This is a genomic window from Bacillus sp. RC51, assembly GCF_044908115.1.
GTDB lineage: Bacteria > Bacillota > Bacilli > Bacillales > Bacillaceae_G > Bacillus_A > Bacillus_A mycoides.
Map to the genome: position 1 here is coordinate 286,272 of NZ_JBIYCW010000004.1, position 57,671 is coordinate 343,942.

Genomic DNA, 57,671 nt, shown 5'->3' on the forward strand with positions numbered 1-57,671 from the left:
GAACGATCTTTATCTGTCATACTTCGTCCAGAGAAATGCCTTGCAGGAGCGCAAACTAACTTAATATTATCAAACGTAATTTCCTCCCACCAATTATGTTCACTAATTTTACTAGGTGAAATACCCCATTTAATAAGATATTGCGCAACTCCCGTTGGTACATAAAAGTGCTTTGCGCGATCTTTTAACTGCATAATACTCTTGTAATTTAAATGGTCATAGTGATTATGAGAAATGATAATCGCATCAATTTCTTGAAGTTCATCATGTTCTAAAGAAAAAGCACCACTATACCGCTTACTATTAAACACAGGAAATGGGGAAGAGGCATCTCCAAACATAGGGTCTAATAACAATTTTTTACCTTCTATTTTCAAAAGAGAAGCAGAGTGCCCAAACCATGTCACACTCTCTAAAGACTCATTATTTTTATTCGATAAAACAATAGGTAAATTCTTTACAGGACGCAGCTTTGTTTTCATTTTAAAGTAATCAGTCATTAAACCAATAATATCTTTCGGATTAAAACTTACATCAGTCGGAATTTGATTCATATATTTCTTTTTCATTAGTTCTCCTTTTTACGTTTAACAATATACGTATGTTGTTATTGTAGCTAATTGTAGTTTAAACTATATCATTTTACCTTTCATCTTAAATGCAGTACATTTCATAAATTCTTCAAATTTATTATTTATATATAAAAAATAGAATTCATTTAGCAGCAGCTAAAACTAATATTATGTATTTGTGAATTGTTTTGTTTAAGTAAATTCTTTCTTATAAACAACAAAGACCGTATGTTTCTTTATATGTTATAGAAGCAGATAGGTAACTAATTATCCACAGGAAGGAGAGTCTATAAATGCTTGAAGAAAGAAAAAAGAAGTCTAAATATAAACTATTAAATAGCAATAACCAAATATAGAATTCTAGATAACCTTAGTATAGGTATTAACATAGCTATACTAAGGTTTTTTATTTGAAATCATTAAAGGATACTTATTTTTATTTATAGAACATAGTAAATACATAGATTTTACAATTAAATTACTAAAAAAGAAGGGATTTTAAAATGCTTGCTAATTATCCTCCGGAGAAAATACTTAAAACAACTTATGAGACAAAAATGATTTCATAAGTTGACAATTATCCAACTTTAAAAATAAGCGGAACAAACCTTCAATATTTACTTGTAATGCTCCATCATGGAATTGAGTCAAATACTATAAAAACGAAGCTAAATTGGACTAACGAGGAATTCGAAAAACAAATGCACGCATTAGAACTAGAGGGTTTATTGAATAAGACAGAAGGGAGTTACTATCCAACATGTATGGTTATAACAGCTAATGAAGGAGAAAAACTGTATAACCTATGTGAGCCTCTAATTAAAACTGCACTTAACATAATTGAAAAGTATTCTAATCAAATTGATGCTATGTCTAAAAGAATCGAGACATTTAATTATTTATCTAAAGAATCGTATAGTCTTTTACTTTATAGCGGTGTGTTATTAGATTCTGGACAAATAATTAACATTGAAGAAAGCTATTTAGAAACAGAACGGCCTTTGGGAAACAATAAAAGATATTATTATGCGATTCTAGAACAAGAACAAACAGACAAAGAGTCCTTTGGAATGTATGGTAATACGTATTTGGATTTAGGGGAAGTTCAAATTGGCCTTTTTAGAAACACACGATATACAACTTTGAATTTAATAACTGCGAATAAGGAAACGTTTGAAGAATATTTTCACGATGCTATTATCGATATTAATTATACGAAAAAGCAATTAGTTGAAAATTTTGCAGCAGTAGCTAGACAAGTAGACTTAAATTCAAATGTATTATACGAAAAATTAGGCTTATATAAAAATTCACAACCTGTTATCCCAGTGTTTACAGCCGTAGATTTATCTATACTTAACGAAATCGCGAACACGATCAGTGCAGATTTGATTTTATTATGTAAAGAAAATGAGAAGCCTTTAAAAGAATACTTTGCAAGCAGCAGATACTCAAAAGAAATAACTTACGAAGAATTTTTTATTTGGTGGTATCACTTTTTCTATACAAAGGTAACTGAAGAATTAATATAAAAAGGCGTAATTATAACAAGCGCTCAAAAAAATCAAACGTACATAATCTATTAAAAACTTTAAATTAAAATGACTAATATACTTTTGCATATGTAGCAGCTGAATGTTGTATAGACAATAATTAGTAAATAGAGGATAATCCGAAATCAAAACCTAATATAAAGAAAATAAGATATTAAAAGGAGAGAAGAGCCATGCAAAAGAAATTTATCAATCCGGAAACTATGCCAGCAACTTTTGGATACTCACATGTAGTTGAAGTTAGTAACGCCAAACGAACAATTTACATATCAGGACAAGTAGCAATTAATACTGACGGTCAAATAGTTGGAATTGATGATTTAGCTACACAAACACGACAAGTATTTGAAAATATTAAAATCGCATTAAAAACTTCAGACTTAAATTTTAATGATGTAGTAAAATTAACATTTTTCTTGATGGACATTTCTCAAATGGCCATTGTTAGAGATATTCGAGATCAATATATCAACACAAACAATCCACCAGCAAGTTCAGCTGTAGAAGTTAACAAATTGATTAACAATAAATTATTAATCGAAATTGAAGCAATTGCTGTAGCAAACTAATTTTAAAAACTTATTCTTAATCATATCAACGCAATTCGTTCACTTTAAATGAATTGCGTTTTTTATTAACTAAAATATAAATTATACACGGAAACATTCTTATCAATAACACAACATAAATAACTCAAAAAAAACAAATAACCACACAATCTACAACACATTATGAACCCAATTAAAAAGGGGAGACTAATAACCGCAACTAGCATGTAATAAGTTTATTACTTTTTACTAGTTAACATAATATATATTATACAAAGTTGTATAGAGTAAGTGTTTATCTGTATCAAAAACCAAGTAAACTATACTTAATGAGATGAAACGGGATTTTTAATGAGATTCACATAAAATCTTATCTAAATGAATTTCTACAGTTTTTATCGTTTATTTTGCTATAAATTAATCACAGCAAATCTTAATCGATTGATTATCGTTTAACGAGCCAAAAATAATTTTGATTAGCACGGAATTTTTTTATGCGAAATAAATTTTTCTATACAAATGATAAATTTCATTTTATGTTTTGCTTTATAGATTTATTGCTAATTACATATGTTTTATTATTTTATATTTTTGTTGTTATTTCTTTTATTTACGCTTGACTTTCATTGTATTCTTCATTCTAGTTAACATAACGTTTATTTTTAACGCAAAAGAAATCCTCCTCACCTTCAGGAAGATTTCTTTTGCTAGCTAGTAATCCATTTATCTATTTTTAGTAACAATCCCAATTGTAAATAACATTGGAAAAATCTAGGTTTAACAAATCTTCCTTACGTGTAAAGAAATTAGCAACACCAGAATCTCCCCACATAATATTTAATGAATCATCTGTATCGATTTGTAACAATAATATATCGTGTTGTTGGTATTTTTCTTCCCATTCCCTCGGATCTGTCTGTGTGAAAAATGGATAACCGCCAATTTTATGCCCTTGATCTTCGTATAGATCATCATACAGTTCGCCTAATTTTGTTTTATTTTCTTCATCAACAATTTCTTCCCAATCAATGTTTTCCTTAAAAATTTTTTCAAATCGATAATCTCTTGATGTTACTGGTTGATAATCCAATTCAAACTTTAGTTTAGCTGCTTCAGGTATGATAAAATGCTCTAAATCTAAAGTGTTTAAATAACTAAAATCAGTAATAACCTTAGTTAAATCTTCCGTTATTGTAGAATGATAAATAATTCGAAAGTCTTTTTGGCTAGTTGGATGGTCAAAATCTATTCCAAAAAGTTCATCATCAGCACTTACGAAAAATTGTAATAGTCCCTTTTGGGGCATAGTGTCAATATGCGGCATTTCTTCAAAGTTTAACTGCGCAAGTAGCATCATAGGTTGTCCGTTCGAGTCTTTAGGATGCTCTTGATTTATAGGTACATACGGATAGCCACCAAACTTACTTTCAAAAAGAGTTGTTTCTGCTTGCGTTCCAGACACTTTAATATACGGTTTCACACTTTCTTCTAAAATACTTCGATACTGCTCTAGTTCTTTCGGTAATTGAAGCTGATACGTATTCTTCATTTCTTCTGCCTCCCTTTAAAGATAAATAATAAATGCCTACCTCAATTATATTGCAAAAGATGGTTTCATTAAAAAAAGCTAAAAATCCGTTTTAACCCTCATTTTTTGCGCACTTGGCGGACAAAGTAAATTATGTTCTGAGACCTTTTTATTAATAGTTGTAATTAACATAGCTGCTTCTGCATTATCCGTTAGTTCTTTTAAATTTTCTTTTAGATGATCTATTTCCTTTGAAAGTTCAATCCACCTAGGCAAAACATGATTATTTTTCAAAGTTCTATAAAGTTGCTTGTCAGGATTATACGAAAGATCTTTATCAAGATTAAGAGGTTTCCCTTTCCCAGGTAAATCATTAAACGCTCCTGTCTTTTCTGCCTGTTTAACGATAGAACTAATATGATCCTCATACGTGAACGACCAAACTTTTTCATCTTTAACTAAAATTTCTTGTTTTTTAAGTTTTTTATCTAGCTCATCTTGATTCATAGATTCTCTCTCCTTTTTATTTTATAGTGTGGTTTTTGTATGTTTTAATGCTCTCAATCCATCAAATAACTTTTCTCGCCACCAAACACTGTCATGACCGCCTCGAAACTCTTCATAAGTCATTTGGTATCCCTTATCTTTTAAAGCTCTATATAAGCGCTTATTAGCCGTTAAAAGGGGTTCATTTTCAAGTTGTCCTACTGCCAAATAAAAATGAGGTTGAGACGTATCGGGATTTACAGATGTAATTTGATTTTCAATCCACGGAATTTTATTTTCAAAGCCATCCTTTTTCCAATGTACGGATCCAGACATTGACAACACATTCCCGAAAATATGTGGATTTTGAAGAGCTGCATAAAAAGCTGCTAAGCCACCGAGACTGAAACCGGCAATTGTTGTATTCCTCTCTTCTTGATATACGTGATACTTAGCTTGAATCCACGGAAGTAATTCCTCCGTTAAAAATGTATTCATTTTATCGTTATAGGTTAGCTCTTCTAGCCGATCAACAGGATCTATAGCAACAGCTATACAAGACGGAATTTCTTTTTTATAAATTAAATAATTGAGTGTTCTTGTGATTGAAAGGTCTTTAATAAAAGAATTCCCATCAAATACAATGAGAAGTTCATGAAGGTGTGAAGTTTGAGAATAATTATGAGGAGTATAAATATGAATCTTACGTGTATTATTTAAAGTTGAACTATAGAAAGAATATGTTTCAATTTCTCCAGATGGATAATGATTAGAAGGAAATCGACTATCATACGGCACTTTCATATCTATTTCTAACACGGATGCTTTATTGGCATCTTCTCCAAATACATTTCCATTAAATCGGTCTAGTCGGTACTGCTCACTACGCTTTATCCAATCATTTTCGAAAAAATCATTTACTGAAAAATAGTAAGTTGAAATAAAACGCTTATCCGTTCTAAACGTTCGATACCAAATATCTGTATGTAACAACCGTTGCAATTGATTTACAGACAGATCCCAACCAGGAAAACTACCGAATACATAAACGTTTTCAGTTTTTCGGTCCCCTAACCATATATACGTTATAAGCTTATACCGATTATCTACTGGACACTGTTCTATTAATGGCGTATTATTTGACTTTATTTCATGCAAAAAAGTATAAAAAGCTTTCTCGTTTCCGTTTTTTAATTGATTATTAAGTTCCTCTAACTTTGGACTAATTATTGAAGTCATCCATCTTCCTCCTTTGTATTTCTTTTCACTAGATTGCTTTTATAAAATTTAGGATTAGGATGTTATGTATTTAGATGAGTTATTTATTAGAAAGTTTATCAATTGCCTGAATAGAAAGCTCCAACGCTTTTATCCGTCTTGTTAAAAGCGTTCTTTGAGGACTACCATCTTTAGACTTATCATAGGCTCTCTCAATTGATGGGAGCAAACCAGCAAGGACATTACGAGCTTCTGCCAACTCTTCTTGGCTATACCGATGACTTTCTTGATTCCACACGTTCTCTAACACTGCTAGCCCTATGCAAACGGCTTTAAGCCTTTTTTTTACTAAGGTAGTATTTGCTCCTTTTTGAGTCATCTGTGAAAAAGCATTTTCAAGTTTACGAATTGTCGATTGTAAAGATTTTATTGATTCCAATTTATCTATCTTTGACACGTTTTCCATGTTAGTGCTGTCCCTTCTGCGTTTCTAATTTATTTTGTTTAATGTTTGATAAAATCGTTAAGAACTTGATTTTACTCGAAATATTTTAACATAAATAACTATATTCAAGTTGGACAATAACTTAAAGGAAAACGGCTACTAAACTTATTCTCTCTCCCTTATATCATTCTATATGTACTTCTTTCTTCTCATTAGAATTCCTATATAAACAAGTTGATAATATTGTATATTTTATGAACTAAAAAAACGCACAAGCTATATTTAACCTGTGCGTCTTCGTCTTTATTCAGTAAGATAGTAAAGTAATAGTTTCCGGGACTTCTCATAATTCATAAAATCTCTATGCAAAATAGGATACTTCACAATTTCTGTTTCTAGAAAACGATATTGTGGAAACCATTCAAAAAACGATTTTCTTAGCCACTGTATTTGCTGAAACGAAATATTCTTTTCTTTTTTATTTAGTACAGAATTTAAAGTTGCTGCTGTATGCATCCAATAATAATTTAAATCAGAACTTATGCAATCATCTTCTGTAAATATATTTTTATAATCTTTCCGTACTTTTAGAATGTCACAATTCGGAAATGGTTTATATAGAGGACTATGCATTTTCTGCAATTCATTAAAAATAACTTCTTTTCCTAATACCAACGTTCCACTCCTTTATTTCTCCATCCAATTCAATAAATTTTCATAATGATTATGAGCATCTTTATAGCCAAGATTATATAAATTAACGAGCTTTTCTTTATTTCTTTCTATTCCGCTTATAGGAAGCTGTGCGCTTGGCTGAATTACATAAAAATTATCTTTTTGTTCGTTGTGATTCATATAAGATACAGTTTCATTATAAAAACGATAATGTTCTACTAAATGCTCTGCGATTTTTGGATATCTTCTATATAAAATTTTAGCTAGTCCAGAAAATTTATTACGCTGCTTCTCGTATCCTTCTGGCTTTGTCATTATAACAACGTTTTTTAAATAACCATCATTTTGCGCTTTAAAAACTGGAATAGGATCTATAATCCCTCCATCTAACAATTTTCGATTATCATATTCTACAGCAGGTGCTATAAACGGCACAGAGCTTGATGCACGAATAATTTTTAAAATATCATTTCCATGTTCTGTTTTATTATAATAAACTGCCTGTCCTGATTCGCAATCAGTCGTTCCGATTACAAACTGTTCATTTGAATTTAGGAAAGTTTGAAAATCAAACGGTACAATTTTGTTTGGTACTTCATCAAATAAAAAATCCATTCCAAATAATTCACGTTTTTGAATTAAGTTTCGATAAGATATATACCTGTGATTTGCTACTAGCTCTGTATTTACTTTCTTATTTCTTCCTTTTTGACGCGACAAATATGTTGCTCCCATACACGCTCCAGCGGATACACCGACTACATACGGAAAGAATAAGTCCCTTTCCATAAAATATTCGAGTACTCCTGCAGTATATAACCCTTTCATTCCGCCGCCTTCTAATACTAAACCGATATTTTTCATGCTATATCCCTCTGCTTCTGTTTTCTTAATTATATGTTAGCACAAGATTTTAGGATGAGGTTATATAAATTGGTTGCAATAATAACAAAAAACTATTGAAGCAATGTCATAATCTATTAGTCATTCGCATGGTACAATATAAGAAACTCATTCCACATATTATAAAGGAGGAATTTCATATGGGTTTATTTAGTGGTATTTTAGGAAATGCATCAAGTGCGAGTACAGAAAGCGTTGAACGTGATTTAGAAAAGATTATGCTAGATGATGAAAAAGTTGAGCATGCTTATAAATTAATTCGTGATTTAATCGTATTTACAAATCGTCGTCTTATTTTAGTAGATAAACAAGGAATATCAGGTAAAAAAACAGAGTATCATTCTATTCCTTATAAAAGCATTACACAATTTAGCATTGAAACAGCTGGGCATTTTGATTTAGATGCAGAGCTTAAAATTTGGGTATCTAGTATGGATGATCCAATTACAAAAGAATTTAAAGGTGACGATAGTATTTTAAGCATTCAAAAAGCGTTAGTAACATATACGACAAAATAACGTATTTTTGTATATTTATTCACTTTAAAAATTACTAACCCGAACTTTTTGGAAGAATATACATTAATTTTGTATTTTCAATCTTAAATAACATAAAAAGGTAAAGCATTTAAAATGTGCTTTACCTTTCTTTTTTATAATAAATTAAAGTTGCTTTATCATTTAATTTCTTTTTAAATTCCGCTCTTATATATCCCATCTTTTCGTATAGAAAACAATTTCGTTCTTCCTCTAAAATTGTAGCAAGCTCCCAAGTCGTTATTTCCGGAAACATCTCCTCGATTAAAATTAATACTTTTTGAGCAATTCCGTTCCCTTGATAGTTTGGGATAATAAACATCGGACTTATCCAAAATTTAGATGCCCCTTCTGCACGTGATATACATATCGCGCCGACAAGATTCGTATTTACGAAAATTTTATAAAATCCACCGTCCAGATTATTTATTCTTGAAATCGTTCTTTCAATACGTTCATTTGCCGGACTTGTTTCATAGTCCTTATACTTTTCTAATAATGAACTAAATGATTCTACTTGCATTTGAAATATAATCTCTGCATCAATTTCTGTCGCCTTCTCTAATGTTACCAATTTAAACGCTCTCTTAAAGAAGTAATATGAGCTGTATGATGACGACCATGCCATGCATATAGTCCAATTGCAGCAGCAAGTTTTGTTTCTCCTGATTCAGGATGATTAAATGTCTTTTCTAAATCTGCCGGTTCTAAAGAATATAATAAGTTAATCCATCTTTTATGTAATGAATCTAGCATTACAAGTGAAACATCTACTGGTAATTTCGAGTCAGGTAGCTCTGCCCATTTTTCTTCTTTGTACGGTTTAATAGTTGGATTCTTTTCTGTCAGTGCTAATTTAAAGCGTATGTAGCTATTCATATGACTATCAACAACATGATGAACAACTTGGCGAACAGTCCATCCACCGACGCGATACGGTGTATCTAACTGCTTCTGATCTAAATCTTTTATCGCTCTTGCTAGTTCATTAGGTAGATCCTCTATTTCTTGAATCCATTTATCAATTATTTCTTCTGTAATAGTTCCTACATAAGTAAATTGACCTATTGGATAACGTAAATCCTTCATGTACATGTCCCTCCCTATTATTTTTAACCCTTAGTAGTCCTCCAAATATAATGTACGAAATTTACGTTTTCCCCGTTTAAATCTACAGTAGTTGTCTCCGCTTCCTTTTCACGAGAAAATCCGTTCTTTTCTAATACAATTTGTGAAGCTATGTTATTTGTTGTTGTCATAGCATGTATTTCATTAATTTCATAGACTCTTGCTTGAGCCAAAATCAATTTTACAGATGATGCTGCAACTCCTTTTTTAGTAAACTTCTCTCCAACTCGGTAGCCTAACGACCCAATTCGTTTTTCCTTATCTACATCAACTAAATTGATACGTCCTACAATTTCTTTTTCTGTATTACGTATGAGATGAAAATAAGAAATCCCCTCAGTTTGTTCTTTTAATAGTTCGTCAAGTTGCTTTTGAAAGTATTCATACACGTAATAATTAGAGCCACGACTTGGTACCATTGCTTCAAAAAATGATTTGTTCGTTAGTTCAAAGTTAAATAAATCTTCAGCGTCTTGATTCTTTAATTGTTCTATGTATATTTTCATCCAGTTTACCCCTTCTTGATTTACTAACTGTTATACATTCTTTTTTAACCGATAATTTTCCTGCTATTTCTTTCGCATCAGTAATACAGCGAGCAGCACTTTCGGATGAAATAGGTGAAATGGACTACGAATTAAATTCATCACTCTTACTAATCGAATATAAACGTCAGAGTCACTTGCAGATAGTTGATATATTTGTTTCGTATACCATAGCTGAAATTTTTGTTTCGTAGTTAATTCTCTCTTTAGCTGAGGGTGTCGTGATATTTCAGTTGTTGTCATTTCCCAAGGAGTTTGTATGATGTTCGCAGCCTTCTTATAAAATTGTTGTGTAAATGTTTTATCGAGACCTTTTCTATCTTGTAGTAGTAATTGCAACTGGTAAGCTTCCATAGCCGCAACTGAAACTCCCTGACCGAAAACTGGATCAAAACGACATTGTGCATCACCGACTACTAACAACCCTTCTGGTAAATGATTAATTAAATCAAATCGCCGACGTACTTGATAAGGAATTTTGTATGTTTTGATATCTGAAATTGCCTCCGCTTTGTTTAGAAAATCTGTCACGTTAGGGATTGATAGATTTTCAGCGAAATCATAAAACTCATCATCTGTTTGTGGTGCTTTCTCATTTGCGTATCCGCTGAAAGTAACAAAATAACGATTATCCTCAATCGTTTGAATAAGTACACCATACGGATTGTCCGGGAAACTTGGAGACATTAGCATATTACAGCAGTCTAATTTCTCATTTTCTTTGAGTTTAAACATTTTAGTTGCGTAGAATAAATCGATACGCACTTTCTCTTCTTGCACTTCGATATTGTATTCACGTAACCACGCTATACTTTTTGAACCGAATCCACTCGCATCAACAACAATATCTGCTTGAATTTCTTCTTGCATGCCAGTCTCTAAACACTTAGCTTTTACTCCACATACTTTGTTAAGCTTTCCATCTACTAATAACCCTTCGACCAATGTGCCAAACTGAGTTGTAATATTTGAAATTTGATGTATTCGTTTTTGAATATGCCATTCAAGCAAAAGCCTACTTTGTTGAATCATATGCACTTCTCCTATGAATGGCTGTTTCCATAAACCAAATTGATGCCATTTTATATCACGAGTAAAGTTATTTACGATGCTGCCTGCTTCTATTAATTCATTAGTAATAGTAGGAAACAATTCCTCGATTGCATTTTCTCCGCCTTTTAATAACACATGAGGATGATTACTTTGTGGAACTCTTTTTCTCAAAGCTTTTCCATCCCATCTTTCGCCGACTTCTATAATGATTACTTCTTTAAAAGAAGTTGATAATGCTTTTGCTGCGAGTTTTCCTGCTATACTTCCGCCAATAACGATAGCCTTATTAAACATATTTTCCCCCTTAATGAAAAAAGATCCTGCCTTGTATGAATGAAACAGGATCTAAACGAAGAATTACTAAATTAAAACACATGAGTAAATTGCAACGTTAAAATTAAAATACCTAATCCCCATACGTAATACGCGAATACTTTTAAGGAGTGACGTTTTAAATATTGAATCATCCATGAAACAGCTATGTAACCAAAAAACGCTGCTGATAACGTGCCGACAATTAAAGATGTACTAGAAATAGATTCTGCTTTCACTTGATAAACATCTGCAAATTGCAAGATGATTGCTCCGACTATTGCTGGCGTAGATAATAAAAATGAAAAATATGCTGCTGTTTCACGGTCTAGTTTTCTCCATAAAGCAGCGACGATTGTCATACCAGAACGGGAAATTGCCGGAAAAATAGCAGCCGCTTGAAATGAACCGATGATAAATGCATCTTTATATGTAATGTCATCCATTTTTTTACGACCATTTTTTTGTTTATCGGCCATGTAGAGAAAGAAACCTGTCACTAAAAACTCCCATCCAATGGTAATACCTGTTTTTGAAATATCTTCAAAGAAGTCTTTAAATAACAATCCGATTACAACTGCAGGTATCGTCCCAACAATAAGTAATAACATTAGTTTTGAAAATGGATTTTTAATTAAGTATATAAATTCTTTTTTGTAATAAATAAACACTGCAAGCAAAGTCCCGATATGCAGCATCGTATCTAAAAATAATCCAGCTTCATCTAATTGAAACAAATGCCTTCCTAAATAAAGATGTCCTGTACTACTAATCGGCAAAAACTCTGTTAAACCTTGTATTATCCCTAATATAAAAGCTTCTAACCAATTCATGATGGTCCCCTTTCTCATTTGCTTGTACCAATATATGAAGGTTCAATTTTCGATATGAAAAAAACTATTTTTCTCTATGAATTTACTTTTATTTCATGGATATATATGTAAAAAGGAGTAAGGAGGGTTACTATGTGGCAACATACGAATTTCGGCAATGTATTACTGTGGGCAGGACCTATCCTTGTGTTTATAGGGTTATGTATGACAAATGTTATTTCAGATATTCCTTTTTTTGAAGGAAAACATAAAACGCTTGGAATTATAATTTTATTTATAGGGCTTTTCTGTTTAATTGCTGCTAATCATTTTAAAAAAGGAGAAAGAAATGAAGAATGAAACACAAAAAAACAATCCTAGTATATGTGCTAGGATTGTTTTTTTACTTATTTATAAAACACTTTATCAACGTTATATTTCGCTTTGTACTTATTAATGATGTATGTTTCGTAAATTTCTCTTTCAGTTGGATCTTCTACGATACATGCATCGATACGGTATACTTCATCACGATTATTTTTGATTGGTGAAACATTATCTTCAAAATGCTTTTTAATACGTTGTCTAATTTTACGAGCTTTACCTACGAAAAGAAGTTCGTCATTAATATTGTAAAACATAAAAATGCCGCCTTTATCTCTAGGGAACAAGTGGAAATCGATAAAACCGTTAATTGGAGTAATTAATGGCTCGTCTCCTTTAATAACTTGGTTACGTTCAGTAATTGAAACATCAGCTTCAGGAATATTAATTTTAATCAAGTTCATTCACGTCCTCTTTTATTATAAAGATAAATAATAGCATAAGTATGTAAGAAAAGCTATGTTAAGAGAGATATTTCATTTTATAATTCAAATATTATAGGTATATCATGTAAACTTTTTCTCCAAATCATATGATCGTTTGATTCGCCCCAATAATCCTTCAGCATATAACTAGGTTTTCCAAACTTTTTTGTCCATATACTTTGTGCTTTTTTGTATCCACTATCTAAACAGCATTCGGTGATTCCTCTGCTAAGTAATGTAAGATACATTGTATTTAGTAGTAAACTCCCTATACCTTTTCTTTGATACTCCGGAAGTATAAATACAGTTCCTATTTCATACAAATCCTTAAGTGCACCGTCTGTACAACTATTAATCAATGTACTTGCTGGACCGATTTCAATCGTTCCAATGATTTTATCGTTACTTGTATCTATTGCTAATAAAAAGTAACGACTTTCTCCATTACTATCAAAATCATTTTTCAAATATTGCTTTTTCGTGTTAAGTTCATTTTCTATGTCATCTAATAATTGGGATAACCCTTCATTTTTATATGTATTCGTAATAACTATACGGAAAAACAAGTATAGTTCATCTATATCATCCGAATTCGGCCTTCTAATTTCAACGTTATACATGGCTTACATCTCCAATCTTTGAAAATATATGAGAAAGTGTATTCGTTCAAAAAGATTTTATACAATTGTTAAGACCATACTTTATATACTCTATTCATTATTATTCTACACAGCTCTGCATAGATCCAGCAGTATAGAAAACTCAGTATAAATATTAATGTAATAACTTTTATATCCATAGTCGTATGAATAGTAGGACCAAGTACAGGAAAGCGGAATATATCGAGAATGATCATAATTCCTATAAGTAGACATATCGCTGAGAAGGAAATTACCCAAATCCTCCTCTTGAATTGTAAAAAGGATACTCCTAACGCTATACCTAATAATCCTGTAGTAAAGGGAAAGACAATTAGTTCACTTGGCTCAATAATGAATAATAGGAAAATAGTAAGAATGTAAGAAAGTACTCCCTCACGAATAGAATAACAAATAGCCAGAAAAATCGGTAGCGTCGCGAAAGGACTAATAAATAACCCGATTCCAGGGATTAAGTTCCCCGCAGATTGAAAAATAGCAGCAAATGAACCGAGTAATGCTGTAATGACTAACCTACTTGCAGGCGTCACCTTTCTTTTATGAACAAAATTCGCATCCTGCTCTATCATCCATTGATACCAATAGCTTCTAAAGCGATTCATCAAATTCCCCCCTAAAGAGACCTAATTCACCACTTTCTATTTTTATTCAAATACTTATTGGTTATGTTTTACTTTCTGCTTGTTAGGAATCACTATACAATAGATGTTTATCCATAGAAGGTTTTTTAAGAGGCGCTAAGTCGTGCGTTTGAAAAAGTATGAATTCCATATATTTTTAGACTAAGAGTTTATACCGTATCATGGAACAATTTCAAAAATAGTACCTTTGTTAAAATCCGTTACTTTCATAGATCCATAAACCCCTAAATATAATCTAGTTTGATCTCCGTTTGTTCCCAAGCTCATATAATAAGCTGCTTGAGAACCAAAATCATAATTGGTTTCAATAACATGAAAATCATTACGTTTCCCGTCTAGAGCTGCTCTAGTAAAAGCTAACACTCCCTTTACTGGAGATTGAAATTCTTCTTTCTTAGCAAGATCAGTAAACACGATACTACCAGTTAAACTAGGAATTGTAGTTCCCATATATGGTTGTACTCCTGTAAGTGAGGTTCCTCCAAACTTATCTGCTCTGGAATCTTTATGAAAATAACTAATTAGGGGCTGTATGCGCCTCACTGATGTTTCTATTGTTTCATTATAATAAGCCATTGTTCTCTCATCCAAAGTAGGATTCTCAGAACAGTGCCTTATAAAAGAAGTAGGAAATTCTCCTTCCCATCCTCGCCAACCAAAATTAATAAATCCATCTTGATTGGGAGTGGATCTCATTAAATGCGTTTGAACAAGTTCGGTAACCGGTATGGGTTTATAATGAACAAACGAAAAAATAGACTCTACAATATCCTGCCCGACATTTCCAGCATATTTGATATACTGATTATAAAACCTTTGAAATGAAATACCTGTTATATTCCGAACTCCTTTCGCAATTACGGTAAGTGTTTCTTGTATAGATAAAGGAAACTCATTAAAGCGTGTAACTACTGGAGGGTTATTTATGAATGTATTTTTACTTACATCAATTTCAATTATTTTACCCGCTATTTCTAAATCATCCTGGCTTAAATTAAATGGATCATAACCCGATCCACCATCTCCATTTGTAAAAACAAGTTTTCCACTCTCAGGTGAAAAATTTAAACTATTGACTCCGTTATGATTAAAAAAGGGCCTTCTTATGTTAAGTAATGTCCGTCGTTTTTGAGGTTGACTATGTGATTGTAAAATCCATTCCTCAACCGTATCAATATGATCATATTGAGTATCTCTATTTACCCACTTTAAGTTTAAAGTTTTCGGATCACACGGATTAGGTTTAAAAGGTTCAGAAAGGGCACCCGGACCTTGAGTGCCAGCTACTGAATAATGAAGGTAAAATAAACCGTTTTGATAAAATTGTGGATGAAACGCTAGTCCTAGCAATCCGCGTTCATCATAACCGCTACTAGAGACACCTTCTTCAAACGTGCCTAATTTGATAATTCGCGGGCGAATATCTAAAAAAGTCCTTATAACTCCGTCTCCTATGTAAAAGATTTCTCCTACCTGGGTGGCAATGAATAACCTTTCAATTGAGTCACCTGGTAGTATAGTTGTTTTCAAAACAGTAGGTAAATTGAACTTACTTGCAATGGGTCGTAAACTAACCTTAACTTTTGTCAACTTACTTTACACCCCTTTAATTGCCTTTTATTAAAAGAATATGATTAGAACGGTTCAATTAGTATCTAATTAGGGACTAGGGACTTGGATACTATTTCTGACTGCGCTACTTTTCCTGCTTCTCCATATAACTACGCATCCGTCGCATATATTCAGGTGCGTCCATTGGATTCCCTGCGATCATTTCAATTATACAGAGTCTTTTGGTACTTTCCTTTTCAGCATGGATTATAGCCTGATCAAGCTCTCCATAGGTCCGGACCGTAACGGTAAACGCGTTACCTCCAAAAGCTTCGGCCAGCTTGGTGTAAGACCATCGAGGGATTTGGTTGTACTTTTGATCCTCTGTTTTGACATTTAAATATCTCTCGATTGTATAACCATCGTTGTTCAAAACAAAGATTATGGGCTTGCAGCCGTAATAGAGCATAGAACTGATTTCCTGTGCCGTTAGCTGCAGGGCACCGTCACCTGTAAACACCAATACTCGGCGTTCCGGCGCGGCCATAATAGCACCAAACGCCGAAGGGATTGCGTAACCGATGGACTGCCATCCACCTTGTCCAATATATGTTACATTGTCCGGCAGTCTGACCTCTCCCATTCCATAATAAAACGTTCCGGTCTCGGCGATTACAATATCCCCATCTTTCAGCATGCGCTGAAAACGCGGATAATAGCCGTCCGCCAATAGAGGTCCGTCGACATTAGTTGTTAATTGATCGTAAGGAAATGAATTTTTTTCTGTCAAACCTTTGCCCGTATAACTCAATTTCTGAACGGCAAGTAGCATGTCGGCTGCAAGAACATTCAGATATTCCGCCTCAGCGATTTTAACTATATCTGGTTGAATATTGACAGTTATCAGCGGGTTCAGCTTTGCGGTAAAACTTGCGGTGTTTGTGTCCGCCCATACCATGCCAATCGCAATGATACAATCTGCATTCTCCACCGTACTTTGGACTTCAGTCCTCCCGAAAGAGCCTAGATACATTCCGATATAATTTGGGTGGGCCTCATCGAATCCTCCCTTCCCGTACATCATCGTTACAACAGGCACATTCATTGCATCGGCCAGTTGCCGAGTTGCTGTCTGAAGGCCGAAGCGCATAGTTTTCACATCCACCAAGATAACTGGTCGGTGGGCACGTTCCAAAAGCGGACGGACATGATTCACTGCAGCCTGAAGGGTATTCGGGTTGGATGCTGGACGTGGCGGTACTGGCTCTGCCCAGACTTTAATCGGCTTGGCCACTAAATCATTAGCCACAACCAGGTATACCGGCTTTTTCTTTTCCTTAGCAATGCGAATCGCAGTCTGAATTTCAATCTTGGCATTTTCTGGCGTAAGGACCGCGGTATATGCCGTAATCTGCTCATACACCTTGCGAAAAACGTCAAAATTCCCATCCATTAAGGTGTGATGCATCAGCTTATGCTCTTTTTGGTCCTTCTCAGGAGGCGCACCCACAATGTGTATAATTGGTACATGCTCGCTGTTGGCTCCCGCTATCGCATTGCATGCGCTGAGCTCCCCGACCCCAAATGTCGTAATAAGAGCCGATATTCCTTTGATTCTTGCATAGCCATCTGCAGCGTAGCCCGAGTTTAGTTCATTTCGTCCTTCTATAAAACGGATGCCGTTATAACACTCCAAAGTATCAAGAAGTGTAAAATTATAGTCCCCTGCGACACCAAAAATTTCGGTAATGCCCTCGAGTTTTAGGCAATCGAACAAATACTGGCCAACCGTTTTTTGAGCAGGTCCCCTTTGTAAACCAAAGTTGCCCGTATTAATCATGTTGTCCATCGCTTGCTCACTCCTTATCCATTTCTTTTCAATAGTACTACCCTTTTTGATAATGCCCTTTAATTAAATCGGTTATCCGTTATGCAACAATTAATGGGGAAGATTTTTGTACAACCATATATTACAACTACATTCTTCGTATTTTATATATCATCAATAAAGAGTTCAGAAAACCCATAAATAAAAAAACGAGTGCTGTGAAGAAACGCACTCATTGAAAGGAATTTACCATTCTCGACGATTATCGCGATCACAGTCACGATCATGATTACGTCTGCGACGGCATTCATTACAATCACAATCACAGTCACGGTCACGTCTACAACGACGGTCATCACAATCTCTATGTCTGCGTCTGCAGAACATTAAATCATCCCAAAATCTATCACAATCTCGGTCACGTCTGAAATTACCATTACATCCCATAAATATAATTACCTCCTCTTAACTCTTGGATTCATCATATTCTATGCTAAAAAACAAAAACAGCTTGTTTACTAGTCTATTTTCTGCATTTTAATGTAATAATATTATTATCTAATCTTTAAATTTCAAATAGAACCTTAAAAATGATAAAAACCCACGAAGAAAATGAATTTTCACCGTGGGTTTTAGTTATTTAAATGGACTTTCGGGACACCTAACTCAAGAAGCATCCGCACCTTCAAACTGACTATTATAAAGCGAAGCATAGAAACCATCAGCTTTTAATAACTCTTCATGATTACCTTGTTCTACAATATCCCCGTCTTTCATGACAAGGATTAAATCTGCATCACGTATTGTTGATAATCTATGAGCGATAATGAAGCTTGTTCTACCTTCCATAAGGTTTTCCATCGCTTTTTGAATCAGTACTTCTGTACGAGTATCAATGGAGCTTGTTGCTTCATCGAGTATTAATATTTTCGGATCCGCTAGAAGGGCGCGTGCAATTGTTAGTAGTTGCTTTTGTCCTTGGGATACGTTGCTTGCTTCTTCGTTTAGTTCCATTTGATATTTATTTGGTAATGTTTTTACGAAGCTGTGAACGTGAGCTGCTTTCGCTGCTTCAATTACTTCTTCGTCTGTAGCATCGAGTCTACCGTAACGTATATTTTCCATGATGGAGCCGTTAAATAGCCAAGTGTCTTGCAGTACCATACCAAACATGTTGCGTAGGTCTTCTCGCGTGAAGTCTTTTATATCGTGACCGTCGATACATATTGCACCGCTATTTATGTCATAGAAACGCATTAACAGTTTTACAATCGTTGTTTTACCAGCTCCGGTTGGTCCGACGATTGCTACTTTTTGTCCAGGTTTAATGTTAGATGAGAAATTATTGATGATGATCTTATCTGGATTGTATCCAAATTGAACATCTTGGAAGGTAACTTCTCCTTGAACTTTTTGCAGCTTCACTGGATTTTCTGCTTCTGGCACTTCCTCTTCTTCTTCTAAAAATTCGAAGACTCTTTCTGCAGCAGCTGCAGTGGATTGAAGTACGTTCGCGATTTGCGCTACTTGAGCGATTGGTTGCGTAAAGCTTCTAACATATTGCACAAAGGCTAAAATGTCTCCAACTGCGATGGTTCTCTTTACCGCAAGCCATCCGCCTAAAATAGATACAGCGACGTAACCGATATTACCGATAAATGTCATAATCGGCATCATCATTCCAGATAAAAATTGAGATTTCCATGCGGAGTGATAAAGGGTATCATTTACCTTTTCGAATTTTTTTACTTCTTCTTCTTCTTTGTTAAAGGCTTTTACGATATTGTGACCACTATAAATTTCTTCGACCTGACCGTTTACGTGTCCTAAATATTCTTGCTGGGATTTGAAGTATTTTTGTGATCGTTTTACGACTGCCATGATGAGAATCATCGATACTGGCAATATTAAAAGCGCCACTAATGTCATTTGCCAGCTGATGGATAACATCATGATAAGTACACCGATGATTGTAATAACGGATGTGATGATTTGCGACATACTTTGGTTTAACGTTTGGCTCACCGTATCTATGTCATTTGTAATTCTCGATAATACTTCGCCGTGCGTTGTTTTATCAAAGTAATTCAGCGGCATACGATTAATTTTTTCGTCGATTTCTTTTCTGAAGTTATAAGATACTTTTTGAGCTACTCCAGAAATAATGTACCCCTGGATAATACCAAACACAGTGCTCAGTATATATAATCCAAGAAGTAAAATAACAATGTTTCCGATATAGGTAAAGTCAATGGCCGCACCGGGTGCTCCTGATACTTTGCTTACGAGTCCTTCGAAAAGTTTTGTTGTCGCATTTCCTAAAATTTTTGGACCAACGATTGTAAAGGCTGCACTACCGATTGCGAAAAGGATAACGACTAAGATTGATAATTTATAGGGCTTCAAGTATTGAAGGAGTTTATTCATCGTTCCTTTGAAGTTTTTTGCCTTCTCAATCTTTCTCATGCCGCCGCCCATAGGACCGCCACCGCCAGGACCAGGACCGCCTTGTTTTCTATTTTCTATTTTTTTATCACTCATGATGACAACTCCTCTCTTGAAAGTTGTGATAAAGCAATTTGCTTATAAACTTCACAGTTTTCCATAAGCTCTTCATGAGTACCAGTTCCAACTATTTTTCCTTCGTCAAGTACAATGATCTTATCGGCATTCATGATTGTGCTGATTCTTTGGGCAATAAGTAAAACAGTACTTCCTGTAATCTCATTGTTTAAAGCTCTGCGCAATGCTGCGTCTGTCTTAAAGTCAAGAGCTGAGAAACTATCATCGAATATGAAGATTTCCGATTTTTTCGTAAGAGCACGTGCAATAGAAAGTCTTTGTTTTTGACCACCGGAAACATTCGTACCACCTTGTGATATTTCTGTACGGAAGCTTTCAGGTTTTTCGTTAATAAACTCCATAGCTTGCGCGATTTCTGCCGCTTTTGCGAGTTCTTCTTCAGTTGCTTCTTTCTTACCGTATTTCAAATTACTCTCGATTGTACCTGAGAATAGAACTCCTTTTTGCGGTACATAACCAATTTTCTCTCTTAATTCCTTCTGAGATACTTCTCTAATATCCGTGCCATCTATTAATATTTGGCCGCTTGTGACATCGTAAAAGCGTGGAATTAAGTTGATTAATGTTGATTTACCACTACCTGTACTTCCGATGAAAGCTGTCGTTTCACCAGGTTTTGCAGTAAAGGTGATATTGGAAAGCACATCTTCTTCTGCACCTGGGTATCTAAAGCCAACATTTTTAAATTCAACGTAACCTTTCTTGTCTGAAGCAAATGTTTTCGGCTCTTTTACATCACTAATGGTAATGTCAGTATCTAAAACTTCTGCGATACGTTGTGCGGAAACTGAAGCACGCGGAACCATAATAGATACCATTGAAATCATTAAGAAGGCCATGATGATTTGCATTGTATATTGCATAAATGCCATTAAATCACCAACTTGCATATGTCCCATATCCACTTGGTGTGATCCAACCCAAATAATAAGTACAGTAACGGCATTCATGATAAACATCATCATTGGCATCATAAATGACATTAAACGGCTTACAAATAAATTTGTGTTTGTTAAATCTTGATTTCCTTTTTCAAATTTCTTTTCTTCATGTTTTTGATTATTAAAAGCACGAATAACGAGCATACCTGTTAAAGATTCACGAGTGATTAAGTTAATTTTATCTACTAACTTTTGGATACGCTTAAACCTAGGAATCGCGATGCTAAATAAACCAATGACTAAGCTTAAAATCGCGATTACCGCAACTGCGATAATCCATCCCATTGAAAGATCTGTAGTAAGTACTTTAATAATGCCGCCGATACCTAAAATTGGTGCATAGAATACAATGCGAAGCATCATAACCATAAGTGTTTGAACTTGCTGGATATCATTTGTACTTCTTGTAATTAGAGATGCAGTGGAAAACTTATCAAACTCCGCATTCGAGAAGTTTGTAACTTTCCGGAATACTTTCTTTCTAAGGTCTCTGCCGAGTCCAGCAGCTACTTTTGCAGCAAGTAAACTCACGATAACGGTAGCTGCCATACTTACTAAGGATAAAAGCAGCATTTTCCCGCCGGAAGTAAGAATGAAATTAGATTGAAGCTTATCTATATTGATACCGATCTTTTTATACTCATTCTCAATGAATGAAACGGCTGATTGTGTTACCATGCTGCCTGACATATTCTTAAACTTTTCATCTGCCTTTTCTTTCATTGCATTGATTTGATCTTGAGGAAGTTTCGCAATGATTGCAAAAGGATCTGTATTTGGCGGAAGCTTCGCTGGTGTTTTGTTGTCACCCGTCGCAGCAGGAGGGAAAGCAGATGCGCCTCCTTTTTCAATTCCTTGTGTAATTAACATTGGTTTCCCAAAGATATTGTTAAGTTCGTTAATTATATTTTTATCTTCTGTATGTAGCTTATAAAGCGGCTCTTTATCAAGCTGTGGATAATCTTTTAAGTCATTTTTTAGTTCACTTTGAGAGAGGTTGTTCTTATCTAAAAGCGCATAGTTGTCAGCTACTTGTTTCTTCTCATTTTCATTCATAAAGAGCATAAGTTTATCCATTTCACTTTTACGAATAACCTCAGGTACTGCATTTTCTACACCTTTTTGTTGAATCCCTACATTGACAATGTTAGACATATAGTCTGGCAGTGATAGATCACATACTGCCTGCACAGTTAAAAGACATACAACTGCAATGATGGAAGTAACAAATGGTTTTAAATGTTTAATGATCTTTAACATTTAATTCATCTCTCCATTTTCCTTATCTAATTTTTTTAGTTTTTACTCCGTTTCTCTCCTTTATTCTTCGTATTCTCAGTAATTCATTCTAGCAGCTCTTTACGCATTTTCGACCACAGATTAATTTTATGACTATATGAAGATATAATGCAACTTTTAGAGAGAATAGACTTACCTTTGATCAAACATGTTTATAAACCAACATAACGTACAGGAAATCGGCTTTTCTCTTGTCGAAATTTACTTAGCATACAGTGGTCATATATTTTCAAGAATAACGGAAGAATATATAGAAAATGCTACATAAATGTGAAGTTTGATCAACTTAGGGGGGACAACCTTGTTCAATCAGATAGTAAAAGCTGTACCCAATTTATTTACGATTGGAAATTTATTGTGCGGTGTTTTTTCAATTACCATGAATATGAGTGACTATTTGGAAGTAGCCTCCATTTTTATTTTCTTTTCAGCTGTTTTAGATCTCCTTGATGGAAGAATTGCGAGAAAATTAAAAGTGAACAGTGAGTTTGGTGTACAATTGGATTCCTTAGCTGATATTGTTAGTTTCGGAGTTGCGCCTGCACTTCTATTTCATTCGATAGCAACACCATCTATTTTAACTTCTTTGGCATTTATCCTTTTCCCAACGATGGGTGCTTTAAGATTAGCTAAATTTAGTGTAAAACCAACCATTGGATATTTTAAGGGATTACCTATTCCAGCTGCTGGATTACCATTGGCCGGTATGGGATTGTTTTCATATAGCAATGCATGGATTACATTAATCCTCGCTCTCTTAATGGTAAGTCCAATTAGGTTTAAAAAACTTTAATTGGGATCCCGTCTATCGCTTTAATTTCATTTGTGGAACGGTTCGCTAACATCCATCAAGTTGAGGGTTTTGATGTTATTCATCATTTTACGAATGCAGCGATGGGACAGACTTTAAAGAGCTTACCTATTGTAATTGCTCATAATAGATTGTGAAATTGAATAGCCTCCAGTTTTTGAGGCTATTGTTAATATTTCTGATATGTATAAAAAGAAATGATATTCTCCTCTATATTGAACGAATCAACCTTTTTTCTCTAATACCTCAAACGATAAAAATGCACTTCGTTGCTATAAAAGGCAAAAATTTTTCGTTTTGTGGGTTATCTATTTTCTTAGCTTGATAGCGATGTGGTGGTACCTGTTTAAAAGAACTCCTACCTCCCCAAATACTTAGTTACTCCCAAATAACATGACAAAAAGATTAGGAAATCACTCCTAATCTTTTTGTTTATTACTATTCCATTGCCCCAGCAACATCATAATCATTTAAATCTAATTCAATCGGTTGCCCTAACGCAAGTTTAGCAAGTTCTGATCCTAAGTATGGACCTGCTGTTAATCCTGAAGCACCTAATCCGTTCGCAATGAGTATGCCTTCAAAATTAGGTAGTGGTCCAATAACAGGTAAGAACCCTGGTGTAAACGGTCTAAAGCCAACTCTTGTTTCAACCATTGTACCATCTTCTAAACCAGGCGCTACTGTTAACGCTTTATGGAATACTTCATGTAAACCACCAGCTGTTACACGGTGATCGAAACCAGTATCATTCTCATGCGTTGCACCAATTACGACATGGCCATTGTCAAATGTTAAAATATATTGATCGTTCGGCGGCATAACAACTGGCATATTTTCTGTTGCTGTATTTTCCATTTGTAAATGAACAATTTGTCCTTTTTGGAACGTAACTAAGAAATTAATTCCTAATGGGTTCAAGATTTCGTTCGCCCATGCGCCTGCAGTTACCATTACCTTTTCCGCTACAATTGTTTCGTCGTTTACTTTAACTCCCGTAATATGATTCCCTTCACGGACTAATACTGCATCACCTTTTATGAAAGTTGCACCATGTTTTTTCGCAGCGCTTATTAATGCGTTGCGTAATAATCTTCCATTTACTCGTGCAGCGCCACTAATATGAACAGAACTATATTCTTCCGATAATGCTGGGAATAATTTTTTCGTTTCTTCAGCTGATAAGCGAGTGATTTCACCAATCTCCGGTGCATCTTCACGGCGTTTATACGCTCTCTCTTCCATTTGATCTAGTTTTTTCTCATCAGTATGTAAACTAATTGCACCTACACGGTTGTAACCTGTATCCGTTTCACCGTCTTCTTCTAATTGCTGAATTAACGAAGAATAGTAACGTGCACCGCCTTTAACGATTTTATACCATGCTTTATTACGACGTTGCGACAGCCAAGGACAGACAATACCTGCTGCTGCGTCAGTTGCTTGACCTAACTCTTGACGATCTACAATAGTAACCTTCGCACCAGCCTTAGCAAGATGATAAGCAGTAGATGCTCCTAAAATTCCAGCTCCAACTACAATATACGATTTCATTTCAAACACCTTTTCTCTTTTGCTAATTATTTAAATATAAGAACATACTTTAGTATACTGAAAGGAATCCTTTTTTCAATGTGTTCAACGTAATTAATTGTTGCATCATTGTGACGTTCCTAATCGTTATTTTTTCTTCTTACGGAATAATTCAATTGTTTTATAGCCTTGTGAAAGGATTTCAATCATTTTCTCAAGACGTTTTTCACGTGTTTTTTCTTGTTTTACAGAAAATAAATTACGTGCCCAATCTTTTTGATATCCAGGAGTTAAACTTTGATAAAATTTAAGTTCAGTGGGATGATTAGCCAATAATGCTTCCACATCTTGAATTCGATCAGCATAATCAGCAACACATTGACTTGCAGCAGGCGTTTTCTTTGCTTTTTTCTTTTCACGTTTTAAACCAACAACAGTGAAAACGTCATCCATACTTACCATTCGCGCAAATTTAATATCACTATTTCCTACATATCCATCTTCTCCAACATTTAACGCTGGAAACATTTCATCACGATGAATAAAAGTACTGTAACGAGCATTACCTTTTTTCGGATAAGCAAAAAAGACATAACCTTTCTCAAGTAACAACTCTTCATTTTTAATAATGAAATTTGTATGCTCTACCATCTCATCAAGCGTTTCTACAAAAATAAAAACAGCATCATGCTCTTTAGAAAATGTAGTTGGTTTATCTCCAAACACTTCATAATCGTTCGGTTCGTTAATAACCACCATATTCGTATACTTATTAAGTTTCAATTTATCGATAACTGACATAATAATCTTCCTCTACATTCAATATTCATTTTATATATTTTTTATACTGTTCTAGTGTATTATATCTATTAAGAAAATCAAACTTTAAATTGAGAACGGAATCTACTTGGCTCGAAATAACAAAATAGCCGATTCCAAATAGGAGTCGGCTATTCACTTTTTCATAGTTCAATATTAAAAAGTGAATGTAATAGTTCTCTATATTGATTCCCTGTAATTTCACGCTTACTTTTTTCTCCGTAAATAATTTCAGTTAAACTAGCATTCGTTAAGGAAACATGACCAGAATCCGTCAACTTTACTGCAATCGGCCCTTTATTGAAAATAGACTTCTCATCTTCTATCACCTTTTTTTGAACCTCATTTACAATTGACTCATCAATAACATGATTATAAAAAGCATGACAGACTTTCCACTCTTCATCAACATCCATTCTTTCTAAAACATAGTTTCCTTTGCTTGTATCTTTCCGTCTCACACGGTACATGCCGTTTTTAGAAGAAACCGGTTGCCCAGAAAACGGAACTGGAACAAGAGGTACCAACGAAGCAATCCCTACATCAATTAAATATGTTTCATTATCAAAATTTATAATAATAGTAATATGTCCGTCCTCAAGTGCCCATGCATTAATATCATTTTTATAAACTGTTCCTAATGCTAGCTGAGCATTAAAACCACAGTCTTTTAAAAAATAGTAGAAAAGAGTATTTGATTCATAACAAAGCCCGCCACGCGAACTTGTTAATATTTTCTTCTGTAAGTTCTCTTTTGAAATTTCATTTGTATTACCTGCTATAACATCTAAATTTTCAAACGGTATTGTATGCGCAAATGCAAAAAGCATTGTACTTAATTCTTCAAATTTCACTTCAGTATGTTTTTCAAAGTTCAATCTTTTAAAAAGCTGATCTTGTAAACTTGTCATATTCAGCACCCCTTAAAAATTATAAGTTAAACTAATATATGCTGATTGTAAATTTTATGAGGTACTGTATCCATGCATATTTACAGTTACTGTACCGGTACAAACTCCGAAAACATATTTGTATCAGAATACAAATAAGAGGCACCATAACGGATGCCTCTTTCGAAATACACTTTATATCATTTACTTCAATGAGCTTAACTTTTCAATTGCTTGTTGTTCAGTTGCTAAATAAAAAAATCATTACCTTTATTACATTCAAAAATAAAGTCTTTTAAGCTTTTACTAGTGTACATAGAGAAATCTCCAACGATAGCAATCTTTACTCTGTAATTTATAAACTTTTGAAGAATATCACCCGCAAGACGTGTTTTTAAGTCAAAGAAACTTTCACTTATTAAAGATTTGTGGATAATAATACGCTTTGAATCTACTTCATATTGAACTGTTGCCAAAAGATCTAATGCAGATTGAACATCAGATATTACTAACGTATCGTTTCTTACGACAGCAATATTTATTCCGCCGGTTACTATTTTCTCTAATTCCATAGTCTCACTCCTCTATAATTTACACATCATGTAGTAAACATGCTTTGCAGCTCTTCATATTGATCATGGCTCAAAATTCCCTCTATACCATTTAGCCCTTACTTGAGTGATACGTATTACATCATGAAAATGGATTCTTTTATCTTAACTACAAATATAAATATAGTTTTATACTTCTCATACGGTCAATGAAATTAAGGATAATCTATCTTTTAAATATTTTTGAAAATTCATCTCTCCAAATTGTTTTTACTTGTTATAAAAATATTGTGGAGTGACATAACTTAACAAACTATCCAAGGTATTAATCTCGGCATATGGTTTTATTTCGGTAGTATTCGTGATCATATGAGGGTTAAACCATATACCCTTTATATTTACATTTTGACAACCAGCAATATCCTTTTCTAAGTCATCTCCAACAAATAGTACATCTTCTGGTTGTACATTTAGCTTCTTTAATGCTAATTCAAATATGCGTTTGTCAGGTTTACTAAATCCCGTTTCTTCAGAAATAATGATTGTATCAAAATGACGATTCAAATTCGTGTTAATTATTTTAGCTTTTTGTCTCTGAGTTGATCCATTTGTTATAATTCCAACTTTAACATGCAACTTTATAGTATTTATAATATTAATAGTACTTTGGTTTATAGAAAAACATTTAGGAAAATTATTATTCCAAAAATCTTGAATACTATTGCGTGGTAATCTATATTTCGATGGGAATTCATTAAAAAATGATTCCAAAACCATTACTTTATCACTGTGACCATAGCTTTTTTTATCATATTCTTTGAATTTCTGTAACATAATGTTTTTTACTGCATGTTGCTTAACATCCTCATAAAACTTCTCTAAAATAATGGAGAACAATTTATCTACTGCCATATCCCTATCAAGTAACGTATCATCTAAATCAAATAGCATTGCTTTATAACCCCTCAAATCATTTCACAACCTTTCTCACATTATATAAATACCCCCACTTTAAACTTTTGGTTTAGCCGGAGAATTGTTATGTAGGTGATTAACGATTAAACAGAAACTAGATAAAAAAACTCCAAAGTTTGTGGTACGCGCTCTACGCTCTACTATTTCGGTGGCTTTTTTATTGAAATTCATTTTCTATTTCCCCTTCTGGTAAAGAAGCGAAAATATATTTTCATACAATTTAAGAAATTACATGTATTTTACATTATTATACATTAGTTTTTTGTAAATATTAATCGCTCATCTTTTTATACGATGAGTATTTTTTTAAGCATACAATTATTTATCCGTAAAAAAGTTATGTGGCTATTAATACTTATTAGTTGATAACACACAATCTTGAACGTAGAGCTAACAAGATATACGTCCTATTCATCTCCACATAAACTCCAGATAGTAAGGCTATAATGACTACCAGAGGTGATATTATGAAAAACTATCATATTCTCGTGGTAGAAGACGATCAAGAAATTCAGGAATTAATTAAACAATTTTTAATGACACAACAGTATACAGTTGTAGTTGCATCAGATGGATTAGAGGGTATGACACAATTTAATAAGCAATCCTTTGATTTAATTCTTCTAGATGTAATGATGCCCAATCTTAATGGATTTGAAGTATCCAAGATGATTCGAAGTCAGTCAAACGTACCAATTATTATGCTAACTGCATTGGAAGAAGAGGAAGATCAAATGAAAGGTTTCGATCTTGGAATCGATGATTATATAACAAAACCCTTTTCGTTTCATGTTTTGATTAGACGAGTCGAAGCTGTACTTAGAAGAAGTTATGATAAAAATGTAAATAATCATTTGGTATTTAAAGAAGTACGTATCGATGTTGATGCATATAGAGTATATGTAAATGACGTTGAAATTTTATTAACGACAAAAGAGTTTGAAATTCTACAACTACTATTTCAAAATGAGAGAAAAGTACTCACAAGAGAAAATATCGTAGAAAAAGTTTGGGGGTACGATTATTTTGGAGAAACACGAATAATTGATACACATATTAAAAACCTACGTAAAAAGTTAGCTATCCCTTATATTAAAACAATAAAGGGTATTGGTTATAAAATTGATGAATAGTATTGTGAAAATCATGAAGATGAAGCAAATTACTTATAAACTCTTTATGACTACCTCTCTCATTTTGTTATCCTTTGCAGTATTGATTTATTTAACTTTATACTTCTTTCTCCCTACGTTTTATGAGCAATACAAAACAGATCAACTTCAAACAGGGATAAAAGAAATCATTGATAAATCTAAAGATCTTACGTTTCAAGATGCGATACCACTTTTTGATGAATATGCAAAAAAAAATAATGCGATGCTTTATCTTCAAAATAATGAGGGAATAATTAAATACTCTCCTTCATTTTCTTTTACTCAAAATGGTTCGCAAACAACAGTAGTTACTAGATCCACACGGTTCGAGAATGCAGGTACCCTTAGCAATTCATATAACGTTACGAAACCAATTCAATTCCAAGATGGTAGTTTAACGCTTATAGTCTTTGCTACATTTCAACCAATTGATGAAGCTTCACAGGTTTTAGTACGCTTTCTCCCCTATATTAGTATCATTGTACTCATAATTGGTGTAGGGAGTGCTTATTTCTATTCCAGGTTTATTACAAAACCACTTATTTATATTAATGAGGGTGCACAAAAGATGGCAAATTTAGATTTCTCCGAAAAAATTGAGGTTCGCTCTACAGATGAGTTAGGAGAATTATCTAATAGTTTGAATGACATGTCTATTAACTTACAACAAGCTATGTTTGATTTAAAAAAAGCAAATCAACAATTAAAAAATGATATTGAAAAAGAACGAGAAATAGAAACAAAACGCAGAGAGTTTTTTGCGATTGTAGCACATGAATTAAAGACCCCTCTAACTGTAATGAAAGGATACTTAGAAGGGATGATATACAATATTGGCCCTTATCAAAATCGTGATCAATATTTAAAGAAAAATCATCAAATTATTGAAAGTATGGAACAATTAGTCCGTGAAATTTTAAGCATGTCGAAATTAGAACAACACACCTTTAAACTAAAAGTAGAAGAAGTTAATCTTTCGAAGTTAATAGATACAATCACAAAAGATCTCGAATTTTTTGCTTCTCAAAAAAGCATCCAAATAATAAAAGAAATTGATTCTGATCTTTCTGTTTATACAGATCGTGTTCTTTTTGAAAAAGCATGTAAAAATATTATCCATAATGCGGTTATGTATTCACCACATAATGAAAAAGTCTATATAAAGTTAAGTGAGGATTCTAAACAAGGTCAAATCAAAATGCAAATTATGAATACAGGTGTCAATATTAAAGAAGAGGATATACAACAAATTTTCAAACCATTTTATCGAATTGAAAAATCAAGGAATCGAAATACTGGAGGAAGTGGTTTGGGGCTATATATTGTTAAACAAATTCTTGAAACGCTAGATATAAAATATTCTATAAAAAATATGGAACATAGTGTACAATTTTGCATGAACATTCCATTATCTAAACAAAAAACAAACAAACTCCCCTCTTAGTAGGACGAGTTTGTTTGTTTTTTGTAGTTTTAGTATTGATATTTTTCGAGTTACTTTTTAAGCAATATTGGGATTAGCTTTTTTACCAATCCACATACCTAAGCCCACCATGCCAAGCCAACAGCAAATTGCTAACATAAACATCAATCGTTGTACGGATAACCCTTCAATCTGCATTTGACCCTTCCCAACAATTGTTTGGAAAAGTTGCGACCATTCGACATCGTAAAACACCCCTACTCCCACAATCACAATCAATATAAAAAATTGTAAAAATATATTCCCCATATTTCTCCATGTTGTGTAAATGAGTAAAGAAAGCTCTCTATGTGTAGCATTCACCATATATACTTTCATATTATTTTGAGAAGAAATACTATTAATGGCATAGCTTCCAAATGTAACGCTAAGGACTATAAATATTGGAGAATAAAACCCGAATATCATGATTAAAGTACTTACTAAAAACAAATGGATTGGATTAACTTTCTTAGCAGCTTTGATATCTAAAAATATGGACATCAAAATCCCTAATAGGTATGGTCCCACTACAATGAAAATACAGGTTAACATGTTATAGAAAGTAAAACTATAAAAAATACCCATCAAAAATAAATATCCATTTCCTAATCCAAGTAAAAATGATTCTGCCTTTAAGCGGATTGGTAAAGAAGATGAAAGTTTATGAAAGAACTTTCCTTTCAACAAACTCAAAAACATGAAACAAATAAGCGCTATAGAAAGTAGAAAAAAATAAAAAATATATTGTTCATTATTTATGTTACGACTTGTTCGAATCAAAAGAATAAGCATTGAGACAAAAAGAAACTTTCCTACAACCGATACGATGGAGATAGGTAAAAGCCCTTTGGCTAACTCTGTTCTCGGCATTTTTTTTATAGCAAAAAGGATACTGATTAAACAAATCCCATATATGCATGTTATCAGCGGCGGCGATAAAAAACTAATCGCTAACAAAACGATTATTAGTAAAAGAAAAACGATACCAATAATAATCGCTTGTTGATTTTTATTATAAACCTTTCCCCCGCCTTCCACATGTAGAAACAATAAAGTACTCGTCATGGTAGAAATTGTACTAACTGCAAAACCAGAAACTAACGCACTTATTTCTAGCCATCTTGAACTCCATCCAAAGAAAGTAACACTAAGTAATGATACTATCAGAATAGAAACAGTCCAATATAAGGAGCGGTGAATCCCAGCCTTATTCACAATAGGTATCCAGATAAACACACCCGTCATATAAGTTGTATAAAACAGGATTGATGGCCAGTATCCCTCAAAGCCTTTCGAAATCTGTAATCCATAAACAATGTAAATAAGCATGGGTGTAAAGATAGTCGTTATTAGTAGACTAAATGTAGTTATACTTTGCACCACAAGTCTTTTTTGCTTTGTCGTATGTATCGTATAACACCTCACTTAAAATGAAATCAGTAGTTGTTATTACTTATTCTGTCCGGAACGAGGTTGTTATATATGCGCAATCCAATTGAAATTCCCATTACGAGGTAAACTCAATCTAAATCCACATTAAATTAAGTGGCGTGCAAAAAAGATGGATTTTGTGATTCTTATAAATAAAATTAATGGATATATTCAAAACCTTAATCATAAATGGAACAAATGTGTTACTTAGATTGTCTATTACGTATAAAAAAGGTGCTTTTGGTAGTTCTCTCATTTTGTAATGCAAGAAACACAAGATGAGTGCTATCCTGTGCATTTGTTAATTGTATAGGTATGTAAAATACCTATACAAAATCCATATATTCTTGAAAGAGGTTGAAAATGTATGATAGTTTCAAAGAAGTTTTTTCACATTTCGCATTATAAAAAGATGTTACCTGTAGTATTACTTTCATGTGTAACGCTTATAGGCTGTTCCAATAGTAATATTCAATCCGCACCACCGAAACAAACCAAACAAGAAAATACAAGTAATCATTCTTTTGTAAAGCTGGAAAAAGAATATGATGCTAAACTTGGTATTTATGCATTAGACACAGGTACGAATCAAACCGTTACTTATCGTTCAGATGAACGGTTTGCATACGCATCTACCCACAAAGCCCTTGCTGTTGGAGCACTGTTACAAAAGAAATCAATAGAAAATTTAGATCAAAGAATTAAGTATACTAGCAAAGATCTTGTGAATTACAATCCAATTACTGAAAAATATGTAGATACAGGTATGACTCTGAAAGAGCTTGCGGATGCTTCCCTTCGATATAGCGATAATACTGCACAAAATCTTATTCTTAAGCAATTAGGTGGGCCAAGTGAATTCAAAAAATCACTGAGAGAAATAGGAGATACTGTCACAAATCCTGAACGTTTTGAACCAGAATTAAACGAAGTGCAGCCAGGAGACACTCGTGATACTAGTACCCCAAAGGCATTAGCTACTAGTCTTCAAGCATACGCGCTAGGCGATATACTTTCAGTTGAGAAACGGAACTTTTTAATAGATTTGATGAAAAGAAATACTACGGGGGACAACTTAATTCGTGCTGGAGTTCCAGGAGAATGGGAAGTAGCCGATAAGACCGGCTCTGGGTCTTATGGAACAAGGAATGATATTGCAATCATTTGGCCACCAAATAAAAAGCCAATTATTCTTGCGATACTTTCTAATCATGCGAAAGAAGATGCGAAATACGATGATAAACTTATTGCAAATGCAACTAAAATAGTGTTAGACGCTTTAAAAGTAACAAATAAATCATAGTAATGAATTTAAGCTGCTCCTACTTTACGGCACATTTAGTTTTAAAGACTAGTACTTATCTAAACGCTAAGAAGTGTAAGCGTATTTTCAGACAACGAAGGAGGTAAAAGCCTCCTTCTGCTCCTAATCGAACTCTCATCCCATTCCGCCACCACATCGTAGTGGTCTTTCGCGTTCGAATCTCCTATTTAGAGTTAATATTTTACGTTTCCTTTCATCTTCAACCATTCTAATGCTCAATCATATTACGCATATTTTTAGATTTTCCATTTGTAGCTATATTAATCGAGACATTTAAATCTAATTCTTTATTTTGAAGGGGTATCCCCCCCTCTTTTTTATATTGTTTCCACAATTTAGAATTCTGCCGATATAAGGAATGTGATAACTGATACGTGTCAATCCCTCTTTCGATTCCTTTTCGGTACGTTTTTTTAATTTCTTTTTCAACTTGGTCCTCTGCAATTTTTTTAATATCATTTACAGGCATAGAATTTATTAATTGAAAAATATCAGCATCGAAATGGATGTTCATAAGCATACGTAACTTTCCATTTTTAATAAAATGCTTTGTATCTATCTTTGGATTTTTTAATACTATATGTCCAATGATTTTCTTGTTAAATTTTAATAGTAATGGAGCTCGTTTGGTATTTTCATCCGTCCATCGAACCCCAGCAATATCATGGCTGTTTAAATGATTTATATAGGATTTATCGTTTATAAAACCATAACCACTAAATTTTAACATTGGAAATGATGTATGTCCTTTTTTCCAATATGTTTTAGTCGTAGCTAAGAATGGAATGCGAGTTGTCATCCCAGGTTCATAATAATTTCTTTGGAATTTATATAAAGGTAAAGGATCTATTATTGTATATTGCTTGGTTATCTCTTTTGGTAAATTAATGATTGTATATAATTGAGAAATATTTAATATATTATTGTTCGCTAATATATTTTCTAAAGGCTCCTTAGTTCCAAATATCCACATAGTATCTCGAAATTGAAAAAACCGAGAAAAAAAATCATTAAATTGATTTAAGTCACCATGTTTTAGAAATCTCTCTGTTACAACAATTGTTTTGAGATGCTCCCATGAGATTTCTTGTTGAGCACCCTTATAAAAATCAAATGCTGCCTCATCTAAAATGGGGCCTTTTCCCTTTCCGATATAGGCCTGGCTGTAATTACGGGTAGTGCTCCCTTCTTGTTTAGCTATGTTAGAAAAATTAATAAATTGCGGACGGATGATATAGTTATTATCTTTAAAATCGATACCTAGACTATTTATATACAAAACGTGATGCAACTCTCTTTGATCCCAACACCCTGTTAGAAACGTACACATCATAAAAAGAAATATAACTATTCTTTTATTTTTCTTCATCGGTACTCTCTCTTTTCCTTGTATTATCTTGCGTATGCAATTCTTTAGGTCTTTTTTTCATATACGTGAAAGGAAGTCTAAATGTGGCTGCTAGCATACTTTTAAACACAGGGGGTGAATATGGTGTAAAGAATGGAACTCCAAAAGAGCGTAAATTTACTACATGTATCACCATCACAAGGACACAAAAGATAAATCCTACTATGCCTAATAAAGAAGATACTAAGAATACTACATACCGCAATATACTTATTATTCCTGTTACTGACTGATTAGTTAAAGCAAATGTCGAAACAACCGAGATTGCTATTATAATGACCATAGATGCTGAAACAATTCCTGCACTAATAGCAGCTTGTCCAATAATTAATCCCCCTACAACAGATAATGTTTGACCGAATACGGCAGGAACACGCAATCCTGCTTGTCTCAAAATTTCAAATAAGGTCATCATAATTATCCCCTCTAAAGGAGCTGGAAAAGGAATCCCTTCTCTTGATAAGCTTAATGTAGCTAGCAACGTATAGGGAATCTGATCTGGATGATATGTAATTAGTGCTATCCAAATTCCTGGAAGAAATATAGAAATTGCTATCCCAAAAAGACTTACAAGTCGTACAAAGCTACCGAATATGTAGAAAAGATCTTGATCTTCAGATGTATTCACAAAAAAAGGAAATGTAACTGGTGCAATTGTCGCTGTTGGTGACCCTTCAACCAGTAAAATAAAACGCCCATATAGCAAACAATTCACAGTATAATCAGGGCGCCCTGTATATTCGACTAAAGGAAATACACTAAATTGATTGTTTGTGATTAACTCTTCAATTTGTGCACTTGAAACAACCCCGTCTATTTTAATTTGTCTTAATTTTAATCGAACTTGATTAATGATATCTTGGGATGCGACATCTTTTAAATACAGGAGTGCTATTTTAGTTTGTGTTCTTTCTCCAATAATAAATTCTTCATAACTAAGAGAACTCGTTTTTAGTCTTTTTCTAATTAATCCTATATTTGTGTTTAACTCTTCAACAAATCCATCACGTCCACCACGAATGGTCATCTCTGTATTTGTTTGTTCAACCGATCTGGTAGGTATTTGGGCAATATCAACTATATATCCATGTTTAGATTCTTCAAAAATAATAAGGAGGTTACCTTCAAATATAATCTGAGAGATAGTTTCATTCGAATTTACCATATCTAATTTCTTTACTGATAACTGGGGAATTAATGTTGAGAGGTTAAACTCTTCTATTGAATTACTTAAAAGCTCTTTGCAAACATGGGATGATGTGGCTTGTTTTAATTTTGTATTGTCAATTAAGTTTTGACAATACATAAACAATACTGAATTCCTTTTTTCTTTCTCATCCAATTCACGCTTTATTACTTTTACATCGTTGCATCCTTCAAACCACTCTAGTATTATCTTCTCATTTATTTCTACTTGTTTGTTCATCTACGTTGTCTCCTTCAAACTCAGCAACCTTATATAAAATACATCCCCATACTCTTTTAAGAGCTTTTCTTAAATTTAGCAACCCATACAAACACTATTAGTAAGATAGAAAACAAAAATAGCCCTAAAGCTGAAACTGGTAAAATAATTTGAGATACAAACCAATAGAAACTAGAGTCACTGATGGGTAGTATACTTATTAATAAAATACATGAAAGTATTGCAAACATAATCCCATTTCTCGTTTTTCGATTTGTAATTGATAACAAATCTGGTATAAGAAAAACAACAAGTGATAGACGAATAAAGATCCCTACAAGCCACTGATACACGGAGAGAAAGTCTAAATTTTCAATGTACCTTCCTATTGACACAAGTCTCCATTCTTCAAATGCTGGATATCGTTGGTTTGCTGCTACGAAAGGTCCAAATTCTATAATAGCTGCCATAACTGGGCCTATTGTGATACCGATAATAACCATTCCCAAAGCGATCAGTTGATATAATTTGACTTTTGAACAAATGTGATGCTGTAAGAAAAGAATAAAAATCAACTCTAAAAATCCTGCTGCAGGATAAACCATTCCCTTAAATACTGGCTTCATTCCATTTTCTATCATTGGCTGAAGTAAAGAATAATCTTTATGCGGAACATTTGCAAACATTACAAAAAAACCAAGTAGGAATACAATAGGTAACAAAACACCTGTTGTAAGTGCAATAGATTGAATTCCTCTTGTAGCATTATAGAGACAAATCATTGAAAAAAGTATTCCTAATACAAAGTGAGGTGTTTCTGGTAAATAAAAGGAGAAAAAGGTTAATGTTTCTTTTAGTGCAACGACACCAATTGTTATTAAATAAATCACAACTATGAATATGATTGGATATACACTGAGTTTCCCAAAATTATTTTTTAACCACGAAAACAAGTGTTCATTTTTTATGTTTCTATATATGATGAATATTAATGAAATCCAAATCAAGTATATAATGCTTACTAATATGATAGAGATCCACGAATCTCTACCTGAGGTATCTAATAACATAGGAATCATAATGACATGATTAATTATCCCAATACTACCAATGAGTATCATAGAAACTTGAAATAAAGTAATTGTTTGCTTAGTCATACATACCACCATATTTTGTAATGAATAAATATTACATAGTATAACTGATACATTGCATCTTTATTCCAAATGGTTAGTGCTTAGAGCCATGGACAATTAAACGCTCTTATTTATAAAATCTATCACATGAGATGTAAGCTAGTTCATTTTTTCAAATAAATAATTAAACGGGACAGTATTTAGATCATACACCTAAATACTGTCCCGTTTTTTATATGCAATTCTTCAATGATATAGTAAACCGATCATAACAAAAAGAACCTGTAGAATATACTACAAGTTCTTTTCTAAAAATTGTTAAAAAGGGAATAACAAACTATCTTAACATTCAATACAGGGAGACCATTTTAATTATGGCTTGGTTATATTGTATATCAAATATAAATATTTGAAGAAACTGATTTCGAAAATTATGTGAATTAAAAAACTAGGGTGATATTAAATTTCGTTTACTACCAACTTCTTCTTACATAAATAGACTGCACGGTCTGATTTTTTAGCAACTTCCTGTGAGTGCGTCACAACAATAATACATTTATTTTCTTTATGTGCAAGTTCTTGAAACAGTTCTATTATATCCATTGCCGTTTCTTCGTCGAGGTTTCCTGTCGGCTCATCCGCAATCAGTAAATCAACATTACAAGATAACGCTCGAGCGATTGCTACACGCTGCTGTTGCCCGCCACTTAGTTGCAGAACATTTCGTTTCGCTTCTACTTCTGTAAGTCCTACTTTCTCTAATAATTCTAACGCCCTTGCCGTTTTATTTTGCACTTTAACACCTGTAATTTCCATTGCTGTTAAGACATTTTGAAGAGCAGTCATATAGGTAATCAAATTATAAGATTGGAAAATTACCGATACATTTTGATTACGGTACCGATCCAAACCAATTTTCCGAATATCCTTTCCATTAAATAGTACATAACCATTTTTAGGTATATCTAGCCCACAACCTAAGCTAAGCGTAGTGGTTTTACCAGATCCGGATGGTCCTAGAATCGTGTAGAAATGTCCTTTTTGAAAAGAAAAGTTAACATTTTCTAGTATCGCTACTTTTTTTCCGTTACTTTCATAATAATAATCTAAGTTTTTAAATTGTAAAATCGTCTCCATATCGAGCCTCCTTATTCATCTTTTAAAAGAATTTGTTTTGGATTCAGGCGTAGAATAGATAATGCTGGAAGAAGCGTTGCTAATATAGCAATAGCTAGTCCAATCCCCCCCATTTTCCCTACATCTTCTCCAGTTACACTTACATTAATTTTATCAATTGGATCCTCTTTTTGATTTTGTACAGTTCCACCAGGTCCAGCTACCATTACAGTTCCATTTTGTGGTGTGTTTGTTTCTTCTCCTGCTGTAGCAATTTCACTCGAAAGTAAATTATTCCCTATAAATTGAGAAATTTTCGCTCCTGTTGTTATGGATAATCCAAATGCTAAAATAGCGATACATACTACTTCTACTACGAACTGCGCCATCAGTTTCCACTTTTTCTCTCCAATGGACAATAGAATCCCCATTTCCTTACGACGTGCTTTAATCGATAACATAATGATTAACCCTAAAATAATCGCACCTGTAATTGATACAATATAAATAATCATTTGAGAAGTAGATGAGATATTTTCGATAGGCCCAATCATTTGTTTGTACAACGAATCATGTGCATCTAATTTATAATAATTAAAATCAATATCAGATTTTTTTGCTTCTTCTTTAAATGCTTCAATGTTTTGTGGATCTTTCAAGAAATACACGACTTGAATGCTACTTATACCTTGATCTATTTCTAATTTTTTCATAGTTGAATGCGGCATATATAGTTTATTAGCTGGATCCATTATAGGAGGAGCTTGTTGCCCCATTGCTTGCTCATTCGTTTCATAAATACCGATAATTTCAACCTCCAGGGTTTCCTTCTTATCCCCTGATTGCACTTTAACTTTGTCTCCTACTTTCAAGTTGTTTAATTCCGCTAATCGTTTTTCCATTAAAGCTACATTCTGATCTTTCATCTGTTCTGTAATTGGTTTCCCATCAATGATTTTACTTTTTCCATTCTTAAAGCTTTCTTGTAATGCAGTTTTGCGAACTCCCTCAATCATAAAAGAAGAATTCATATCTATTTCTGTACCGGAGCCTGAACCGCCTCGTACAGCCGCCATTCCCGCCTTACCTTTTCCTTCTTCTTCTCCTTCTGAAGCCCCTACTAGTTTAAGTCCGTCAGAAATTCCGAGAGTGCTAGTTATGTAATTATAGTCTTTTACATACTTTGACTTCGCTAATTGATCTGCTTCTTTTGTATTAAGCTTCGGTGGATTAGGCATCTCTCCAGTTTCCCTAGCTTGTTGACCTAATTTGTCAAAATCAAGACTTAAAGTAACATCTGCACCGAGTTTTTTTCTTGCTGCATCAGCAGCTTTTTTTGATGCATTTTGGATTGTGAATCCTGCCAACACTAAATTTGTAACAATTAGGAAAACTGCCATCAAAATTAATGATGTTCCTACTCTTTTTTTCATACTGAGAATTGCTCGTTTCATAAAGTTCATTTTTTCTTACCTCCTTGATAACTTGTATTTTATATAGGTTATCTAGAGTCTATATGGAGCTAATCGGTAGTTTATCTAGAGATATAAGGAGTTTATGTGTAGTTATTCATTGACCTGGTCAAGAAAGACCGGAACACATATTCAAAAACGTAATCGTTTTTGAATATTGGCAAGGAAGTTATGGCTTTAGATAGCATTGAATGAGAGCATACAAATCCATGCTTATTACGTAATTTCTATACAACAAATAAAAACCACCCTATTTGGATGGTTATATGTGTGCTTGTTAAATATGAAAATTCATTAAAGAATATGGAGGTTTATTGAAGTTGGTCGGATTCTCTAATAATAATATTGTGTTAAAAAGCCTAACTTATAATTTTATAAGTTAGGCTTTTATGCTATCTATAAGAAAAAGTTATAGAGACTCATAATATTTTATAATTTAACCTTTTGTATTTAAACAAGTAAAATAAAAGTAACAAGTGCATACATTAAGGAGGTTTTTTGATAGTGACAGAAACTATAACATTTAGGATTGCAACGGCAGATGATTTAGATGAAATTGTAAAAATGCTTGCTGATGATGTTTTAGGAAATAAAAGAGAGCGCTATGAAACACCACTCCCTGATAGTTATATAAGAGCATTTCATGCTATTGATTGTGATCCAAATAACGAGTTGATTGTAGCGTGTGATGGGATGGAGATTGTCGGTATTCAACAAATTACATTTACGCCTTACATTGTACGTCAAGGGGGGTGGAGAGCTACAATTGAGGGTGTACGGACAGCCTCATCAAAACGTGGTAAAGGTATAGGAAGTAAACTTATTAAATGGGCTATTCAACGTGCTAAATTACGGGGATGTCATTTAGTACAGTTAACAACAGATAAAGAACGACAAGAAGCTTTACACTTTTATAAGAAATTAGGTTTTAAAGATTCTCATGAAGGATTAAAACTCTTTCTCTAATGAATATAGCTATTCATATACCAAAAAGACGTATATTGTAAGGTTAATTAACTATAGGCTTCGAAAATTATGGTAACTATCACTGTATTAAATATACAAATTGACACATTGTCTTTCATATAAATTACGTCACTTCAAAAGGTGTACCTTTTGATACGAAAATAAGCAAGTTAATGTTCTCTTTTATGAATGAGAATATTAACTTGCTTTTTAGGTTTTTGTAAAAGATATTTATAGTTTTATTTTATTGATAGCTTTATAATATAATATACAAATTCCCCACCTGTTTTATAATTCAAGCATCTACTATTAGGAAAAGAGAATATTTTACAATTAATTTACAGCATAAATTTTGTCCATCTTTTAGACGATATGTATTTTGGAGGAGGTTAATTTGATTTTTTCAAAACTCATTGATCGATACGCCTTGTATGATTTGCACAAAAAAAGAAGTGTAAAGTTTCAGTATACTTCTCTTTCTAACACCTCACTATATATAAAGGACATAGAATTTTTTTATAAAGTAAAACCATCTCATATTCATTTTAACATTAAGCATTTAAAACAAGAAAAGGAATACATGGTTGGACAATTCAAATATAAAAGCTCGGTTCAATCTGGTGATTCACGCAACGATTCTGTCACTGGGGAATTATTTTTACATAAAAATGAAGATGCACCTCATGTCATCTTTGTTCATGGTTGGAGAATGGATTCTAACGAACGTGTAAAAAAAATATTCCACGACCATATGACCAACTTGAAGTGGAATATGTATTATTTCACTTTACCATATCATTTTGACAGAAAACCGAACCAATCCCTATATAGTGGAGAGTACATGGTAAGTGCCAATGTTGAACGAACTGTAGAAGCAACTAAACAAGCGGTAGCTGATTTACGAACTTTGATCAAATGGATTAAAGCAAATAAAAATGGTCCCTTGATTTTAATAGGAATCAGTTTAGGTGGAGTTATTACTAACTTAACATCTCTTGTTGAACCAGAAATTGATGTGTTAGCATCCATTTTCTACGCGAATCGACTCTCTTATTCAATTTGGAAGACAAATCCAGGTAAATTTATTAGAGAAGACTTGGAACATCATGGTGTTACGTATGATGATTTAATAGCTTATTGGAAAATCACTGAACCGAGTCAAGCATTACCAAAAGTAAAAAAAGAAAATATTTTATTAATTTCAGGCAAGCATGATCTTTATGTACATTCTGAGGATACGGACTATTTGTGGGAATCCTGGGAAAGACCTACGCGATATATTTATACATGTGGGCATGCCGGGATTGTCCTTAAACGTAAAAAAATTGCAACTGATACTATCAATTTTATTCAGAATCGATTGAACTCCCAAAACTTCCCCAAAGACATACCTTAAAGTGAGGGATTACTAAGCATAGAATCTTATACTTGTAATCTTTCATTTTATACCAAGTTCATTTCATATGGAAAAGGGTTACTCATCATTTTCACCAGGGGCTTATTTTTATGAAAAGAAATTATTGTTGTTTACCCTTTATATGCAATATTACATATAAAAATCTTTAATTGTTCTGTTATAATTTTAAGAGTAAATTATTCATCCATTAATTTACACCATCCATATCTACAGTTATGGAAACCCTAATTACACATAAAAAAGAGAAGAACCTTGGTGAGTTCTTCTCTTTTTGTTTATTAAATTGTAATATAATTACAGTATGTGAAATTATATTAAGTTAACTTTTAAAGCGAAGTGAAAACAACCGTCACTTCGCTTTTTGCATTTATTTAATCGGTTTCTCTGTTTTTAAAACTAGTGAACTTAATGCAGAAACTTTAATTTTATTGTCATGGACAACGTAAAGTGTTTTACTTCCCGCCTGATTCCCGTTTACTAGCACTTTCCACGGACCTTTCGATGGAAGTGTTATGTCAACGGCTTCCCTATTTGCATTGTGAGCCACCATAAAATATTCGCTTTTATTCCCACTTCCCTTTCCATCTATTGTATAAGCTACAACATTTTTGGGAACATCGATAAAAGCTACATACTTTTTAATTTGCTCTGCAGAAGTCATACGAAAAGCTGGGTATTTTTTTCGTAAATCTATTAAGCCCTTCATATACTCTACTTCATTATTAAATGCTGCACGGCGTAACCAATCCATCTGGTTAATAGAATCAGGAGATTTGTAACTATTATGATCACCATATTTTGTGCGCATAAACTCTTGTCCTGCATGTAAGAATGGAATACCTTGTGATGTTAATAAAATAGAAGAAGATAATTTATGCATTTGTTTTCGCATTTCTTCACTGTCACCTGAATTAGTCAACTCAAGTTTATCCCATAATGTATGATTGTCATGTGCTTCCACATAAGTTAGCACCTGCTCTGGATCTTGATAAGTAGACGAATTTGTATCATAGTCAATACCTGCCGTAATGCCTTTTTTAATACGGTCTTCCATGTTTTGCTTTCCGTTTACAAAACCATTTTCTTTCTCCTCAAATACGCTACCTTTCAATCCATCACGTATATTATCGTTAAAATGAGCAATCCCTTTCATTTTCTCCGCGTTTTTTTGATTTGCTTTTAATTCAGCTGCTAGAGGTGTATTTAAATCCCAGCCTTCTCCATGCAGAATAATAGAAGGATCAATTTGATTAACAGCTTTACGTATCTCATTCATCGTTTCATAATCATGAATACCCATTAAATCAAAACGGAACCCATCTAAATTGTATTCTTTTGCCCAGTATGTGACGGAATCTACCATAAATTTTCTCATCATCTTTCGTTCTGAAGCGGTATCATTCCCTACTCCAGTTCCATTTGCTAATGTTCCGTCTTCATTGTAACGATAATAGTAACCTGGAACTAACTTATGAAAATTTGATTCAGCGGCATTATACATATGGTTATATACTACGTCCATCACAACACGAAGATTATTATCATGCAGTGTTTGAATCATTTGTTTTAATTCAGTTATTCGAACAGTTGGCTCATATGGATTTGTAGAATAGGAGCCCTCTGGGACGTTGAAATTTTTCGGGTCATATCCCCAGTTATATTGTGGTTCATTTAAATTATCTTCATTTACTGAAGCATAATCAAATATCGGTAAAAACTGAACGTGAGTAACACCAAGATCTTTCATATGATCAAGTCCTGTTTTTACACCTTCAGGCCCTTTTGTTCCTTTTTCTGTTACACCTAAATATTTTCCTTTTTGCTTAATACCACTTTCAGGTTGAATGGAAAGATCGCGTACATGCAATTCATAAATAATAGCATCTTCCGGATTTTTAAATTTTGGCTTTTTGTTTGCTTTCCATTTTTTCGGATTTGTTTCTTCTAAATCAACAACTGCACCTTTATCTCCATTTACAGAAGCAGCACGCACATACGGATCAACCGCTTCAGTCCACTTATCCCCAATTTTCACCTTATACGTATAAAAGAGACCTTTTTGGTTCCCTTTAAGTTCTGCTTTCCAAGTTCCCTTTTCACCTTGTTGCATTTTTATTTCAGTACCTATTTTATCGCTCCATTTTTTATATGTAACTAACTTCGCTTCACTCGCTGTAGGAGCCCATAAACGGAACTTTGTATGTTGCGGAGTATATATATTCCCTAAATCATTACCACCATAATAAAATAAATTATCAAATTCCTCGCTACGAATGACTTTACCGATTTCAGTATTCGCATCAGCTAAGTTTGCTATTTTAACTTTGTATGTTTGTTTTAAATCAATTTTCTGTTCCGTAATTATTTTAACCTTATTAGTAATATCTCCACTATTTTTATCATAAGGACTAATTCCCTTAATTTTAACGCCTTCAATTTCAATTTTCTGTTCCTTACTATTAAACGGAACATTAGTCGTTACAGTAATTTCATTAAAACTATCAATAGTAGCTTTTTGAATTGAGAGATCAGAAGAAGGCTTAGAATTATATACTTTTTCATCACCCGAAAGGATCCATACTTCAGCACGACCATCCCTTATATTTTCAACCCAGTGATCACCTCCATCTTTTTCCCATTCATTGGTACGAACTATAAATCCTACACGATTATAGTCACCATCTATTTTTATCTTAGCGTATTTTCCAAATTCATCTTCACCAGTAAATTCATAAGATTTACCGTTTGCATTTTCTCCCCATACCCAAAGATTCCAGTCTTTTGTATTTCCAGATTTCTCTTTGTAATGAATGATAACTTCAGTTGTTTTCGAATTTGAAACTGCCTTCACACTCTGAAAAGAGAAAACAGATGATAACATAACGATTATGGCAAGTAATAAAAATGATTTGTTAATTAATCTTTTTGTCATTTGCACCACATACACCCTTTCTTTATATAGTACGAGCTATTTATTATGCTCATACTAAATTACACTGCTTAAATTAATGTAGAAATCTCTTTTACTTCACCCCCATATTGACTATTTTCACGTATGTATTTCAATGATCTTTTAATACGAAAACGTTTGCATTAATGCTTAAAAAAATAGATTTTTTTCGCCTTAATATAGTTGTAAATACTAAAAGATCAAGGAAATCATTTTAAAGCAATCGTTTGTTATCGCTTTCATTTTATAGCACTTACTATTAAGAGGTCAATATATTATTAATTTTCTGTTTTTATATCCTTGAAATCTTATATATTTGTCGTAATTTATTGAAGATAGATGCCTGATTATTGCTTAGTAATTTTATTTTCACTAATACATTGCTACGTAAAAAATCAGCTAATATCCTTAAAATGACATTAGCTGATTTTCATAATGTATTAATATATGAATGGAAACTATATTTCTAACTTACTTAATTTTTGCTGCATCAAATGCTTTTTGCACTGCTTGAACTTCAGCTGTATTCGCCCCATATTTATTAGTTGCCACTCGAATACATGCTGATTTCAATTCTTTGAAATTAGATGTCATGTTTAACTCATCTGTATTTGCATAATAGAAAATATCAAACATTTTATCTTCACCAATTCCTTTAACAGTTACTCCGTTATGAGTTCCGCCTTTTGCAATGAGATACGCAACTTTATTAATAATACTTGAATTAAAATGAACGCCACCTTGATCCCATCCATTAAAATCGTTAAATTCACTGTAATCATCTGGATACGGTACTCCAAGTGAAGATGGAACAGAAGCTGGGTTTTCCATATCACGGAAAACAGATCCAGTTTGTTCGCCCATTGTCCAGTTAAAGCTTCCATTATTTACGTATTTCTCAATAGATGTTCCCATAATATCAGATAGCGCCTCATTAATCGCACCAGATTCACCGTAATATTCAAGATTAGATTCGCTAGAAGTAACAGCATGTGTAAATTCATGTCCAGCTACGTCATATGCCTTGACAATAGGATCGCCATATACAAGCATACTTCCATTATTAGCACTTAATGCATTTTGCCAATTTTTCGGATCGTTCGTATCTTCAGAATCCCAAGCATGTACAACTGAAACTACCTTTTGTCCCTTATTATCAAAACTATTACGCTTATATTTATCTTTATAAAAATCAAATACCTTTGTTGCTAAGTAATGAGCACTTACTGCTTTTGGATCGTTAAATGTTGTTGAAGTACTGGTTGCTAGTGTACCAGGATAATAGCTTTCTTCTTTAGTAATATCTCTGTAATTCACATCATATGTTTCAATTCCTTGCCCTCTTGTATAATCAGCAAGTGCATATTTGCCATTACTTTGTTTAGAAATACCAAATGAACGAGATATACCTAAATCATCTTTTCCTGTTCCAGTTAATGATGTAAGACTACTTTTTTTACTTTCCTTTAAAGCTCCAACTAGTTTTTCACTTGCTTTTAAGTTAGATTCTTGTACCATATTTTTTAACATATCACCATTTTGTGCATTTACTAAATAAGTTCCAGAAACATAGTTTGGTGTTGCCGCTTCAAAGGTAACTTGGTATGCATTGCTAGCTTGTCCATTATTTTCATCAACAAAAATAACTTCCTTAACTTCTGGCTCAGAAATAAACTTGATATCGTTCCCGTATTTCGTATAAATATATTGTTTCGCTCCATCTTTTGATAGATTAATAGGCTTTTTCAATTCTTCTTGTTTTAAATTTTGCGCGCTATCGCCTGAAACACTTTTAATAACACCCTTATTATCTACGTGTGCAGTTAATTGATGGCCATATACTTCTTTTCCTTCGTATGTTTGCTGCATACGCACAAGTGTTGTTCCATCATACGAACCACGTTTTTGAAGAACTTTATAATCTACTCCTGTTTCTCCATTGACTTGATTTGGAGAAAGAGCTTGTTCAGCTTTCTCCTTAAGAGCATCCTTTACTACATTTTCTGGTGCTTTTTGTGACGGTTGTGTAAGTTCACCCGAACGGAATGAGTCCTCCTGAATTTGAACTTGTAGTTGATCTGTTTCCTCTGCATGACCTATTCCATATGGTGCCACAGCTGTTAAAGCTAATCCTGTTGTTAATGCTACCTTAGTTAATGTCTTTGTGTTTTTCATTTTTTCACCTCGTATAATTTTGAAATAGAAAGCTTGTACAAAGTATACTGTCTATTTATGTCGAAAAAAAGAGAAAATACAAAATATATGTAATATTATGCAAAATTACATATATGTGGTCGATAAAATAAAAAATGAGCCCTTTTAGGTGCTCATCCAATTGGTTAGTCGTTAATTATCTATATTCATTCTAATCAAAGTACACTTATATCTTATTAACAACATAAAAAACCACTCTTTACTATTTTAAGAATTGTAGTCAAATACTTTAGTGAGGTGAGGCAACGCATATACAAGTTAGATTTTTCAATATAATTTTGTTATTTATGTCTATAGCTGCATGGATTGGAACGTATTGAGACTGCTGAAGTCTTATATGAGTTTCAGACTTTTTTATCTTGTCAAAAATATCTTTTAAAGATAAATTTTTCTCCCCATTTAAATATAGAAAAGGACGTATCTATTGCATGTTATTAACTTAAGGTATGTTCTTTTAAAGCATATTATAAATATACATAGCGAGAAATGAAACAATAATTATTCAAATGAAAAACCCCCTGAATTTTTAAAGCAATCCAGGGGGTTTTTTACCGATGATTTTCTATATTTCCATACCGATCACAAACTTTTTTAGGATAATGGTATGTCCAAGTTGAATAGTTTGTTGCACGAGAGCCATCTTTTTTATATTTATTTAATTATCCTACTAAGTTTTTTGTAAAATTCACCTTTTCTTTTTACATGATTAAACTGATTTGGATTAATATTAGCTTTTTGTGAGAGTGCTACAATCTCTTCTTTTGTAATTGAATCTTTAGTATTTATAGATGCTATATTTGTATATTTTCCATCTTCTGTTTTTGGGATTTCTAAAATCCCTTTATTTACAAGATCAACTACAGCCTTATGCTCTGAAGAATGTGTATCTACACCAGTAATTTTCCAATTATGCATAACTTTTGGCGTGTATACACCGTTCTTTACCTCTTTTAAATATGTAATAGCAAGATTACGAATGGTTCCACCTGTTTCTCCGAATGCATTCTCTTGTTTAGATGACCAAGTTTGTTCAAATTTACGTCCCTCTAAAGCTCCCCCTTTTGCCTGAAGAGCCTCCATTCTATACGCATTCATTCCTAGCGTCATAACATCGCTCATTTTGATTGGTTTATTTGTACGAATAGAGCGTAAATTTGTAATTCTACTACCATATGGTTTTGTTAAGTCAATTTCGTATTTTACGCCTCCAAAGAAATCGTTCGTACTGTATTTAGACGCACGACGGTTTTTATCAAAGCTAACTGTTACATCTCCGGCACGAGATGAGTTAAAATATCCTGCTGCCCATTCCATATAGTCTTTTAAATCTTTTCCAGTTATCTTATATACTGTAATTTCTCCCAAAGCATATTGATAATTATAAGCAATATCTTTCTTCTTTATAGGACCTATATCCAAACGGGCATAATCATTATCAATTTGATGGGCTACTACATCCGCCTTGCTGTAATGGAGCATGACTTCATGAAAGAAATCTGATAAAGGTGTCTCTTGAATCTGCACACTTGGAATACCCTTTATTTCATTTTCAGGAACAAGGTTTCTACCCTTTAATTGAGCGACTACAACATTTGCATCTCCTCTCGCATACTCATGAAAAGGTGTTAGTGTTTCTTCAAGTGTAGAATCAGATAATACTGTAGTTCCATCAGCATTTTTTACAGGTATAGCGGTAGCTGTTTTATCTTTTAAAACAAGCTTCCCATCTTGCTTTGTAAAAGTAAGGTCAATACGTGAAATATGCGTTCCGTATTTATCTGGTTCTGTAATAATCACGCCATTTACAACTTCTTTTTTTACAAGTTTATGCATATGAGCCGCAAAAATAGCGCTTAGTTCCGGACAAGCATTCGCAATATCTTGAACACCAGTACCTGGGATTCCATTCTCATTTTCTAGTCCCATATGCATAACCCCTACCATTACATCTACTTTATCTTCTAATTCTTTAATAGCCTTTTTTGTCTCTTCTACTGGATTTTTCACTACTAAACCATCCAAATGATCTGTCCCTTTTTCAAAATCACTAATCATTGGTGTATTCATACCAATAATCCCGACTTTAATTCCACCTTTTTCAACAATCGTATATGCAGGAAGAAAACGCTCTCCATTTTCCTTATAAATATTTCCTGCTAACGTCTTTCCCTTGTATTGCTGACTAACTTTTTTCAATGTATCTAATCCAAAGTTGAATTCATGATTTCCAAATGCCCAGGCATCATATCCCATTGTATTCATCGCTACCATCATTGGCGATTGTGGCTTATCGTTGAATAATTCTACTGAGTTTCCTTGAATTGTATCCCCGGCATCTACTAATATGGTATTTGGATTTTCTTGACGTACCTTCTTTATAACCGTATAAAGCTGCGTCAAACTTCCACTCATATTTGCTCCATCAAGCGCATAATCCCAAGGCATAAATCTACCATGAATATCTGCAGTACCTAACAATGTAATATTAACATTAGATTCCTCAGCCTTAGAAATAGCTGGTTTGACTGTTACTGCTGTTACAAGAAGCATAAGAATAATAAAATAGCATACATAGTTCTTCCATTTCGTTTTTTGCATAATATCAATATTTCTCCCCTTTTTGTACTGTCATAAAGTTGCTTGAACTTTAAAAATATAACTTGTTATTCAGAAAACTTCAACTGCAAAAATAAAGAGAATAAAATGCATATATCCCTTAATAGAATTGTATTTTATCGTTTTCTGACAAAATACTTATTCCTCAAACGCGTGAAAGGTGCTTACCCAATGGTAGGTGTAAGATTACTTTCAAAAATTTGGACATATAGCTCATTTCCGAAAATCATTATAACTTAAAGATATAGTGTGTAATGCTGATTACATTTTCGGATTTCATTGCCAATTTATTTTTTTCTAAATGAAAATGCTGAGATCACTTCCAAAAATAATAACCCCGCTCTTCATTTAAGACGGGGTTACACTTATACAGCAAATCGGATTCAGATTTTTTTGAATGTTCGTTTCCTCTTCAGGGGGAAGATCTACTAGTTTCGTAATTTCTTCAGCTTATTGGTTGCTTTCAACTAAATTCATCATAATTTTAATCAGGATTTCTATTTTATCACTCGAAACCTTGATGCTATCCCAAATCGCTCAAAAAATAGATAATGATGTTTACTTTTCAACTCCACAAAGTAATTTTATCTCTTTAATTTGTTCTATATGACGCTGTTCATGCAAATAGATCAGTTCTATCCACTGATCAAGAAGTAATTCTCCAAGAGCTGGATGCGTCACTGATTTTTTCGCTAATATAGATTCATCTTCTATTGTACTCAGGAAGCGCATCAATTCTTTTCTAGAGTCGTTTAACAAATCAACCATTTGCTGCACTTCAAATGGTTCTATACTTGGTTCAATCATTTCTGGGGCTATAAATTTTATCGATCTATCTAATAAAATAGTGTGAATTTCTTTACGCTCATTTAAGATACTATCCACCTTTTTTAATCCCGATGAAATAACTGTTATAACTCTCTCATCTAATAAAACTAAGTGATGACAAACTTGTGCTATACTCCATTTATCCTTATCTGGTTTCCTATTAAATTGAGCATCACTTAACAAAGTAATTTCCTCAAATAATTGATTTCTAGTTTCATAAAACTTGTCATTTACAAATGTATTCATGTGAATTCTCCTTTCATTAGAACCTACATACTTAGATTCCTACGCTAGAAATATTCTCTATGGAAAAAAGATTTTCCTTCACTATTATTCCAATCCAATCTTTTCTTTCTTTAGTAGGTTCTCTAATTCATGCTGAAACGTATGAGTTCTCTCAACATCCTTGAAGATTTCCTTGGGGTTATTATGCGCTACAGCTACATCATAATACTTTCCACGGAATCCCTTCAATATAACCACATAAAACGTTCCTAATTATCAATCTAGCATTAAATATATGTAAAAAATCATCCTATTCATTCATTTTTAATGCTTATGTATGTACATTTGTTAATTTATTAGTTATATTATGGGTATTGAATGATTACGAAAAGTCAATAAATCGCTTGTATAACACCTTATATTTTTATATCCGTGAAAACTACAAAATGTATAAAATTCCATTTGTCAAATGAATTTAATGCGGAAGGAGGTTTGTGGTTACTTCATCGGGATATAATAATCAGTTTTGAACTGATAAAAATATAGGAGGCGACATAATGTTTCGTACGATTTCAAATTTCATGAGAGTAGCTGAGATAAGAAACAAAATTCTTTTTACACTAGCGATGCTAATTGTTTTTCGAATTGGCACGTTTATTCCAGTTCCTCATACTAACGCAGAGGTATTAAAAGTACAAGATCAAGCCAACGTTTTAGGTATGCTAAACGTATTTGGCGGAGGAGCACTGCAACACTTCTCAATCTTTGCTGTAGGTATCACACCATATATTACAGCTTCTATCATTGTACAATTACTACAAATGGACGTTGTACCTAAATTTACAGAATGGGCAAAGCAAGGAGAAATGGGCCGTAAGAAATCAGCTCAATTTACTCGATACTTTACAATCATTCTCGCATTTATACAATCCATTGGGATGTCTTATGGTTTTAATAATATAGCAGGTGGACAATTAATTACAGATCAAAGCTGGACTACATACTTATTTATTGCGACAGTTTTAACTGCTGGTACTGCATTTTTACTTTGGTTAGGTGAACAAATTACCGCTAATGGCGTTGGTAATGGAATCTCAATGATTATCTTCGCAGGACTTGTTGCGGCGATTCCGAATGTCGCTAATCAAATTTATTTGCAACAATTCCAAAACGCAGGCGATCAGTTATTTATGCACATAATAAAAATGGTTTTAATTGGACTCGTAATTTTAGCGATAGTTGTTGGTGTTATTTACATTCAGCAAGCTGTTCGAAAAATACCGATTCAATATGCAAAAGCTGTTTCAGGAAACAATCAATATCAAGGGGCAAAAAATACTCATTTACCTCTTAAAGTAAATAGTGCAGGTGTAATTCCTGTTATCTTTGCTTCAGCCTTTTTAATGACGCCGCGTACAATTGCGCAGCTCTTCCCTGATTCAAGCGTATCTAAATGGATAATTGCGAATCTTGATTTTGCACATCCATTTGGAATGACACTATATGTGGGTCTTATCGTTGCCTTCACATATTTCTACGCGTTTATTCAAGTAAATCCTGAACAAATGGCTGAGAATTTGAAAAAGCAAAACGGATATGTCCCGGGTATTCGCCCAGGAAAATCTACAGAACAGTATGTAACAAAAATTTTATACCGTTTAACATTTATCGGTGCGATTTTCTTAGGAGCAATTTCAATATTACCACTTGTATTTACAAAAATCGCTACATTACCACCATCTGCTCAAATCGGTGGTACAAGTTTACTAATCATCGTAGGTGTTGCATTAGAAACGATGAAGACGTTAGAAAGTCAACTTGTGAAGCGTCATTATAAAGGTTTTATAAAAAAAGTGAATTAATTACAAAAACACACTAGGATATAAAGACCTAGTGTGTTTTTTATTCTATAAAAATAAAACCCTCATTTTCTCGCTTCATATTTTTATCTTTATTTTATTACCATAAAAGTAGCTCCTTTCTCTCACCTTCAATATATCCCTCGGTGGTTATAAAAAGTCTCAGCATGAATTTATCTATAATTAAATAGTCTGGTACAAAATCTTTTAATGTTATTACTTGCTTTCTAACAATTATTTTGTCACCTTTTATTCCAAAAACTTTAGCTTCTAAATAATCAATTTCACCTAAAAATAAATCTATCCTTTGATATATAGGGATTCCAGCCAATTCTTTAACTTCTGGTTATATTGTGTAAGTTGTCTATTACTATCGTATAAAAAGAGATATTGAAATTCATTAACAATGTAGTTTGTAGACACAGGTATCATATTTTTCTTTCAAAAAAAACAGAGTGCCGCTCAACTAGCTCTCTGTTTTAAACTAATTATATTATTGCGTATGTAAAATACCTTGCAAAACAACTTCTAATCCCCAGCGGAATCGTTCTTCTCCACCAGATAACATATCTTCTTTTAGACTTACAATCATTGGATACCTTGCTGTATCTAAAGCCTCATACGAAGCACGAATTGGGTCAAGAGTGGTACCTTTTTCTTTGCGAGCTGTTTGTTCATATGCGACCGAAGCAGCATATAACAGTAAAATATCTACTCCCCATGCTGATGCTCTTGCATTAACTCCACCTTCATGTAATTGACGCAAAATCTGTTCAGTAAGGGCTAAAGAATTTGGCCCAATTGGAATTGTCATTAAAGCTAATTCTGCCATTCCAGAAGAGTCGAATAAAATTCGAAAATATGAATGTACAAGTGTAAATAGTTCTTTTTTCCATGGTTCATTTTTCTCATCTGTTATTTCAATTTTCCCTAGACCATAATCTAATACATACGCTCTTAATTCATCAGCATTTTTTACGTATACATATAAAGAAGACGGACCTGTATCTAATACTTTTGCAATTTTACGCATACTAAGGCCAGAAATACCTTCAGACTCTAATAGGTCATAAGCAGTCTTAACAATGGTTTCCTTACTTAACGGTTCTTTTGCTGGTCGTGAACGACGACTAGTAATTGTATTCGTTTGCTCTTCCATAGTTCTCCTTTAGTAAATATATTTTTATTGTTGCTCATGAAGTTGATTCATAAGATTATACATTTTCATAGTAGCATCCTCCGAGAAACAAATCTCAAGATTATCATTTGACACTTCAGCGGATTGAGAAGAATAATCGTACATTTTTTCTTCGTAATTTTCAATTGCCTCGTTCAAATTATCATGTTTTACAATAGATAATGCAAGTTCTGCCGCATCACGCATCGCTAGATTCACACCTTCTCCAGCAAATGGAGACATTAAATGTGCAGCATCACCAATTAAAGTAACACCAGGCTTACTTTTCCAAGTTAGTCCAACAGGTAACATGTAAATTCGTCTAGGAAAAATCGCACCATCTGCACATCTAATATAATTTTTAAGTGTTTCATCCCAGTCTTTGAAATATTGTAGAAGTTGATGTTTTGCTTCTTCTAAATTTTTAAATGGAATTCCACAATTATCAAGCCATTTTTTATCTGTTCTAAAACTTAAATACACGCGAATACTGTCATCTCCATTTAATTGCGCAAGAATCCCTTTATGCTCCGCAAGTGCAAATACTTTGCCACGTCGATTAAATTTCGCCATCTGAGGATGATTTTTCGTTACATTTTTCAAATTCAATTCTACCATGCTAATACCAGTATATTGCGGTATAGAATTTGTGACAAGTGGACGAATTCGAGAGAAGGCACCATCTGCTGCTACCACTAAATCAACAGTGTCTACATGTCCATTTTCAAAATGAAGTTCATGTATACCATTTTCTACAGGAATGGCTTTTGTTAAGTTATAGCCCCAATGTATACATTGCGGATCAACAGAATTTAAAAGTAACTCACGTAAAGTGCCTCGATCAATTTCTGGACGATCTCCGCAATTAGGATCCGCTACTTCATCTAAATATATTTTCCCGTTCTTATCACATAAACGAAAATCTTCTCCCTCATATCTAGCAAGTTCATTAAATTGTTCTAACAATCCTGCTTCTTTAAGCGCCTCTTGTCCGGAATCATGATGAATATCTAATGAACCTCCTTGTTGCCGAATCCATGGTGATGTTTCTCTTTCATATACGACACATTTTAAACCATGTTTCTGTAATATACGAGCTAATGTTAAACCTCCTGGTCCAGCACCTATAATTGCAATACGTTTTTCTCCTTTATTTTTTCTTTCCATCATTTATCACACCTTATATTTTATTGAATTACTTGTTTTATTTATAACACAACGTACACTGTTCGTAAAGTACACCGTTCGTTAATTACTAAGCAAATTATGTTAAACTTAATGTGTAAAAATAAAAAGCATGTTACAAGTCGGTAGTAACATGCTTTTTAAGTTGATAAAGTAATAAACTTTTATTAACTTAATAGTCCAATGATTCCATTTGTATTATTTACATTTCTTTCTTCAATAACTTCCCTTGCTTAAAATAAACGCCCAGCGTAGAACGATTTGCTAAAAATACACCAATCAAGATTAAACAAGCACCAATTCCCATTGCAGGATTTAATGGTTCTCCTAATACAAAATAACCTACAATAACAGCAATTAACGGAGATACATACAACCAAGTCGATGGAAATACTGGATTTGTTTTTGATAAAAGCCAGTAATATAAACCGTGTCCACCGATAGATCCTACAAATATAAGATATAAAATTGGCCATTGTACATTCCAAGATGTTAATACAGCTAAATTCGGCTGTTCCATTACAACAGATACAATTAATAGCAAAACTCCTCCATAAAACATTTGAATGCCGTTAATAAGAAATGGTGATACGTTAGGTAAATCTGAAAGTATCTCTTTAGAACGAATAGAACCTATTCCATAAAACAACTCTCCTACTAATATAACAAGGCATGCAATACTCCATATGAAAGTAAGTTCTTGATGCATGCCAGGTAAAGATATAAACAAAACTCCTGTAAGTGCTATAACTAAAGCAACAAGTTGTTCTTTTTGCAATTTTGTTTTATTTCTCTTTGATTGTAATAGCAAAATCATCATTGGGGCTGTTGCAGATAAAACTGCAGCTAATCCAGAAGAAATATATTGTTCAGCCCAGTAAAGGGTCGCGAATGTCATAAATGTTAAACAAAAACCAGCATATATAATACGTTTCGATAATAAGTAAGGCATAATATCCTTTCGCTTTAATTTAAAAATAATAATGAGAATAAGGCCCGCCAAAAAGAAACGAATTCCAGCTGAAAATAATGGTGGTGCCCCCGCTTCTATTCCAATTTTTATCGTTAAAAATGTCGTTCCAAAAATAATACATACTAAAATATAATTTAAAATGACCATTTTCCTTCCTCCTTTTTACTCTTGAAATGAGTATAGAGGATATGGTGTATAACAGTGTATCCACGCATATAACAGTTGAATAAAAATATAGTTGATTGTCAGGATGTTTTTCGCTTTAATTAAATTAAAAAGAAAAACAGGTGATTCTATGAAGATAGTACTACGTAAAGAATCCAACATACCATATTACCAACAAATATATATGCAAATTGTTGAGAGAATTCAAAGCGGGATGCTTTCACATGGCGATTACCTCCCTTCTTTACGTTCTATGGCCGATGATTTGCAAATTAGTTTATTAACTGTTCGTAAAGCTTATAAACAGTTAGAAACGAAAGGTTATATACGAATTGAACAAGGAAAAGGTGCCTATATACATAAACGTGTGAATAAAGAGTTCAAACCAATTCCATATCAATGGCAACAAACGAAATCCATTAATGTTATGCGTTCTCAATATGTGATGAACCAACACCGTAAATATTTCGATTTTTCACAGGCGGTCCTTTATCCGCGTTTATTACCAAATCCGTTTCTTTCAGATGAAATGCACAAATTACTTAATAAAGATCAAATGATACTAGCAACTTACGGACCTGTTCAAGGCGATAAAGAACTTAGAGTGGAAATAACAAACTACTTAAAAGAACACCAACAATTAGTTACAGATCCATCTCAATTATTAATTACAAGTGGTGCCCAGCAAGGAATCGATTTAATCGCCCAAACATTATTAAAGCCTGGAGACATAGTGTTAGTAGAAAGTCCGTGTTATGGGGCGGCGCTTGATGTATTTGTTAATAAAGGAGTTCAAATTATCCCTGTTAGTCTTGATAACAACGGCATTCGCTCAGATTTAATCGATGATATTTGTCAAAGAAAGAATCCTGTTTTGTTATATGTGAATCCTACTTTTCAGAATCCAACGGGCACAGTAATGAGTAAAAAAAGAAGAATGGAACTTGTAGAACTAGCAGAGCTATATAACTTCTTCATTAT

General features: G+C 33.2%; 51 protein-coding genes and 1 pseudogene (2 of these 52 cut by a window edge). 12 read left to right on the forward strand and 40 right to left on the reverse strand.

Annotated elements, in window-relative coordinates:
• Positions 1-569 carry the 5' portion of an MBL fold metallo-hydrolase gene (locus ABH959_RS11930; protein WP_113936394.1) on the reverse strand. 394 nt of this gene lie to the left of the window's left edge, so 569 of the gene's 963 nt are visible here — the first part of the coding sequence; it begins with the start codon at positions 567-569; the stop codon falls past the left edge of the window.
• Positions 570-1,336: 767 nt separating this feature from the next.
• Here ABH959_RS11930 and ABH959_RS11935 point away from each other — a divergent pair.
• Both ABH959_RS11935 and ABH959_RS11940 read left to right on the forward strand, forming a co-directional pair.
• On the forward strand, positions 1,337-2,104 hold the full coding sequence (locus tag ABH959_RS11935) for a hypothetical protein (protein WP_258550632.1): 768 nt from the start codon (positions 1,337-1,339) through the stop codon (positions 2,102-2,104).
• A gap of 194 nt (positions 2,105-2,298) precedes the next feature.
• Positions 2,299-2,694, forward strand: a complete 396-nt coding sequence (locus tag ABH959_RS11940; protein ID WP_404492627.1) for a RidA family protein — start codon at positions 2,299-2,301, stop codon at positions 2,692-2,694.
• Between the two features lie 712 nt (positions 2,695-3,406).
• Here ABH959_RS11940 and ABH959_RS11945 read toward each other — a convergent pair.
• From ABH959_RS11945 to ABH959_RS11970, 6 genes are all read right to left on the reverse strand, one after another.
• Positions 3,407-4,222: a YwqG family protein gene (locus ABH959_RS11945; protein ID WP_113936395.1), complete on the reverse strand. Its 816-nt coding sequence runs from the start codon at positions 4,220-4,222 to the stop codon at positions 3,407-3,409.
• 78 nt (positions 4,223-4,300) lie between these two features.
• Entirely contained in the window at positions 4,301-4,708 is a 408-nt protein-coding gene (locus tag ABH959_RS11950) for a DnaJ family domain-containing protein (RefSeq protein WP_113936396.1), read from the reverse strand.
• A 21-nt stretch (positions 4,709-4,729) separates the two neighbouring features.
• Positions 4,730-5,926 carry an alpha/beta hydrolase-fold protein gene (locus tag ABH959_RS11955; protein ID WP_404492628.1) on the reverse strand — a complete coding sequence of 399 codons (1,197 nt, stop codon included), beginning with the start codon at positions 5,924-5,926 and terminating at the stop codon, positions 4,730-4,732.
• 79 nt (positions 5,927-6,005) lie between these two features.
• Positions 6,006-6,371, reverse strand: a complete 366-nt coding sequence (locus tag ABH959_RS11960; protein WP_113936397.1) for a hypothetical protein — start codon at positions 6,369-6,371, stop codon at positions 6,006-6,008.
• Between the two features lie 282 nt (positions 6,372-6,653).
• Positions 6,654-7,025: a YxiJ-like family protein gene (locus ABH959_RS11965; RefSeq protein ID WP_113936398.1), complete on the reverse strand. Its 372-nt coding sequence runs from the start codon at positions 7,023-7,025 to the stop codon at positions 6,654-6,656.
• 12 nt (positions 7,026-7,037) lie between these two features.
• A complete protein-coding gene (locus ABH959_RS11970; protein WP_113936399.1) occupies positions 7,038-7,889 on the reverse strand; it encodes a patatin-like phospholipase family protein in 852 nt (283 codons plus the stop codon).
• Between the two features lie 179 nt (positions 7,890-8,068).
• Between ABH959_RS11970 and ABH959_RS11975 the strand changes: the two genes are divergently transcribed.
• A complete protein-coding gene (locus tag ABH959_RS11975; protein ID WP_002065713.1) occupies positions 8,069-8,446 on the forward strand; it encodes a PH domain-containing protein in 378 nt (125 codons plus the stop codon).
• Between the two features lie 121 nt (positions 8,447-8,567).
• Here the strand turns inward: ABH959_RS11975 and ABH959_RS11980 are convergent, their stop codons facing one another.
• From ABH959_RS11980 to ABH959_RS12000, 5 genes are all read right to left on the reverse strand, one after another.
• Positions 8,568-9,092, reverse strand: coding sequence for a GNAT family N-acetyltransferase (locus ABH959_RS11980; protein WP_113936401.1), 525 nt, complete (start codon positions 9,090-9,092; stop codon positions 8,568-8,570).
• Positions 9,032-9,553 (reverse strand): YfiT family bacillithiol transferase, encoded by a 522-nt coding sequence (locus tag ABH959_RS11985; RefSeq protein WP_002013255.1) that lies wholly within the window; start codon positions 9,551-9,553, stop codon positions 9,032-9,034. Before ABH959_RS11985 ends, ABH959_RS11980 begins: the two co-directional genes overlap by 61 nt.
• Before the next feature lie 23 nt (positions 9,554-9,576).
• Positions 9,577-10,098 (reverse strand): GNAT family N-acetyltransferase, encoded by a 522-nt coding sequence (locus ABH959_RS11990; RefSeq protein ID WP_113936402.1) that lies wholly within the window; start codon positions 10,096-10,098, stop codon positions 9,577-9,579.
• A 63-nt stretch (positions 10,099-10,161) separates the two neighbouring features.
• Complete coding sequence (locus ABH959_RS11995; protein ID WP_113936403.1) at positions 10,162-11,484, reverse strand: NAD(P)-binding protein; 1,323 nt, start codon at positions 11,482-11,484, stop codon at positions 10,162-10,164.
• A 71-nt stretch (positions 11,485-11,555) separates the two neighbouring features.
• Positions 11,556-12,335: an undecaprenyl-diphosphate phosphatase gene (locus ABH959_RS12000; RefSeq protein ID WP_113936404.1), complete on the reverse strand. Its 780-nt coding sequence runs from the start codon at positions 12,333-12,335 to the stop codon at positions 11,556-11,558.
• Between the two features lie 132 nt (positions 12,336-12,467).
• On the opposite strand from ABH959_RS12000, the gene ABH959_RS12005 reads away from it, so the two are divergent.
• Entirely contained in the window at positions 12,468-12,674 is a 207-nt protein-coding gene (locus ABH959_RS12005; RefSeq protein WP_113936405.1) for a hypothetical protein, read from the forward strand.
• Between the two features lie 47 nt (positions 12,675-12,721).
• Here ABH959_RS12005 and ABH959_RS12010 read toward each other — a convergent pair whose 3' ends face one another.
• The 8 genes from ABH959_RS12010 to ABH959_RS12045 all read right to left on the reverse strand — a co-directional run bounded on the left by ABH959_RS12010 (position 12,722) and on the right by ABH959_RS12045 (position 22,586).
• Positions 12,722-13,102: a nucleotide excision repair endonuclease gene (locus tag ABH959_RS12010; RefSeq protein ID WP_002013261.1), complete on the reverse strand. Its 381-nt coding sequence runs from the start codon at positions 13,100-13,102 to the stop codon at positions 12,722-12,724.
• Positions 13,103-13,179: 77 nt separating this feature from the next.
• Positions 13,180-13,743, reverse strand: a complete 564-nt coding sequence (locus ABH959_RS12015) for a GNAT family N-acetyltransferase (protein ID WP_242311379.1) — start codon at positions 13,741-13,743, stop codon at positions 13,180-13,182.
• A 68-nt stretch (positions 13,744-13,811) separates the two neighbouring features.
• The gene (locus ABH959_RS12020; RefSeq protein WP_002013264.1) at positions 13,812-14,384 is read right to left on the reverse strand and encodes a YybS family protein; all 573 of its coding nucleotides are present in this window, start codon (positions 14,382-14,384) and stop codon (positions 13,812-13,814) included.
• Positions 14,385-14,582: 198 nt separating this feature from the next.
• Positions 14,583-16,013 (reverse strand): PQQ-dependent sugar dehydrogenase, encoded by a 1,431-nt coding sequence (locus ABH959_RS12025; RefSeq protein WP_002085339.1) that lies wholly within the window; start codon positions 16,011-16,013, stop codon positions 14,583-14,585.
• Between the two features lie 106 nt (positions 16,014-16,119).
• Positions 16,120-17,823 (reverse strand): alpha-keto acid decarboxylase family protein, encoded by a 1,704-nt coding sequence (locus ABH959_RS12030; protein ID WP_404453771.1) that lies wholly within the window; start codon positions 17,821-17,823, stop codon positions 16,120-16,122.
• Between the two features lie 225 nt (positions 17,824-18,048).
• Positions 18,049-18,249, reverse strand: coding sequence for a hypothetical protein (locus ABH959_RS12035; protein WP_404492629.1), 201 nt, complete (start codon positions 18,247-18,249; stop codon positions 18,049-18,051).
• Positions 18,250-18,468: 219 nt separating this feature from the next.
• The gene (locus ABH959_RS12040) at positions 18,469-20,343 is read right to left on the reverse strand and encodes an ABC transporter ATP-binding protein (RefSeq protein WP_098988617.1); all 1,875 of its coding nucleotides are present in this window, start codon (positions 20,341-20,343) and stop codon (positions 18,469-18,471) included.
• Positions 20,340-22,586: an ABC transporter ATP-binding protein gene (locus ABH959_RS12045; protein WP_404453777.1), complete on the reverse strand. Its 2,247-nt coding sequence runs from the start codon at positions 22,584-22,586 to the stop codon at positions 20,340-20,342. Before ABH959_RS12045 ends, ABH959_RS12040 begins: the two co-directional genes overlap by 4 nt.
• Positions 22,587-22,926: 340 nt before the next feature.
• Here ABH959_RS12045 and pssA point away from each other — a divergent pair, with 340 nt between their 5' ends.
• Positions 22,927-23,418: a CDP-diacylglycerol--serine O-phosphatidyltransferase gene (pssA, locus tag ABH959_RS12050; protein WP_002085344.1), complete on the forward strand. Its 492-nt coding sequence runs from the start codon at positions 22,927-22,929 to the stop codon at positions 23,416-23,418.
• A 456-nt stretch (positions 23,419-23,874) separates the two neighbouring features.
• Here pssA and ABH959_RS12055 read toward each other — a convergent pair whose 3' ends face one another.
• The 5 genes and pseudogenes from ABH959_RS12055 to ABH959_RS12075 all read right to left on the reverse strand — a co-directional run bounded on the left by ABH959_RS12055 (position 23,875) and on the right by ABH959_RS12075 (position 28,180).
• Positions 23,875-24,990, reverse strand: a complete 1,116-nt coding sequence (locus ABH959_RS12055; RefSeq protein ID WP_078181462.1) for an NAD(P)/FAD-dependent oxidoreductase — start codon at positions 24,988-24,990, stop codon at positions 23,875-23,877.
• Between the two features lie 126 nt (positions 24,991-25,116).
• The gene (locus ABH959_RS12060) at positions 25,117-25,770 is read right to left on the reverse strand and encodes a YdeI/OmpD-associated family protein (protein ID WP_016104957.1); all 654 of its coding nucleotides are present in this window, start codon (positions 25,768-25,770) and stop codon (positions 25,117-25,119) included.
• 161 nt (positions 25,771-25,931) lie between these two features.
• Entirely contained in the window at positions 25,932-26,699 is a 768-nt protein-coding gene (locus tag ABH959_RS12065; protein WP_078181463.1) for an arylamine N-acetyltransferase family protein, read from the reverse strand.
• 183 nt (positions 26,700-26,882) lie between these two features.
• Positions 26,883-27,250, reverse strand: a pseudogene (locus ABH959_RS12070) (DUF4180 domain-containing protein).
• A 249-nt stretch (positions 27,251-27,499) separates the two neighbouring features.
• Positions 27,500-28,180, reverse strand: coding sequence for an HAD family hydrolase (locus tag ABH959_RS12075; protein WP_016104955.1), 681 nt, complete (start codon positions 28,178-28,180; stop codon positions 27,500-27,502).
• A gap of 491 nt (positions 28,181-28,671) precedes the next feature.
• Between ABH959_RS12075 and ABH959_RS12080 the strand changes: the two genes are divergently transcribed.
• Both ABH959_RS12080 and ABH959_RS12085 read left to right on the forward strand, forming a co-directional pair.
• The gene (locus ABH959_RS12080) at positions 28,672-29,337 is read left to right on the forward strand and encodes a response regulator transcription factor (protein WP_000800741.1); all 666 of its coding nucleotides are present in this window, start codon (positions 28,672-28,674) and stop codon (positions 29,335-29,337) included.
• On the forward strand, positions 29,330-30,802 hold the full coding sequence (locus tag ABH959_RS12085; protein WP_404492635.1) for a sensor histidine kinase: 1,473 nt from the start codon (positions 29,330-29,332) through the stop codon (positions 30,800-30,802). Before ABH959_RS12080 ends, ABH959_RS12085 begins: the two co-directional genes overlap by 8 nt.
• Before the next feature lie 57 nt (positions 30,803-30,859).
• Here the strand turns inward: ABH959_RS12085 and ABH959_RS12090 are convergent, their stop codons facing one another.
• Positions 30,860-32,152, reverse strand: a complete 1,293-nt coding sequence (locus ABH959_RS12090) for a hypothetical protein (RefSeq protein ID WP_002168309.1) — start codon at positions 32,150-32,152, stop codon at positions 30,860-30,862.
• 469 nt (positions 32,153-32,621) lie between these two features.
• Between ABH959_RS12090 and bla the strand changes: the two genes are divergently transcribed.
• Positions 32,622-33,557, forward strand: coding sequence for a class A beta-lactamase (bla, locus tag ABH959_RS12095; RefSeq protein WP_404447804.1), 936 nt, complete (start codon positions 32,622-32,624; stop codon positions 33,555-33,557).
• Between the two features lie 229 nt (positions 33,558-33,786).
• Here bla and gerXC read toward each other — a convergent pair whose 3' ends face one another.
• The 5 genes from gerXC to ABH959_RS12120 form a co-directional block, all read right to left on the reverse strand.
• Complete coding sequence (gene gerXC / locus ABH959_RS12100; RefSeq protein ID WP_000739710.1) at positions 33,787-34,947, reverse strand: spore germination protein GerXC; 1,161 nt, start codon at positions 34,945-34,947, stop codon at positions 33,787-33,789.
• Positions 34,934-36,412 (reverse strand): spore germination protein GerXA, encoded by a 1,479-nt coding sequence (gerXA, locus tag ABH959_RS12105; protein ID WP_404492630.1) that lies wholly within the window; start codon positions 36,410-36,412, stop codon positions 34,934-34,936. The genes gerXC and gerXA overlap by 14 nt, the downstream gene beginning before the upstream one ends.
• A gap of 56 nt (positions 36,413-36,468) precedes the next feature.
• The gene (gene gerXB / locus ABH959_RS12110; RefSeq protein ID WP_404447811.1) at positions 36,469-37,548 is read right to left on the reverse strand and encodes a spore germination protein GerXB; all 1,080 of its coding nucleotides are present in this window, start codon (positions 37,546-37,548) and stop codon (positions 36,469-36,471) included.
• Between the two features lie 438 nt (positions 37,549-37,986).
• Positions 37,987-38,664, reverse strand: a complete 678-nt coding sequence (locus tag ABH959_RS12115) for an ABC transporter ATP-binding protein (protein WP_404447814.1) — start codon at positions 38,662-38,664, stop codon at positions 37,987-37,989.
• 11 nt (positions 38,665-38,675) lie between these two features.
• Entirely contained in the window at positions 38,676-40,106 is a 1,431-nt protein-coding gene (locus tag ABH959_RS12120; protein ID WP_404492631.1) for an ABC transporter permease, read from the reverse strand.
• 513 nt (positions 40,107-40,619) lie between these two features.
• Here ABH959_RS12120 and ABH959_RS12125 point away from each other — a divergent pair.
• Entirely contained in the window at positions 40,620-41,081 is a 462-nt protein-coding gene (locus tag ABH959_RS12125) for a GNAT family N-acetyltransferase (RefSeq protein ID WP_002085364.1), read from the forward strand.
• Positions 41,082-41,475: 394 nt separating this feature from the next.
• Positions 41,476-42,477: an alpha/beta hydrolase gene (locus ABH959_RS12130; protein WP_002085366.1), complete on the forward strand. Its 1,002-nt coding sequence runs from the start codon at positions 41,476-41,478 to the stop codon at positions 42,475-42,477.
• Between the two features lie 388 nt (positions 42,478-42,865).
• On the opposite strand, the gene pulA is transcribed toward ABH959_RS12130, so the two are convergent.
• From pulA to ABH959_RS12155, 5 genes are all read right to left on the reverse strand, one after another.
• Entirely contained in the window at positions 42,866-45,436 is a 2,571-nt protein-coding gene (gene pulA, locus ABH959_RS12135; RefSeq protein ID WP_404453787.1) for a type I pullulanase, read from the reverse strand.
• Positions 45,437-45,919: 483 nt separating this feature from the next.
• Entirely contained in the window at positions 45,920-47,623 is a 1,704-nt protein-coding gene (locus tag ABH959_RS12140; protein ID WP_033709145.1) for a M4 family metallopeptidase, read from the reverse strand.
• Between the two features lie 690 nt (positions 47,624-48,313).
• On the reverse strand, positions 48,314-50,260 hold the full coding sequence (locus ABH959_RS12145; protein WP_113936423.1) for a bifunctional metallophosphatase/5'-nucleotidase: 1,947 nt from the start codon (positions 50,258-50,260) through the stop codon (positions 48,314-48,316).
• 576 nt (positions 50,261-50,836) lie between these two features.
• Positions 50,837-51,352 carry a DinB family protein gene (locus tag ABH959_RS12150; RefSeq protein WP_113936424.1) on the reverse strand — a complete coding sequence of 172 codons (516 nt, stop codon included), beginning with the start codon at positions 51,350-51,352 and terminating at the stop codon, positions 50,837-50,839.
• A gap of 84 nt (positions 51,353-51,436) precedes the next feature.
• Complete coding sequence (locus ABH959_RS12155; protein WP_181777901.1) at positions 51,437-51,589, reverse strand: hypothetical protein; 153 nt, start codon at positions 51,587-51,589, stop codon at positions 51,437-51,439.
• Positions 51,590-51,888: 299 nt separating this feature from the next.
• Here ABH959_RS12155 and secY point away from each other — a divergent pair, with 299 nt between their 5' ends.
• A complete protein-coding gene (gene secY, locus ABH959_RS12160; RefSeq protein WP_002069884.1) occupies positions 51,889-53,193 on the forward strand; it encodes a preprotein translocase subunit SecY in 1,305 nt (434 codons plus the stop codon).
• A 97-nt stretch (positions 53,194-53,290) separates the two neighbouring features.
• On the opposite strand, the gene ABH959_RS12165 is transcribed toward secY, so the two are convergent.
• From ABH959_RS12165 to ABH959_RS12180, 4 genes are all read right to left on the reverse strand, one after another.
• Positions 53,291-53,521: a hypothetical protein gene (locus ABH959_RS12165; RefSeq protein WP_404492632.1), complete on the reverse strand. Its 231-nt coding sequence runs from the start codon at positions 53,519-53,521 to the stop codon at positions 53,291-53,293.
• Positions 53,522-53,683: 162 nt separating this feature from the next.
• The gene (locus tag ABH959_RS12170) at positions 53,684-54,349 is read right to left on the reverse strand and encodes a TetR/AcrR family transcriptional regulator (protein ID WP_404453796.1); all 666 of its coding nucleotides are present in this window, start codon (positions 54,347-54,349) and stop codon (positions 53,684-53,686) included.
• Positions 54,350-54,373: 24 nt separating this feature from the next.
• Complete coding sequence (locus ABH959_RS12175) at positions 54,374-55,537, reverse strand: FAD-dependent oxidoreductase (protein ID WP_404453799.1); 1,164 nt, start codon at positions 55,535-55,537, stop codon at positions 54,374-54,376.
• Between the two features lie 217 nt (positions 55,538-55,754).
• Entirely contained in the window at positions 55,755-56,672 is a 918-nt protein-coding gene (locus ABH959_RS12180) for a DMT family transporter (protein ID WP_404447838.1), read from the reverse strand.
• Positions 56,673-56,820: 148 nt separating this feature from the next.
• Between ABH959_RS12180 and pdxR the strand changes: the two genes are divergently transcribed.
• Positions 56,821-57,671, forward strand: the 5' portion of a protein-coding gene (gene pdxR, locus ABH959_RS12185) for a MocR-like pyridoxine biosynthesis transcription factor PdxR (RefSeq protein WP_404453802.1). Its footprint extends 589 nt past the window's final position; only the first 851 of its 1,440 coding nucleotides appear in the window; the start codon lies at positions 56,821-56,823; the stop codon falls past the right edge of the window.

Excerpts from the sequence above, each read along its gene's own strand:
- ABH959_RS11950 (WP_113936396.1), bottom strand. The coding sequence starts at position 4,708 with ATGAATCAAGATGAGCTAGATAAAAAACTTAAAAAACAAGAAATTTTA.
- ABH959_RS12060 (WP_016104957.1), bottom strand. The coding sequence starts at position 25,770 with ATGTCAGTTATCGATAAATTGAAACTTAATAAGTATACGAATATGGTG.
- ABH959_RS11995 (WP_113936403.1), bottom strand. The coding sequence starts at position 11,484 with ATGTTTAATAAGGCTATCGTTATTGGCGGAAGTATAGCAGGAAAACTC.
- ABH959_RS12075 (WP_016104955.1), bottom strand. The coding sequence starts at position 28,180 with ATGCTATTTGATTTAGATGATACGTTACTTGATAGGGATATGGCAGTA.
- ABH959_RS12015 (WP_242311379.1), bottom strand. The coding sequence starts at position 13,743 with ATGTATAACGTTGAAATTAGAAGGCCGAATTCGGATGATATAGATGAA.
- ABH959_RS12030 (WP_404453771.1), bottom strand. The coding sequence starts at position 17,823 with ATGGACAACATGATTAATACGGGCAACTTTGGTTTACAAAGGGGACCT.
- ABH959_RS12085 (WP_404492635.1), top strand. The coding sequence starts at position 29,330 with ATGAATAGTATTGTGAAAATCATGAAGATGAAGCAAATTACTTATAAA.
- ABH959_RS11955 (WP_404492628.1), bottom strand. The coding sequence starts at position 5,926 with ATGACTTCAATAATTAGTCCAAAGTTAGAGGAACTTAATAATCAATTA.
- gerXB (WP_404447811.1), bottom strand. The coding sequence starts at position 37,548 with ATGACTAAGCAAACAATTACTTTATTTCAAGTTTCTATGATACTCATT.
- ABH959_RS12145 (WP_113936423.1), bottom strand. The coding sequence starts at position 50,260 with ATGCAAAAAACGAAATGGAAGAACTATGTATGCTATTTTATTATTCTT.
- ABH959_RS12170 (WP_404453796.1), bottom strand. The coding sequence starts at position 54,349 with ATGGAAGAGCAAACGAATACAATTACTAGTCGTCGTTCACGACCAGCA.
- ABH959_RS12020 (WP_002013264.1), bottom strand. The coding sequence starts at position 14,384 with ATGAATCGCTTTAGAAGCTATTGGTATCAATGGATGATAGAGCAGGAT.
- ABH959_RS12150 (WP_113936424.1), bottom strand. The coding sequence starts at position 51,352 with ATGAATACATTTGTAAATGACAAGTTTTATGAAACTAGAAATCAATTA.
- bla (WP_404447804.1), top strand. The coding sequence starts at position 32,622 with ATGATAGTTTCAAAGAAGTTTTTTCACATTTCGCATTATAAAAAGATG.
- ABH959_RS12175 (WP_404453799.1), bottom strand. The coding sequence starts at position 55,537 with ATGATGGAAAGAAAAAATAAAGGAGAAAAACGTATTGCAATTATAGGT.
- gerXC (WP_000739710.1), bottom strand. The coding sequence starts at position 34,947 with ATGAAGAAAAATAAAAGAATAGTTATATTTCTTTTTATGATGTGTACG.
- ABH959_RS12090 (WP_002168309.1), bottom strand. The coding sequence starts at position 32,152 with ATGCTTATTTACATTGTTTATGGATTACAGATTTCGAAAGGCTTTGAG.
- ABH959_RS11935 (WP_258550632.1), top strand. The coding sequence starts at position 1,337 with ATGGTTATAACAGCTAATGAAGGAGAAAAACTGTATAACCTATGTGAG.
- ABH959_RS11990 (WP_113936402.1), bottom strand. The coding sequence starts at position 10,098 with ATGAAAATATACATAGAACAATTAAAGAATCAAGACGCTGAAGATTTA.
- secY (WP_002069884.1), top strand. The coding sequence starts at position 51,889 with ATGTTTCGTACGATTTCAAATTTCATGAGAGTAGCTGAGATAAGAAAC.
- ABH959_RS12115 (WP_404447814.1), bottom strand. The coding sequence starts at position 38,664 with ATGGAGACGATTTTACAATTTAAAAACTTAGATTATTATTATGAAAGT.
- ABH959_RS12045 (WP_404453777.1), bottom strand. The coding sequence starts at position 22,586 with ATGTTAAAGATCATTAAACATTTAAAACCATTTGTTACTTCCATCATT.
- ABH959_RS12010 (WP_002013261.1), bottom strand. The coding sequence starts at position 13,102 with ATGAACTTGATTAAAATTAATATTCCTGAAGCTGATGTTTCAATTACT.
- ABH959_RS12000 (WP_113936404.1), bottom strand. The coding sequence starts at position 12,335 with ATGAATTGGTTAGAAGCTTTTATATTAGGGATAATACAAGGTTTAACA.
- ABH959_RS12180 (WP_404447838.1), bottom strand. The coding sequence starts at position 56,672 with ATGGTCATTTTAAATTATATTTTAGTATGTATTATTTTTGGAACGACA.
- ABH959_RS12140 (WP_033709145.1), bottom strand. The coding sequence starts at position 47,623 with ATGAAAAACACAAAGACATTAACTAAGGTAGCATTAACAACAGGATTA.
- ABH959_RS12035 (WP_404492629.1), bottom strand. The coding sequence starts at position 18,249 with ATGGGATGTAATGGTAATTTCAGACGTGACCGAGATTGTGATAGATTT.
- gerXA (WP_404492630.1), bottom strand. The coding sequence starts at position 36,412 with ATGAACAAACAAGTAGAAATAAATGAGAAGATAATACTAGAGTGGTTT.
- ABH959_RS11980 (WP_113936401.1), bottom strand. The coding sequence starts at position 9,092 with ATGGCATGGTCGTCATCATACAGCTCATATTACTTCTTTAAGAGAGCG.
- ABH959_RS12040 (WP_098988617.1), bottom strand. The coding sequence starts at position 20,343 with ATGAGTGATAAAAAAATAGAAAATAGAAAACAAGGCGGTCCTGGTCCT.
- ABH959_RS12120 (WP_404492631.1), bottom strand. The coding sequence starts at position 40,106 with ATGAACTTTATGAAACGAGCAATTCTCAGTATGAAAAAAAGAGTAGGA.
- ABH959_RS12055 (WP_078181462.1), bottom strand. The coding sequence starts at position 24,990 with ATGAAATCGTATATTGTAGTTGGAGCTGGAATTTTAGGAGCATCTACT.
- ABH959_RS12065 (WP_078181463.1), bottom strand. The coding sequence starts at position 26,699 with ATGACAAGTTTACAAGATCAGCTTTTTAAAAGATTGAACTTTGAAAAA.
- ABH959_RS11975 (WP_002065713.1), top strand. The coding sequence starts at position 8,069 with ATGGGTTTATTTAGTGGTATTTTAGGAAATGCATCAAGTGCGAGTACA.
- ABH959_RS12005 (WP_113936405.1), top strand. The coding sequence starts at position 12,468 with ATGTGGCAACATACGAATTTCGGCAATGTATTACTGTGGGCAGGACCT.
- ABH959_RS11960 (WP_113936397.1), bottom strand. The coding sequence starts at position 6,371 with ATGGAAAACGTGTCAAAGATAGATAAATTGGAATCAATAAAATCTTTA.
- ABH959_RS11940 (WP_404492627.1), top strand. The coding sequence starts at position 2,299 with ATGCAAAAGAAATTTATCAATCCGGAAACTATGCCAGCAACTTTTGGA.
- ABH959_RS12080 (WP_000800741.1), top strand. The coding sequence starts at position 28,672 with ATGAAAAACTATCATATTCTCGTGGTAGAAGACGATCAAGAAATTCAG.
- ABH959_RS11985 (WP_002013255.1), bottom strand. The coding sequence starts at position 9,553 with ATGAAGGATTTACGTTATCCAATAGGTCAATTTACTTATGTAGGAACT.
- ABH959_RS11945 (WP_113936395.1), bottom strand. The coding sequence starts at position 4,222 with ATGAAGAATACGTATCAGCTTCAATTACCGAAAGAACTAGAGCAGTAT.
- ABH959_RS11970 (WP_113936399.1), bottom strand. The coding sequence starts at position 7,889 with ATGAAAAATATCGGTTTAGTATTAGAAGGCGGCGGAATGAAAGGGTTA.